Genomic DNA, 42,857 nt, shown 5'->3' on the forward strand with positions numbered 1-42,857 from the left:
TGTAGTCGTATTAATGTAGGTGTCGCCATTGTTGCCGCCAGTTGGTGCACCGGTACCGCTGCTTACAGACTTGCCATCTGTGCCATTGGTACCCGCAACGCCTTGTACTCCTTGAGGACCTTGAATACCCTGTATCCCTTGCGGGCCCTGTGGACCGCGGATGTTAGTCCAAGTATTAGTAGTAGGATTAAAGACCCAAGTGCCGCTATCATTATTAACTATTGTAACCCCGATGCCCGGTCCACCTACAGTACCTGGGATACCGGGTGCACCAGTTTTTCCCCACTGATCTTCTACAAGAATAGCATTTGAACTTTTTACAAACACCCATTTAGACCCGTCGTTATAATAAATTCCAGGCACAACGTCATTAGTCGTTGTAGTATTGTAAACCATCATACCCGCTACATGCGCAGTCAAAGGAAACGCATCTGTAGTTAGCCTTAAAGCCACTCTTGCATGTAACAACCCCTTGTTGTTACTTTCTAATTCAAGCAAAGCGTCTTTATTTGGCAAGTTATTCCCGCTAATTGAACCGTCTTTTATTTTTTGCTGAGCCAATGCCATAGTATGGCACCCAAAGATTAAACCAATCCAAATAGCTTTACCCATAAAATTGGCGAGACGATGATATAAAAGCTCTTGAGCATTACTAATTTTCTGAAGAGCCTGTGCTTTTTCGGTAGATAGCAGAGATTGTGATCCTATCTTCATAAAAGTTTGAGAATGATGTGCGTTCATTTTAATTGGACATGGAGAGCGGATAACCATGCGAAGCGAAATTAACACTACTTATCACCAAGTAAATCAACAGGTTACAAACTAAAACAACTTGATGCTATACAATTATATAAGAATGACAAAAAATTGCTATACGTAATAAAAAAATGGAGCGTGTGCCTTAGCTGTATTTTAGATTGTGTTACATGTTTATGGGCTTTGCAGTTTTGGAGCTGCTACCTTATTTGCCACAAAAAGCCAAGGCAAAAATATCCCTAATTCAGCCAGTCTGAACGAAAAAGAATAATCTGCTATTCCAAATTATAGCAAGTAACGTTTTTAACAATGGTATCTCTACAACTTCCGAAAAACAGTGGACGAAAAAATATTGACTGGAGTTCTTTTACGGGCACTCCTGAATAAAAATGAGCAGTCTACCGCTCCAAATTTTCAGGAAGTGGTATTTCTACTTAAATGATGGTAACGTTTATTTCCTGAAGGTGATACCGGCAAAATCCACCAACTGTTCCCCTTTATTTGTTCTAAAGGTAACCGTAAAGCCGCCAAAACCAGCGTTAACACCCGAAGAAAGCGCATGGTTATTGTCGATAACATCTAAAGGGATTTCATTGGTACTGCCCATCGTTTTGAGCCGGCACATCAGTACATGATCAGGGGTGATATAAAGTTCAACGCTTTTAAACTTGCTGTCACCGATCAGCATCTGGTAACCGTATTGATGGTATAATCCTGTCCGTTTCTGCCAAAGGCCGATGTCAATCGGTTTCAGTTGATAACCCCAGTTATACTCCCTTTCGCCCTTCCGCTGGATCAGATAATGATACCCTTGGATGTTGGTAAAGAAAAAACGCTGGTCACTTTTTTTCATCAGCGTGTCGTTGCCAATGATTTCATAAGGCACATATTGATTTGCACTGAGCGGCTTTAAGATCGTTATTTTATCATTCTCACTCATCCTAAGGTATTTATCCGCTAGGGAAATGGTCACATAAGACGTTGCTTTGGCATAGCTGCCCACGTGTTTCTTTAGCTCTGCTGGCGACAGTTGAACAATAGGAGAAGTATCATGGATTAAGCCAGTTTTAGGAGCGGGAAATAGATCAGAAATACGCAGACCGAACCTGGGCAACAGTTTAAAACAGAAATCTTCTGCTGCCTGTCCGCCCTCGGCTGTATTGGTCATCACGATAACAGCGGCATTCTTTTCGGGAAAGAGCAGCAATTTGGCATGGGCAAAACCAGCACTTCCCGCATGGTAAACGGCAAAGGTCGAGTCGTTTTTAAACATAAACCAGCCCAGGCCTTTTTTGTTGGTTTCTATTGGGACGGAGGCATTCTGTAGGCTGAACATCTGATGAAGGGTGCTCGCTTTAATCAAAGAATTGGTTTCGCCCCGGTAAGCTTTCAGCAAGCCGGTCGCATATTTGGCAAAGTCATTCAGATCCGCATAAATACCACCAGAGGCGATATCCCGGAGTTCAAACGCCTTGAAGTTTTGCCCGTATGCATATATATTACTGCGGTTCTGCAGGCTGTCCATGGCAAATCCGCTGTGCAACATCCCCAACGGATCAAGGATATGGCGGTGAACATATTCAGCGTAGTCCTCTTTGCTAACAGCTTTAATGAGATTACCCAGGAGGTTATAGCCAGCATTCGAATAAAGCCCTACCATGCCCGCTGGGTATAACAAATGGGTTTGGTTAACAAAGCGGGGAATATCGGTATATTTTCCACTTTCCAGGTCCGAATTTTTCCAGATGTCTGATTGGATGCCCGAGGTATGCGTCAATACCGTTTTCACCGTAATCTTGTCGGGGTTGATGCCCGGTCCTGCCATTGGGTTAAACTGGGGCAGGTAGGTTTTTAGCGGCTTATTGATATCCAACTTCCCTTGCTCGTACAGCTGCATCAGGGCCAGTGCGGTAAAGGTTTTGGTGACAGAACCGATATTGACCACCGTCTGCGGCGTCATCGCAATTTTGTTTTCCCTGTCGGCATAACCAAACCCCTGTTTCCAGATTACCTTGCCGTCGAGTATGATCGCAGCACTCAGTCCGACGATATGGTCAGATGCCATTTTTTCATTAAAATATTGTTCCGAAGTTTTGACAAGTTCGGTTTGATCGGCCGGTTGCTGCGCAATAGCGCCGGAGGTAATTAGTGCAAAAAACAATAATAGCATCTTCATATCGCAAAAATTAACATTTTCTAAGTTATAAAACGAATACAAACTGCGAATTAAGCTCTAAACTATTTTGTTAGCTACCATAGCAAACTTTAAAAAAAAGGGACTCAATCAAATTGCCAAACTGCTGTTGTAGGCTCATATCTTTAAAATTGTTTATCAAATGTTTTACCATTGAATTTATAAACACCACCTCCCGCCATTCCAAAAAGCAAGTTTTTGTTCTGGTCTTCATAAATACTCCAAATCATTTGAGCGTTCAATTTTGGATCAATCTGGTAGTTAACCAACTTTTTGCCGTCATATTTCCAAGCTCCCGTATCTCGATCTCCAAACCAAATATTGCCTTCTGAATCTTCCTCAATGGCAAAAACGTGTTCAAGTGTACCTGGTTGTGATTTATCTCCTCTTCTTGTGCTTGTTGGATGGATTAAATGATGCTTTTCAGAAAAATTTATAACGGCATCACCTTCCATTAGCAAAACGCCAATCCCATTGTTCCCTATCCAAATCCGCCCTTTTGAATCTGCCAATACACTTCTGATATGCAAAAGCTCATCATCTTTTAGGTTTAATTTTTCATCATCAAAGATATTTACCATTTTACCATCATAGCTGAATAGTGCCGAGTAGGTTGCCATCCAAACTTTACCGTTTTTATCTTTTGAGATACCCGTAACACCATAGGAATTATCTGGGTTTTCATTTTTGGGTTTTGGAAAAATCAGATAGTTCATATGTTGGCCGTCAAAACGGCTTATCCCGTCTTCTTCACCCGCATAAAACCATAAATCTCCATTGGTTTCATTCCATTCTTGTTTTGGTTCGTTGTTTTTTGTCGGATAGTTAGTCAACGTTCCTTTATCATAAACACCTGTTCCTTTTGAAGTTCCAATCCAGATTTTGCCATTCTTGTCTTCCTGAATGGAACGGACTTGATTGTCCGGTAAACCTTCATTGGCTGTTAAGTAGTGAAATGATTTTCCATTATAAAAACTTACGCCTTCCTTATGGCTTCCAAACCAGTAATTGCCTTTACTGTCCTGAAAGATAGCTCGTATTCCCGAAGTAAATTTTAAGGTGTCGGTTTTTTGGTTTACTACCAATTCAGGCGTGGTCGTTTCTTCTTTTGTTGATTGCTTTTCAACACAAGAAAAATTTAGTGTCAATATGGCTAATAGATAAATCAATTTTATTTTTTTCTTCATTATGGATTAAATTTTTCAAATGTCTTTCCATTAAATCTATAGGCCCCATTTTCTTGCGTCCCAAGCCAAAGGTCTCCGTTGTTGTCTTTGTAAATACTGAATAATTTAATGTTTTTTGAATTATCTTGAATTACATAATGAGTAATTTTCTTTCCATCATATTTCCAAACGCCATCACGATAAGTTGCAAACAATAAATTATGCTCGTTGTCTTTTACCGTTGAAAGGTACTCGTTTAAACCACTTGTGTTTTTTCCGTCTAAACTCCCTATGCTCTCGTGTCTTGTATAAAACTTATTGCTTTTTAAAGTTGTGCTGTCATAAACACTATAACGTTTTTCGGTATTGAACCAAAAGTCACCATTTTTGTCTTCCGTAATGGATCGCACTCCATTTTTCCCTCCATCGCGAAATTCGGTCACATCTTCTTCAGTAATCCATTCGAATGATTTTCCGTCGTATCGACACACTCCAACCGGATTGGTGCCAAACCAAATATTACCTTTCCTATCTTTGTAAATACTATAAACATCAAATGGTTGGTTAAGTTGAGGTGGCTTTGGAAGTGTCAATTCATAAAAGGTATTTCCATCAAAGCGATAAACTTTTTGTTTGTCCTGATGGGGATTTTTTAGCCACAGATCATCCGGTCCAAGTTTCCATTCATTACTTGGAGTGGCCCTAATATTCGTAAACGATTTTCCGTCAAACTTCGTTATCGTAGCATTTGGGTTCATCCCGGAGAAATAGATGTTGCCCGATTGATCTTCTTTGATATCATCAACTCTATCGGTATACAAACCGTGTTTTGTGGTATAATTGATCAAAGTTTTACCGTCATATCTGTACACCCCCGTTTTCCAACTGCCAAACCAATAGGTATTTTCCTTGTCTTGGTAAATTACCATAATACTGCTTCCAAGTTCTTTTACAGTATCACCCATTATATTTACTTCTTTCAAAGGGACAGAATGGTCCTTCATTTCTTTTGCAAGGATAGATTGGTTCTCCGAATTGGAAGTCTGCCCATTGCACGAAGTCAAAATAGATAAGATACTAAAAAATAAGAGTATGGTCAATTTCATCTTGGTTGCTTATTGTTCAGTAATGGCTGTTGTTAAACATCAAAACAACTCATTACTTAACTAAATTATAAAAATCCTATACATGTATTTGAATTAGAGCGATAATTTATCTTTAAAAGCTTTATTTCTAAAAGCAATCGGATTTATCAACCTTTAAAACTAAAAAAAATGCCCATTCGAGGCGGTATTCTAAAATTGCTTCCCTTTTATAAGTTTGATTTTGGTTGTTTATTTTTCGGTAAGTTTCTTTGCTTGACCTACCCAATTTAGGACCTTGTCAATAGTTTGCCTAAGTATTAAGTTAAACTGTGCGGAATGATGTTGAATACGTCTCATATTATACAACAAAATTTCAGGTAATGAATAGTTTTTATATTCGTTAATCCATCCTTAAACTTGCCTAAAATCAAAGATTATTACCTGCTCTGATAGTTGGATTATCGTTCATAATTTCGCATATTGTTGGCGAAGATGTAGTCTTTTGCGTGGCTAAAAGGTTTTGAAAAGGTTAGCTACTTTCACAAGATGTCTTTCAACGTGAACATTAATTCTCGTCTTGACCAAATATGCATCGTTTTCCATCCCTCGGCCTTGCGAGCTTTTACTTGTGAAAAATATAATGATTTAATGGTATCAAATAATGTTCTCGATATTTTTTCAGGAGCTGACTCCGCCGTTTTAGAAAAAATATTTGAAGAAAACAGCTTTTCAAAACGAGCTGAATTAATTGAACATATATTGTTAAGTAATTTGAGATTTGAAATCCCTTATAAACTGAAGGAAGCGTTAGTTTACATTTCTAAATACAACAGTGTCAATATGACTGTTGAAGTACTTGCGAAAATGCTTGAAATAAGCATCCCGACTTTGTACCGGTTATTCATGAACAATCTGGGCCAAAGCCCTAAAGCCTATCTCAAAACAATACGTTTCAGAAATGTATTAAATGAAATTTTACATGAGCCACATTCCTTAACAAAAATCGCCTATAAAAATCAATACTACGACCAGGCTCATCTCATCCACGACTTCAAATTATTTTCAGGTTATTCCCCGAAACAATTATTTGATAAGATTTCTATACAACAAAACGATCTAACCTGGATCTACAATAAAAAATAGATTGAACGATTTTTACAATTTTTGAGTTTCTGCATTACTTTATTTTGCGTTCAAAAGAAAGTAAAAAATGAAGCAGTATCTTTTAATAATCACGGTTTGTCTTTTTATTGCCTGTTCAACCTCAAAACACCAATCACGTAATCCCGAAAATCTTCCAAAATTATCTTATGCCCAAATGCTGGAAGATCATGATTCACTAGTGTCATATATCAGGCAAACAAGTCCAATTATATATTACAACAAAGAAATTAGAGGAATTGATTTCGAGAAACAAGCTAAACATCTGCGAAGTCAAATCAACAAGAAGACCACGACAGACGAATTTCTTCAAATAATTCAAAAAACAATCAACGTAGCACAAGATGGGCACACCAGTCGACTAGGGAAAAGTTCACTTGACAATTTGATAAAATACTGGATTCCATCCGGATCTGTTAAAAACATAGATAGTTCAGCTACGAAAAATAGCTACCAGTATGCTGATTACTTCAAAAATGCAAATTACACCAAGCTAGACCTAAATCTAATTTATACATCTGGAGAATACTATAACCTGTTACCTTTCAAATACAAGGAAATCAGTTATCCTGCATCCATGAAATTAATAAGTTGCAATGGAATTGAAATACACAGATATGTAGCTGGCCTTACAGAACTGGTATCGCCTTTGCGTTGGGGCAGAACAAACAATAGGACTTACGAAGAGACTTTTTACGCACATCCGGAAAACTATAGAAACGGAGTTTTAAAACTGGTTTTCCTTGATAAGGGAAACAACAAATACCATCTGGATATAGCTAAAAAGGATAGCCTATCAATTTTGCAGGAAAAGAATTGGAAATACGGATACAACAACAACAATGACACTCTAATCACTCACTACTTTAAAGAAAAAGGTATCTTCTATGCTAAAGTTCCAATGATGAAAGAAGAATTGGGAGATTCTGTAAAACAAAAATTGGAAGCAATTATTTTAAAAAACAAAGTCAATTCGATTGTAATTGACATTAGGGGTAATGGTGGCGGAAGTGATAATACCTACAGTAGGTTTTTAAAATCAGTTGTGCAGGACACCTTAAAACTAAATATTGTAGTTGGAAGAAATTTTAGTCCCTACAATCAAGAATATTTTAAGATAAATCGAGACTCTGTTGAAAGAAGACAATCTCACACATTCAAAGTCGATAATCCAACCTTGAAAGGCATAGAAATGTATTATATCAAGCAATCCTACAGTTTTGTGGTTCCCGAGAAGGTTAAACTTCCTTTCACTGGAAAAATTTATATACTACAGGACAGATATATTTACTCTTCTGCGAGCAACCTATCAAGTTTAGCGAATAATAGTGAGCAATTGATAAGCATTGGACAGACGCCTGACCTATTCGGTGGACTTCAGACCAATCCTATTGTGATGATGCTCCCTTACAGCAAATTGATTTTCAGGGTAGAGCCACAAATCGATTTGACAAACATTAAAACCGTAAGTGATATTTTTCAGAACCATGTGGAATACCCTGTTCCATATACTATTGAACATTTACACTTACGTACTACTACGAAAGCGAATATCTATGGAAAGGAATTTCTTTTAAATCAAGATCCAATGTTTAAAAAGGTACTTGAACTTGAAACCCAAAATTAAATGAAATAAACATTAATGATTGTGGCGGGAAATATATTCGCTCAGGAAAACTGGAATTGTGAAAGTGGAATGGCTATCTTTTTGCTACAAAAAAAGGGACGTTTCTACTCCTCGGGCCCATTGGTTTAAAAAAGCAGACGGTTTGCAATCTTAAATTTGTAGCCACTTTGCCCAGAACCCGAATCGAAATCATTCTATCGGTTATCTCAATTATTTTACCGCCACATCGTTTTCGTAGTAATTTACTTTCGATTTCCCATTAGGGAAAATATTGATTACTCTTCCATGCTTTTTACCTTGTTGCATCTCGGCCATTTCAACTCCTCCGTTACCATACATGATGATCATAAAACCATGGGTAATGCCCGCTTTATACGTAGCAAAGATTCGATTTGGACTCGATGAATATAAGGCGTAACCAGGTCCCTCCAAAGCGCCATTTACAAATTTACCAGTATATACCATCATTTTTCCTTCTGGCAAACTTTCCAACTTTACACCTATCCCATTTTGGCAATTCCCATAGGGGCAATTGGCCACAGCGGTTTTTGGTACCACATTTTTTTCTTTCAGTACGCCTTTATCAAAAGTCTTCGCGATAATGCTTCCATCTCCAAGCGGGGTAACGTGCAGCCCTTGCTTCAAGTCGTTCACAAACATCCCATAACTAATATTACTTTCGTCTTTATACACTCCAAACCCATCCTTTTTTCCTTCTTTCCATTGTCCAGAATACAGATTTTCCCCATATACATCGCCCAAACCATCCAGTTTCCCGTTTTTGAAAAACCCTGTAGTGGTCGTTTTGCCTGCCACCAGAGTACCATAACCATTGTTGCAGTCGCCCTGACATTGTGCCGCGGCTCTGTTAAAGCATAGGGTAAATGCCAAGGCCGCCAATAAACTCATTGTTGTTTTCATCTTCTATTAAAATATATTGTTCAGTTTTGATTTTCTATTTTCCCGTGTAGATAAATGGCGCCCACGCCAAGGTTAGATTAAGCATGGGATCACTGCTGTTGATAAACTCTCTTTTCACTTCGTTAAGCGCTCTTACATAGGATTTTCGTTCTTGAAAAACCTTCCGGTAGAGTTTAGAGACCAACACTGAGGTAGCGTAATCGCTTACATTCCATAAGGAAGTAATGGTAGCATTAGCGCCCGCCATGAGAAAGGCATGGTTTAAACCTGCTACCCCATCGCCAGGTACCAACTTGCCTAAACCAGTTTGACAGGCGCTTAACATCACCAGCTCGGGTGCCATTTTCAGTTTGGCCACCTCACTTACCACCAGCTCGCCATCTTCGCCACCTACGGGTTCTGGAAAAACAGAAAACATAATTCCGCTGAGGTCAAAAACGTAAGGATTTACGCCCGCATGGCTCGCTAGATGGATAATACGATATTGATTTAGGGCTCCTGAAGCATTCAAGCGCTTAAACTCATTTTCAGTCATCTTCTCATGGAGAAAGATATCAGCATCGGGGACAATGGTCTTGATCATTTCTACCTCCTTTTTAGTCCCTTCCAGGTAGTTGGCAGCCGTTTTGCTAAAAGTGGCAAATGCTTGATCAAGGTTGTGGCTGAGTGCAATGGATTCCTTTACCTTTAATTCTATACGCTCTACATCTGTCTGCGATTTTAGCGGATAACCTTTGGAATTTCTGGCACTATACCGGGCATCCCCAAAAGCCAGTACCGATTTAGCATAGGTTCTTTGTTTACGTTGACGAAGATTGGTTAAAACCGTACCGCTTGGAATGTAGCTGATGTCGTATTTTTGCACCAAATACTGTTTATCAGCAGTCACCAAGGTTTCAAAAGGCAAGTAATTGAGTTCGCCATCCAAAGCAAAAATCAAATGCTTTTTGCCTACAAGCTGTGGTTCGAACATTTGAAGTAGCATGTGGTAAAATGCCATCCCAATACCCTTGGCAATGTTCGGATGGTAAGTGCCGTTTCGGAGTTCTTCGGCAGAAGGATTTAACTTGTGACGGTAAAGTTCAATGAGCAGCCCCATTTCACCTTGTTTAAAATCTTGTCCTTTTGCCTGCTCCCTGGTTTGATATTGGGTATAAGCGGGATTGCGAAATTCTTTTCGGGCCAAATCTTTCTCTATGTTTCCAATTTCAGCATTAAAACCTGCATATATTTCAGGCAGGAAGCTATCTCTTGCAAAAGAAAAACCAAAATGCACTTTATCCTTTGTGAGCAATAGCGGGATATAATAACCATCATACAGTTCGGCCGAAATATCAATATAGTAGATCAATGCTTCATCAGGTTGCAACACAGCCTGTATCTCTTTTATTGTGGCCCGCTTACTGTTCTTTGAGGTGCTTTCGGCAAGGCTGTATCCTTTTACATCCTCCATGATTGGTAGCAAAGCTACACCATCTTGTACATGGGCAACACAGCCTATCAAAAGATTACATACCCTATTATAATCGGCCAACAAACCTTTTTGCTTTTCTGGCGAAGCCTTAGCCATTTGGCTCTCCAAAATCTTTTTTGAACGAATAAAATGAGGAATGGCTTCTTTATATTTTTGCTGATTGGTAAACAAAACACCTTGGTTTTCGGCTACCATAAATGAACTTTCATCATCCTTGAGCAAATTGGTTACTTTCCCATTGATAAAGCCTTCCTTATTTTGTATCAAGCCCAAACTGCTCACCCCTGTTTTTTGTGCATAGGCAATCCCCTCATCAAAAATTTGTGCCGCTTTAGTTTTATCCAAATAGCTCATGGCCACGGCGGCGATATTGTAGGCATCCATTTTATGCTGTTGATTAGCTATTTTTGGAATTATTTTGGCCAATGCCTGTCCGTACTCCTTTGCTTGGTTGATGTCCTTCTTCTTCAAAAAAGCATCAGCGAGGTTAATTAACACCTTGTAAGACAAAGCTGGAGCAATATCCGTGGCATTCAGTTCGGCCAACATAATTTTAGATGCAGAAATAACTGATTCGTAATCCTTTACGTGTTCAGCGTAACGCTCCATTTGGCTGTACAACAAATATTTAGACAATGGGTTGCTGCGCCTGTCGGCAAGTGAAGCGTTAAAATCTGGTAAAAGGTCTTGAAAAGCCGGTTCCGCTTTTTCGTTACCCACTAAACAGGCCGTAGCAATGCTACCTAATAAATAATTATACAGTACCGCGGGATAGTTCCCCGCATTTTTATAGGCTTTAAGTTGTGCAAAAGCTTCTTTGGGGAAAGTGCTATTTCTCAAATCCAAGTTCATCAATTTTTTCACATATTGCTCGTGAAAAGCCATGTGATCCGCGTAGCTTTCCCTGTATTGCTGAAGCCCCCGTTGTAAGGCGGCAGTTACGCTAGCATAATCGGTGTAAGGCACAAAATTATCCAGTACTTTTTGCAACTGATGATCGGCCTGCATCTTTTCTGCTGGACTCATGGGCACAAAGGAAAGTACGTACAAGGCATAATTTACCACTTGCGGCTCTTTGGCATACATCGCTCCCATTACTGTAGCCGTGAGGTTAGCCGATTGAAAGGGATATATGGCCACTACCGTTTGGTAATATTGCGAAGCTGTGGGATATTGTTTGTTTTGGTACAAGGCGTTTGCCGCATAAAAATAAAGGTTTTCCGCTTCGGGGTACCTGTCGGACAAAGCAATTGCGAGATTAAAAGTTTCTACCCACCTTCCCGCTTGATTGGCATTGCTGAGCTGTTGCCAAGCGGGATGGTCATCCAGCTTAGGCGGCTGAGGGAAAACTTCCTTAAACTGCCCATAAACATTGCAGATATTAAACAATAGGCTTATTAAAACAATTGATTTCGCAAGTGGTGCCAATGGTCGGTATTTAAAAGGATTTGAACGCCTATAAAGATCGTGGAGCCTCCCTTTTAGCACAATACGATGAATTGCGTATTTTGTATGAAAGTGATTTTGTATTTCTTTATTTTAGTATAACCAAGCCACTCTTGATGAAACGCACCCTCCTATACATTTTTATATGGATGCTTCCGCTATTGGCGGATAGTTCAGTATTTGCACAGGATTTTAACGTACACGTTAATAAGATACTACAGTGTAATTGGCCGCAAAACAAAAAAATAGATAGCCTTTACCAATGGGGCTCCAATTACTACTACCGTGACTATGTCTTTTTTCATCAGCTTGCAGATACCTTGCTTAACCTTTCAGAAAAAGCAAATTATCCCTTGGGCAAAAGCAGAAGCCATATTCTTTTAGGCTTCATTTCCAACGGGCAAGGTGATTTGGAAGGGTTACAACAACACGCCCAAAAAGCATTGTCCTATATTTCTCCCAAAAAACCCAGCAACGAATTGGTTTGGGTATTATATTGTAAGGGCAGCTATTTCAGGCGAAAAAAGCGGGATAAAGAGGCTATGGAAGTTTTTTACAAAGGCTTAACCATGGCCCAAGCATTGGGCAACAAAACAGCAGAGGCTGCATTTAACAACTTAATAGGCATTATGCATGTTGGCCGCCGGGAGTACCATAAAGCCTTAAGTTATTACGAAAGAACACTGGAACTTGCCAAAGCCATTAATGACAGTACCCGCATACAGCGCACCTATACCAATAAAGGCATTGTATACCAACGCCAGCACAAATATGCCGAAGCTATCCAAGCGCACCAGCAAGCCCTCAAAATTGCCAAAGAACTGGGCAATGAAACCGACCAAGCTTTCGCTTACAATGATCTAGGGGCTACCTATATTGAAGTAAACAACGGGCTGCACAAGGCCATTGCCTACCTTAAAAAGTCCATCGCTATTAGAGAAAAGTTAAAAGAGGACTCGGAAATTGCTTACTCTTACGGTTACTTGGGAATGGCCTATGGCAAAATTGGCAACAAACGGGAAGCGGTGGGCAACTTGAAAAAGGCCTTAGCTATTGCCATTACCATAGGTAACAACAAGCAACATTACGAAGCACTGGAGGAGCTTGCCAACCAATATAGCCATTTCAAGCAAAACGACTCCGCTTATCACTACCTCAGGGCGTACACTGTTTTCCGCGACTCATTGCGCAAAGCGGAAGAACAAGAGGCCATTGCCGAACTTACCGTTAGGCACGAAACCGAAAAGAAGGAACAGGAAATTGCAATACTTACCCAAAAAAACAAAATACAGCAACTGGGCATTGGCCAACGTAACCTGTACTTATCCATGGCACTTTTATTGGTCTTGTGTACTTTGGTAACACTTTGGCACCTTTACCGAACCAAAAAGGCCAAAGAACAACAACTTAAACAGGAAGCCATTTTACAGGCTGAGCTGTTACAATTGGAAGCAAAAAACAGCTTGCAAAATGACCGTTTGCGCATCTCTAAAGATTTACACGACAATATCGGGGCTAACCTTACTTTTATCCAAACTTCCATAGCTGAAACCGATCCAACACCCGAGGAGCTACAACATGTAAAGGATCTGGTTGCCAACACCATTGCTGAATTGAGAAGAACGGTTTGGCTCATTAACAAACCATCAGTAAGATTAGATGAATGGCTGGTAAAATTGAGGGAATATTACCGAAAAGTGAAGAAGGTTGAAATAGCTACCAAAAGTTCCGACGAAAACCTGTTCCTCACTTCAAGGCAAGCTACGCTGATTTTCCGCATTATTCAGGAGGCAGTAAACAACAGCTTAAAGCATGCAATGCCAGACCACATTGCCATATTGGTTTGGGCCAACCTGGAGAAAATGGAGGTAAACATTAGCGATGATGGCAAAGGGTTTGAGAAATTTGCTAACCGTCAGGGGTTTGGACTGGAAAACATGCGCCAAAATGCTGAAGAACTGGATGGGAGTTTCCACATCGAAAGTTCAACAGGCAAGGGAACCAAAATTATCGTCAGCTTTCATTTTATAGCAAATACGCAGTAATGCGTATGGCATTTACACTAAAAAAACAGGAGTTTTATCAACCCTTATGCAGCAAAATATGTCCCCTATTTCCATAGCCATTGCCGAAGACCAGCCCTTGGCACTACAGTCTATCTTAAAGAAGTTAGGCAATAGTCCAATACTTCAAATTGTATTTACGGCCATCAATGGTCTTGATTTACTAGAAAAACTTCAAGAACAGGCAGTAGAGGTGATTTTAATGGACATTGAAATGCCCATGATGGACGGAATTGCCGCCACACATGGCCTAAAGGAAAGTTACCCTGATATCAAAGTATTAATATTGACAACTTTTGACGATGACGATAAAATTTTCAATGCCATACTTGCCGGAGCCTCTGGCTATCTGCTAAAGGATGAAAGCCCAGAGACCATCAGTAAATCTATTGTCGACATTCAACATGGAGGTGCGGCTATGTCGCCTGGTATTGCCTTAAAAACGCTCAACCATATCAAATATCACTCGTCGTCTCCTATGGAACGAATTTCACCAAGTGCCGCAATCCTGTCTGCCCGTGAAATGGAGATCTTAACCGCGTTAAAAGATGGGCTGGCCTATAAACAAATTGCCGAAGGGCTATTTATTAGCGAAGGTACTGTCCGCAAACATATCGAACATATTTACCGTAAATTACAAGTAAACAATAAGGTAAGCGCCGTAAATATCGCAAGAGCCAATAAATGGCTATAATTATTCTGCAAAATCCGTCTGTGCCTTGTTCCGGTAGTTCCAAAGGCATGTTCATCATTTTGTACCTGTTAGGGGCCAACCAGCAAATCCGGTCTTAACTTCGCCAATTTTTTTGTGCTACCTTCTCTAACATCTTCGGCCAGTAAGGCATAGTGAATTGTCTTTTCCGTTTCTGCTTTCATCTGATTTGCTTGAATTACCGACAGCCTTTTCAGCACAAAACAACCACAACTCTTGCAAAGATTTATGTATTTTAGGTTGGTGATTTTCACCAACCTAAGGATAAATGGTTAATTCTTATTTCTTTGTTGGCTTGCGTACAATTACCATTCCCACATAGTTAGGTGCGGCATAATATTGTGCATCAATGAGATTTACGGGATCTTTAAGCTGAGGTACTACAATTAGCGCTCCGCCCCTTTTATTGTTATTTTGGCTATCCCGAATGGTGCTGCCATAATCAATGGCAATTTGGCTACCTGCATCCACTTGGTTAAATTCTTTAGTATTTGGACGTACAAAGTCATCTTGTCCATCCCATTTCACAGTTGCATCCTGAACGGCACAAGTCATCGAGGCCTTACCTTTAAAGTTAATCGAGCCGTCCTCGGCAATGGTAACCGTAACAGTGTTGGGATTGCAGGTAGGCTGCAGGGCCGCCCCCTCCCATACTCCTTTTAATGCGGCCAAAGCGGCTGGTGGTGTCGTACCAAAATGTTCTACATTATTGCGAAAACGATATTGGCTTGAAAATTCTATGGATGTGAAGCCATCATACAACTCTCCGCTATCGTCGGCAAGCACAAATATCTGTTGGCGTTTAAAGTCGGAAGTATTTGCCCAAGTGGTAATGGTGGTGTTGGACGGTGTACCCGATACACGGATGAATTGTTTGTAGCTGCTACCGCCACTAGCATTAATGTCTACATTATTTTGGGCCAATACCTCGCCCTTTGCGTTCAGCAGTTTCATGCTAAAGGTGGTTCCGCTTCGTTGCACTACCAGCTTTCCCTTGCCAATATCACTTCCTTTGCCTACCGGCGTAGCATAAATAGCTACCGGATGTTCACCTGCATAAAAATCGGCTACGGCATTAACGTCTGTAAAGCTGAGCGATGTAGCCCCCGAAAAGTTTTTTCCAATGCCTACCGCAAACTCCGAGGCGCTTCCGGTACTGGGAGTATCTTTTGGGGGTTCTTCCTCTACTGCAGGCGCACTGTTTTTACTACAGGAAAAAACGGCCACCATACAGACCGTTAAGATGGTTTTGAGGCCAAAATCTCTTGTTAATAATAGGTTTTTCACGATGAGTTGTTTAGTTACAGTTTTCATATCATTATTCGTCAATTGATAGGCTTAAAATTCGGAAAGTGCACTTTGTGCGGCAATACGCAGAGTTGCGTATCTTTTTCAATGATGCGAAAAGTCCAACAATTAAGTAAGATATAAGTTGTGGATCAAAATGCGGCAGTGTTTTTAAACCCGAAAAAACGCTAAATGAAAACCTATCCTGGGCCAATGCTATAATGGTTTAGATGAGTTGGTGGTTAGAAGATATCCGGAGCTATTTAAATTTAAAAACTGGTTGGCATTGGTGTACACAGTGCCCAACCATACCAAAACGGGCTATGCTGCATTGCTATGCAAACACATCGAAAAAATAGCCTTACAAAAAGGTATTTCCAAACTTTATCTTTTTACACTTGGTGCTGAAAGTTTTTACATTTCCCTAAACTGGATAACCATACAGCGTATTCAACACGAGAGCAAAGAGATTGTTATTATGGAAAAAGAGATTCATTAGGACAATTTGCGTAGCATTATGCCGGAATAACAATTTGGATGACAGTGCCTTGCCCTACCACACTACTGATTTCAAAATGGCCCTGATAATAACCCACACGTTTTTCCATATTATCCAAACCAAAGCCCATTCCGGTGCGCTGCATATCAAAGCCACGGCCATCATCGGTAAACTGGAAGTGATAGCTATCTGCATAGCCATAAAACTCTATAGTTACTAAACTGGCCTGCCCGTGCTTAAAGGCATTGCTAATAGCCTCTAAGGCAATCAGGTACATATCGTACACCCATTTCTGCTCAATGCGCTCGGGAAAATCATAGCAAAAAAACTCAATCTCCGCATCATCTAGTCCAGCATTTAAAATGGCGATCTGGCTGCGCAAGCTAGAAACCAATGCGCCTTCATCAAGCGCCTTGGGCAAAATTTTGTGGGAAATATCGCGGATATCACTGGCCAGTTCCCTAATGTTCTGTTTGGCCAGCTTGGCGTTCTTCATGTCAAACAGATGAATGATATGGGCAATTTTGCTGCCTACGTTATCATGAATGATATTGGCAATATTCCGCCGTTCCCGTAGCTGCACGTGGTTAATGGTACGCAGCGAGTTTTCCTTTTCAAGAATTACCTCCCGCATCAGCTCGGTGTTCTTCAAAAACACTTCAATATAATTTCTGGAAAGTACTGCTCCAAACAAGAACACCTCGTACAAACTGGCAAAAACCATCCAGTCATCGCCCAGCGAATAAGGAATAATTTCAAAGGTGCGCAAGATCAGGCAGCCGCCCCAGGCCAGCTGTGGGGCAAAGGCCAAAAGCGCATAAATGGCTTGGTCCCTTTCAATCCGCAGGTGTGTTAAGGCCGACCAAAAAAGTACCACAATGGCCAGCATAAACACGATATAACCCGAGATGAAGAAATACCTAAAATCAAAATCGGGATAAATATAGAGGAAAGTTGCCGATAGCACCACCAAAAACAAATTTACGCCACACAAGGCGTTAATGAGTCTGTATTTAAAAAACTGGTGCTCCTTTAACTCTAAGAAACAGCAAAGAAAATAGCTTAAGGCAATGTACCACAAAGCCCCACTGAAAATCCTGACCTCACTGAGGTGCAACAGGTTGGGGAATAGCAGATGCTTGGCGAAATTCATGGTAACCACTACATAGCAAACCGTTAACAGCGAGTAGCAGATGTAATAGGCGTACAAGCGTTTGCGGGTCATTAGCAACAGGATACCGTTGATCATTAACAGCAAAAAGGCAATTCCGATGAAAAAGGCAACCAAGGTCATTTTTTTGGACGACTGGGCTTCCAACTGCGCAGCACTATCCAAACGAAAGGAAAAATCGAAGAACGAAGTTTGCTTTTTGAGCCTGGCCCAAAGGGTACGTTCTTCTCCTGGTTTAAGCCGCAGTTCGTAGGCAAGACTGCTCATAAAAGGCGAACGGCCAGTGGTTCGGTCGCCCATGAGTTTCATCCCCTGCCCCTCAAAAATACTCAGGCTATCGATATGGTAATTGTCGAAACATAACCATACCCTGGCTTCCTGGCTGGCATCTTTATTTTTAAACTTGAAATAACACCATGCGGCATCATTACGGTTATAGCCTAAATTAACCTTTTGTTTTTCTACAAAGGGGCTAAACTGTTTTTGCACTGCTTCAGCCAATGTCCATTTCGAACCCCGATCAACCATATATCCTGCCGCTACCGAAATGTTTGCGCTACCGCCCGCCAGGGATTTTGATAGGCCTAGCAGTAGCAATAGGCTAATTAAGCAGGTTATTCTCATGAGCAAATTTGATGAGGGTACTGCTATTGCTGATTTCCAGTTTTTTGTAGATGTTCCGGCGGTGGGTATCTACCGTGGTTTTGCTTACAAAAAGGGCTTCTCCAATCTCCTTACTGGTTAGTCCTTTTATAATCAGCCTGATCACTTCCTTTTCCTGCTTAGATATCCTGAACTTGTTCACAATGGGTTCATCAATGGTGCGGTACACATCCACGCTCCTGTTATCGCGGCCATTGGTATGGAAACCATCGTTAGCGGGCATTTCAATCACCTTGATCAGTTCTTCGGCGGTAGTTTCCTTTTTAAGAAAAGCATCCATGCCCATTCTTTTGGCTTTTTGGATCAGAAAATCTTCATAATAGGCGGTAAGTATGATTTTTTTGGTCTGCTTAAGCTGTTCCCGCAGTTCCTCCAATAGCACAAAACCATCGGTATCACCAATATTCAGATCGCAGATCAACACATCAGCCTGATGCTGCCTAAGATGCGCCTTGCATTCATCAGCACGGTTAAACTTAGTGATTTCATAGCCTTGATCGGCATTTTTTAGCAGCTCGGCAATGCCGTTCAAAAAAAGCAGGTGATCATCACAAATGACAATATGTTTTGGCATCATGTAGTATTAGGTACTTTACCCTAAAACTAACAATAAGTTTTAAGAGCAGAAAATTATGGCTCCGCCAATATATGGAGCCGTTTAAATGATGGGGTTTTGGGACATATCCCTTTGGGTCAATCTTTTACCACCCGCACAGAAAAGCCTCTTTGGGGCGATTCGGATCCCACACCGCTAAGATTTTTCTTGTAGGAGCTGAAGCCAAAGGCGAAACCGTTTCTATAATAACCATAACCGCCGTTTTCATTGTAGCGGCTTGGCCCATCAATGGTAGAAGTCCACCATTGGCCATCGCCGTAATAATTAAATACCGAGGCTGCATTGGGTTCCTTGTCGTATTCATTGCTCCAGGCCCTTCCGCCCGGCAAAAAATTCAAGCCCGATTCGTTGGTACCATTCCCAGCATATTCACCATATTTTTTATCGGGCAGGTCCCAACCAGTTTTCCCCCTAATCTTCTTACCTGCTTCATACTTACCACCAAGCGCAACCATTAACGTTTCGTATTCCTGCTTGCTAGGTACATGCCATCCCTTTGGTGCCAATCCACGTGGGTCCATTACAGCGTGAAAATTATAAAGTTTGCCATATTTCTTGCCGTTTTTGGGATCAAAGTTCAGGTAAACAAAAGCTGGTTGATTGTTTTTGCAAAACTGCTGCCATTCGGCCGGTGTTTTGGCCTCGGGAATGGGATCACCATTGCGAAAAGTGGCTACGTCCAAATTTCGGTTGCTCCACACTTGGTTACCTACTTTCACCGGGGCCTCAATCTCGTCGCTGGCGTTGTAAATTTCTTTTAACATTGGGCCATTGGCCGAATTACAGCTCCATACGAAGTTTTGGGCAGGTGCTCCGTTGCTTCTTTTAAGGCACTCCCTGGTGGCAATGGCATCGGCTTCTTCTTTGGTGGCGGCAAGGCCCCAACCAAAGGCAGTGCCTACTTTACCGTCAATTGTTCGGTAGGCCGCACAACCTGCCCCAGTGTAGGATAACACCACGGTGCAATCGCCGCCCCTGCGTTTGCATTCCTCCAACGCTCTATTTTCGGCCTCGCTCAGCGTAGCTTGGTCAAATGACCATCCGTAATAAAAACCATTGCTCCTGTCGATGGCCAATGCACCGTATTTGGCTTTAACTGCTGCCTTTGCAGGAACTGCTTTTTTTGTTGGCTGCTTTTTTTGTGCAAAGCCTGTTGAAATGGCCAAGGCTAGTATTGATGCTAAAATTACTTGTTTGCTGCTCATGGTGATTTGTTTGCTAGTAATCAAAATTGAAAAATCAGCGCTTGATTGCCAATACTTATTTATGAGGATTTTTATGGAGCGTACCAGTGCAAAGCGATATTTAGCCGGGTATGGTTTGGCGGGGACGCCAAAACCTCGCCCTGAAATAGAACACATTGGCAACAAATACCAAATAACAGGTATTTCCCCGCACTCCTGTCATCCTGAGTGCAACGAAGGACCTCCTCGGTGTTTTGCAAGCCTGTCCAATTGGTGTTTGAAGACATTTTCGGCCCTGTTTATTGTCCCAATCCCCCCCGCTATTTGCACACATCTATTGGTAAATTTGGTTTATCAACAAATAACTGGAACATGAGAAAAATAAGGATTTTTGAACATATTTCACTAGATGGCGTTATTGAACATGACGAAAACTACCCCTATGGTGCCTGGACTATGCCTTTTCGTTCGGCTGAGGGAATGGCCATGCTGCTGGAAACTTACGGAACAACTTTCGATCTGTTTCTTGGACGCCGCACCTACGATGCCTGGCTGGCATTTTGGCCAAAAGCAGGAGATTTCCCAATGGCCAATGCCATAAACGCCGCCCATAAATACGTAGCCACCCACCGCAGCGAAGGACTTGATTGGGGGCCCGTTAAGCAATTGGGCAGCGATATCGTCGAAGAACTTGACAAGCTGAAATCAACCGAAGGGCCAGATCTGATACTTGCCGGGAGCATATCGCTTATCTCTCCATTACTAACCACCGGGCTGGTAGATGAAGTGGTGCTTATTGTTTATCCGGTACTACTGGACAAAGGCAAACGAATATTGGCAAACCACTTTAATGCCCTTCGGTTGGAATACAAAAGTACCTTAACCACCCCAACAGGTGTAATGATCAATACCTACAAATATGTTGGGCCACTGCAAAAATAGCTGGCCAACTTGTTCAGCAAACCAAAATCAATTTTTAATGCGGTAGCTTTTCCCTCAACAGGCCATACACCCAAGTGCCTGCAATAGCACTCAACAAAGTAACAGCCACCACGGTAGCTCCGGTACCAATTTGGGCAAAAAGCGGGCCCGGGCAAGCTCCTGTCATTGCCCAGCCCAAACCAAATATCAAACCACCAAAAACCTGTCCTTTATTAAATGTTTTGGGTGCAATTTTAATAGGTTCGCCATAAATGGTCCTAACATCAAACTTTCTAATCAAAAAAACGGATACCATACCCGTAATAATCGCACTGCCAATAATGCCATACATGTGGAACGACTGCAAACGAAACATTTCCTGTATGCGGTACCAGCTCACCACTTCTGATTTCACGAACACGATGCCGAACAACACACCAACTACCAAATATTTGAGGTTATGATACCATTTGTGCACCAAACGACTTTCGTTTACACACATCGCGTCGAGCTTGCGAAGCTGCAGGTCTTTTTCTATAGTGCTATTTTGCTGCATTTTTCTGTATATTATAATGAAAGGATAAAGGGTAAAATGAAGTTTGCCATGGCAAAGCCACCAATCATAAAGCAAATAGTGGCCACCAACGAGGGCCATTGTAAATTAGACAGGCCCATAATAGCATGCCCGCTAGTACAACCGCCCGCATAACGTGTACCAAAGCCCACTAAAAAGCCGCCAACCACCATTAGGATAAAGCCTTTTAAGGTAAATAAAGATGACCAGCTCATAATATCTACAGGAACCAAATGGTTGTAATTGGTAATGCCGTAACCGGCCAATTCAGCCGCCAATTTAGGGTTAACCTCCATGGGTGCCGGATTTGACAGCAAGCTAATGGCCACTACCCCACCTAAAAATATACCGAATACAAAAAAAAGGTTCCAAACTTCTTTCTTCCAATCGTATTTAAAGAACGGGATATTGGCAGGAATACAGGATGCACAGATATGCCTTAACGATGAGCTAATTCCAAAGGATTTATTGCCAATAATTAAAAGTAACGGTACGGTTAACCCAATTAGCGGGCCCGTAACGTACCACGGCCAGGGTTGTTTCAAAAATTCTAACATTGATTACAAAGTATTTTCGTTTACTAAGCTATTTGGCGCTGCGCCTATTTGACATAGTTGGCTTTTTTGATACTTTTTTGAAGGGACAGACACCCTACAGCCCGATATGCCGCAGCCACCGAGGTTCATGAGGGACATTACGGAAAACAATGCCCCAAGCCCTACCAGTAACCACTCATTTGTTGCAACGCCTTGCACCACGATCAAAATGCCCAATGCCAAACGCAGCAAGCGCATAAAATTCCATTGTTTAAGATAATTTTTCATCTTGTTTTTTTTTAAAGGTACTGATACCAAATGGCAAAGTTCCATTACTTATTTTTAGGTTACAGCTACTTTGGTTACACAAGCCGTTTTATTTTAATAATGTTTCTTTTATGACAATATAAAGGCCCATCGCTAATACAAACCAGCCGAAAGCGGGCTTTAGCAAGGTGGCTTTAACTTTGGCCGAGAGATAGCTGCCTATCAAAATACCTATTACGGCGACAGCCGCAATACCTAGCAGAAAGTCCCAATGTACGGTGTAATGGGAAAGGGAAAACCAAAAGCCCATGATAGAATTGATGGAAATGATCGCCAACGAAGTTCCCACCGCAGTTTTAACGGGCAACTTTAACAGATTAACCAATGCAGGGATAATCAGAAAACCGCCACCCGCACCAATTAAGCCTGTAAGAGCACCTATAAAAACTCCCTGCAGCAAAAGTTGCGGATAATTGGACAATTGCTTTGGAGATATAGCCTGATGTTCCTGTTGGTCTTTCCTAATCATGCTGTATGAGGCGGCAATCATTAAAAGGGCAAAAAGCAGCATCAGTAAAATATCCCGTGTAACCATGTATTTTCCGATACTGAAAATTTCAACAGGTATGGCGGGCAGCAAAAATCTCTTGGTAAAGAAAATGGATAACACAGATGGAATGCCAAAAAAGAAGGCTATTTTAAGGTTTACCAAACCTTTATTGAAATAGGAAAACGAGCCTACAATACTTGTGGTACCTACAATAAAGAGAGAATAAACCGTGGCCAGTACGGTATCAACATTAAATAAATACACCAGCACCGGAACGGTAAGGATACTCCCTCCGCCACCGATGAGCCCTAAAGAAATACCAATAAAAATTGATGCCATGTAGCCTGCTACTTCCATATGGTTTTGAATTTGCTGCCACAAAGCTGCCGCAATTCTCTTACCTACACAGCTACATTTGTTACATAAGGGTAATTTTGTTTCTACCTAAGCGCACCATGCCATTTTCCTCCATTTGTTTGAGCAGTCTTGAAACAACCACCCTGGCAGTACCTAGTTCATTGGCCAATTGTTCATGCGTGATGTGCAGGATGTTTTCGCCAGTAATTTCCCGTTTTTTGTACAATAGCGAGCGCATACGTTCGTCTGTTTTTTTGAAGGTAATTTCATTGATAATTTGTAGAAGTTCCTCAAAGCGCTTGTGGTATAATCTGAAAATATAATCTAACCATTGCGGATATTCCCTGATCAATAGCGACACCTTATCGGTAGGCAGAAAAAGAATTTCGGCATCCTCCTCTACTTCGGCCCTTACTTTACTGGTTTCGTTGTGCAGGCCGCCCAAAAAAGACATGATACAACTTTCTCCTGCTTTAATGTAATATAAAAGGATTTCTCGGCCATCTTCCTCAGTTCGGATCACCTTTAGGGTACCCCTAACCACCATGGGAATTGAACGGATAGAAGCATTTTCGTTTAAAATGACACTGCCCGCCTGATAGGTTTTGCGTATGCTATATTGATTAAGCTTCTCTACAAGACCTGGAGAAGATTTAAATTCGGGGATTTGTTCCAATTGCTCCATGGCTTTATTTTACGAGGACATTTATCGGGCAGTTTATTCTTTGGACAAAGTTAATGATCATATTTTTACGCCAAAAAGATAACCTACAAAGGCAGAAAGCCCCATGGCAATGGTTCCCCAAATGGCTATTCTCAGCACCGCTTTAAGGGGATTAGATCCGCCGGTTTTTGCAGCGGCAACCCCCAAAACCATCAGAAAGATGATAGTAAAGCCATACAGCCAATATTCCATGCCTTTTACGGGCGCAAAAAGAATAACCAATAGCGGTAGCAAACCTCCTACCGTAAAGGCCGCACCAGAGGCCATTGCTGCCTGTATGGGATGCGCCTGACTGATCTCGTTAATGCCCAGTTCATCCCTTACGTGGGTGCCAAGGGCATCTGCTTCGGTCAACTCAAGGGCAACCTGCCTTGCGGTTTCCTTTTTTAGCCCTCTTTGCTCGTAAATTTGTGCCAATAGGTTCAGTTCCTGTTCGGGCATTTCCTTTAATTCCTTTCTTTCCCGCTCAATATCGCCCTTTTCTATATCAGTTTGTGAACTTACCGAAACATATTCGCCGGCGGCCATAGACAAGGCCCCCGCTACAAGCCCTGCAACCGTTGCCAGCACAACAGGCTCTTTGGTGGTGCTGGCAGCTGCAACGCCAATGGCAAGACTGGAAATGGAGATAATGCCGTCATTGGCACCTAAAACAGCAGCCCGCAGCCAATTGCTTCGGTGAATGTAGTGGTTGTCCAAATAGTTGTCTAGCGTTAGCATAATTTCGTTTTTAAGGATAAATATACTGATTTAGACAAGCCAATTGCGACAGCGGCCCAACTATCTTTAAAAATTTACTGGTTACGCCACTTACCCAAGCATTTCTACCGGTTCATCCACACGGCATCCCAGCCATGGTTTTTATCGGTATCAGTTTGGTAAGCCGATTCCAATAGCATGTTTTTCAATGCCCACGCCATGCCACCAGCAGCAATTTGAATGGTAGTTCATTAATGGCGTCCGGTATTTGCTGTTGGTCGTTATGCCATTTGGCGATAAAATTTTCAGGGTTTTAACCCGGGGAATGGTTTGTATTCCCGGATGAGGTTTTCCGGTTTTTTATTCGAAACTTTTGTTGATCTGGTTCAACAGGTACTCTTTTCTATCCGAACTGTATTCCCAGAACATTACACCGCCCAATTTGTGCTTCAATACATATTGGCACTTATGGTCTACCGACCATTCGTCATCATAAGAAATAAAGGCTTTGGTTTGCGGATTAAACAAATACGGTGCTTTAGCATCCTCATCCTGATAAGCAATGAAACCTTTTTTGTTTAGCAAGCTATCTTTTAAAAACGTGTATCCCTTGCCATAGCTATTGGCCGAAGAACGGATGGTGTCGCCGATTCCTTTGCTGGCACTGGCATTTAACAGTAGGTTTCGCCCATAGAAAGCAATCCCCATGACAATTTTTGAAGCAGGTACGCCTGCCGCAAGGTAAGCTTTAATGGCTTTGTCAGCAGAGTTGTCAGACGGGTAAGCTTTAGAATCGAACAAATTGGTATGGTGCTTGGCCTGTTTAGCAGAATAATAGTCGTAGGTCATGAGGTTTACATAGTCCAAATACTGTGCGGCCTCGCCCATTTCGGTATTGTTCAAAAAGGATGCAAAACCGCCTGTAGCCGTGGTTAACAGTTTTTTTTGGCCTGTTTCCTTTTCCAAAAGATCAAGCTCTTTTCTTAATTCCTTAAACATCAAGGTAAAGTTCTGCTTATCCTCTGGTCGGTACACATTGCCTTCCTCTCCGGGCATTCCGGGGTATTCCCAATCAATATCTACCCCGTCTAACCGATGCTTGCGAATAATATCGACCGAACTCTTGGCAAAGCCCTTGCGCAGCGAATCGGTTAAAACGGCATCCGAAAAGTTTTCGCTCCACGACCATCCGCCTATAGAAATCAGAATTTGAAGATTGGGGTTCTTTAGTTTCAGTGAATTTAAGCGTACAAAGTTGGTCGAATCTCGCTTTGCGTTATCTAAATAAGCTTGATTGTTTCTGATATTGACGAAAGCATAATTGATATGCGTTAGTTTCTGCGCATTGATCTGTTCTGGATTAACTAAGCCGCTGTAGCCTGTTACATAAGCAATTACTACAGGTTTTATTTTGGAGACAGGTGTTTTTTGGACGGCCATTAAAACCACTGCCACTGTGATTAGGGCAAAGAGCTGTTTTATTTTTTTCATGATGTTAAACTTTTAAACGAATACGGTATTTTTCCATCAATGCTACAATTCTGATGACGATAAATGCCACCAAGAACGAGCGTACAATGCCCCCTAAACCTGCATTAAAAAAGGAAGGATAGTTGAAGTGGGCCAAGCTAAGGACAGCATAAAGTACATAAGGCATGAGATAGCAGGTAAGTGTACTGGTGCCCGCTGGCTTGATCCATTTAAACCAATCTTTTTTTTCTTTCACATCTACCCAATAGATGATAAACTTAAACGTTAAAATAGTAATTCCCATGCAAATGAACACCCAAGCTGGAGTGGCGTATATCTTTGAAATTCCACCAGCATATGGCCTGAGTACAAAACCCAAAGCAATGCAAAGCAAACCAGACAGGCTGAGTAAAAACCATAGTTTTTTGCTTTGTTGTTGGGCGATAAGGTATTGGTAACCGGTGGCAATTACCGCACCACCCATCATTAAAGTAATGGATGAGGCATCGCCTATTTGCCACAAATTAACGTGTAGCAAATCCATGTGGGTAGTGATATTGATGAGGGCGTAAATGACAAAAGCAATCAACAGCCACCACATTTTTCCTCTGGTGAGCAGATAGGTTAATGCCGAGAATAGGTAGGCCCAGCCAATTAAGCCTAAAATACCCCACCAATGTGGTGCTAAACCATGTGGATTTTCAGCACTGCCTCCTTTATACCAGTAACCCATCACCAAAATAAGGACGACGCCTATGGTGGTAAAACCATATTTTTTAATGTTCGATATTTCTTTTGGATAGTCTAACCAAACCAGAAAAAAGCCCGTAGTGAGCAATAAGGTATAAATGGGTTTTGCCAAACCTGCCAGGTCGCTGTTGTAACTCTCAAGGTTGACATGAAAAAAGCCCATCACAATTAAAGCAAGGGAACGCAATAAAATGTGGGCGGCAATGGCCAGCATTCCATCCCCTTTGTTTATTCTGGTTTGAATGGCAAAGGGCAATGATAGGCCTACGATGAACAAAAAGGCCGGAAAAATCAAGTCTGAAAAACCCATGCCATCCACCTCTGCGGCAGTATGACCAATCCAAGCTGGAATACGTGCCACACCAGCCACATCATTTACAAAAATCATGAAGAACATGGTGATTGCTCTTAAAACGTCTATGGATGCTATTCTGGAAGGTAATGCCATGTGCGTTGATTTACATTTTCAATGGATTAAATATAGGCGTTCCCTAAGTATTTGGGCCCAGGGAACGCCTGATGGATTAATAGCCTGGGTTTTGGATCAAAGCAGGTACTCTACTGATTTCTGATTGTGCAATAGGAAAAAAGTAGTTCGCTTCTTTAAAAACTCGGTTAGCGTTGTTGGTAATTGGTACTTTGTTATAGGTGTAGGTATTTCCTGTGCGGGTAATCTGCATTCCCATCATGGTAAAATTAAACTTTTCCATGGCTAATTTCCAACGGCGCACATCAAAGAAACGGTGTCCTTCGTAAGCCAATTCAACCATACGCTCATTTTGGATTACCAAACGCATTTCGTCTTTGGTCATCGATGGTTTTAAACCGTAATTGCCATCGGTACCAGCTAAAATACCTGCTCTTTTCCTCAATAGTTTCAATTGATCATAAGCAGCGGTGATGTTGTTATCCTCGTTCGCAGCCTCGGCATAGTTCAGCATCACTTCGGCCAAGCGAATTAAGCCCCAGGTACGTTGCAAGGTTGGTCCGCCATTGTTGGCAGTCCCGTCGTCCATCATTTTTCTCCAGAAGTACCCTGTAGCATAAGTTAAACCTGCCGAACCCGCTACCGACCAGCCATCCTGCACGCCAATGTAGGTATTTACAGGTTGTTTATTGCCCGTAGCATTGTTAAACCACGGCATTTGGTTGTAAATTACGGTGTAGTTTAAACGTGGATCACGGTTTACGTATGGATTAGCCGGGTCAAAACCAGTTGGGTTGGTTGGCGATTTTAAATCGGTTTCGGTTGGCTTGCCATTAATGGTTCCAAAAGCATCTACCAAATTTTGGGAGGGCATAGCCTGTGGCGTAGTTACCCCTCTCGAAACCGGCAACAAAGCACCTTCTAAGGTTTTGGAACCTGCAGCCATCCCATTTAACAGAAACTCGGTATTTACACGCATGGTAAAAACTTTTCCGAAACCTAGGCCTGGTATGGAGTTGTCTTCATACAGCGCATAGCCGTTAGCCGTAGCGAAATCCAAGGCTTCTTTGGCCGCTGTAGCTGCTTTTGTCCAACGCGTGGCATCAAAGGCGGCATAGCCTACCACTTTTTTCTGGGCATCGGTTTTGCCAATGTTTCCGCCATTAAACAATGGACTTGCGGCAAAAAGCAAAACCCTGGATTTTAAAGCCTTACAAGCCACGCTGGTAATACGACCATAGTTTTGGGCATTATAGTTGGCAGGTAAGTCGGGCGTAATGGCATCCAGTTCGCTCACAATATAGTTTACACACTCTTCGTAAGAGCTTCTGGCCACATCAATCAAATCGGCTGGTTGGTAAACCTTATCTCCCAACAGCGGTACGCCTCCAAAATGTTTAATCAAGATGGAATAATACCATGCCCTTAAAAATCTGGCTTCGGCTTTGGTTTGTTTTTTCAACGCAGCAGATATGGGCGAACGATCAACATTGGCCAAAAAGATGTTGGCCCTACGAATGTTCGCATACGATTTATCGTAGGCTACGGCGTAAGGGTTTTGGTTGGATCCACTTGATACTACGGGTGCCAAACTTCCGGTGTAAATGATCACAAAAGGCTGGGTAGCCCCAAATAAACGGTGGTTACCTTCGTCGCAGGCTTCGGCAGTACCTGCAGTGATACCGCTACCGTTTCCTGAATTATAGTATCTTGAACTAAACTCGAAGAATATATCAGAATACACCCCAAACAAGTAATTACTGGTTCTGGCACTATCTGCAAAGGTGGTTTCTTCATTCAGCTCGGTATTGAGCTTTCCATCTAAAATATCGGTCTTTTTGCATGAATAAATCAAGGCAACGGCCACGATTATAAATAAGCTGCTGTATATCTTTCTTTTCATGTCCTTAAAATGAAATTTGTAATCCTAAATTGTAAACTTTGGTTTGAGGGTAAAAGCCAGCACCATCATTACCAGAAGTATTTTCTGGATCGGTATTGTAGATGTTCTTTTCTTTCAGCCCCCAGGTTACCAAGTTGTAGCCATTTACATATATCCTAGCCACTTGCAAGCCTATTTTATTCACAAAAGTTCTAGGTAATGAGTAAGAAAATTCAGCAGTTTTGATCCTTAGATAATCGCTGCTTCTAAACCAGTAATTAGACGGATGTGCTGCTGGATCATTTAAGTTAGAACCTGCTAAGCTTAAGCGAGGGAAACTAGGGTTAACGCTGTTTTGTGGCGTCCAAGCTTGTTCGTGGATCTCCCTGAAGTTATTTAAACCAGGCCTGATGGCTTCTGCGGCCGATCTTCTGGCAAAGTTTAAGGCGCTTTGAGCGGTAATGGTGAAAGCAAAGTTTCCATAATTTAAACCAAGGGTTAAACCCATAATGGTATTAGGTAGGTTAGGCAGCGCCAACACCATTCTATCATCTACATTCACTACACCATCGCCATTTAAATCGGCGTATTTCAAATCTCCCGCCCTAGTGGTTCCAGTGGTAGGCTTTGGCACCGCAGGATTATTAATCTCTTCCTGTGTATAAAAACCTAAGAAATTATAGCCTAAAATGCTACCCATTGGTTTTCCGGTGAGGCGTTGGTAATCATAAGGTGGCTTGGCTTCATCCATAAACAAGATTTTGTTTTTAGATACCGAGATGTTACCGCTGATGTTAAAACTGAACTTATCGATATTGCCCAAGTAGGTAATCTGCGTTTCGAAACCCCTGTTACTTACCCTATTGATGTTGGATGGTGGCAACTGAGAATCTGTAATACCAGCAATGGTTGATAAAGATCTACGAGTTAAAATATTGTAGCGGTAACGGTCAAACCAATCGGCTACAATTTTCAGCTTACCTTTAAATAGGTTGATATCAACCCCAATATTGGCTTGTTCTTCTGTTTCCCAAGTGGGGTTTTGTGCCAGCAAGCCTTCTCTAATGCCTGTAATCGCGTTATGGTTTTCGCCGATGGAATAAGAACCTCCGTTCACGTAGGTAGGCAAATAGGTGTAAGCAAAGTTCCCAATATCATCACTACCTGTTTTACCAAATGAACCTCTGATCTTAAATAAATCGATGAATTTGATATTGTTTTTAAAGAAGGATTCTTCTGCTACGTTCCAACCTAAGGAGATGGCAGGGAACCATGCATATCTTTTGTCAGAGATGAAAGCACTTGAACCGTTGTAACCTGCATTTAACTCAATCAAATACTTTTGTTTGTAGTCATATCCAGCCCTAAACGTATAACCTCTAAAACCACTTGGCTCGTTCGCATTGGTGACGTTGTTTTGTGTATTGTACAAAGCCAAGGCATACACGTGGTGACTAGAGAAAGTACGATCGTAGTTAATAGATGCTTGCCAATTTAACCGTTTGTAGCTATCCGTTGCCGAATAACTCAAATTAGGCAGGCCAATACGATAAAAATTTGGGTTAGAAATGGTGTAGGTATCATTGGTTGGGTTATAATAGTACGATGGGAAGTCATTACCTGTTCCCCTATTCATGTTTCTATTGAAACCATATTGGCCGTTAAAACCTACTACTCCTTTGGCAGATAATCCTTTGGTGATGAAGTTTAAATTCTGACTGGCCCTAAAGTTGGCGGTAATATCATTAGTAAACTGACGATTGTAGCCATAATAGGTTAAACGACCTACCACGTTATTGTTTAAGATATTGCTGTTTACGCCAAATGAACCATCTGGATTGTAAATAGCATAAGCATACGGTGGCAACTGGTTGGCATCGCTCAGCTCAAAGAAAATGTTGTTACGGTTATTTCTACCACCGTTGGTTGGGCTGTTTCTTTCGGCAAAAGTACCCGATAAATCTAAACTCAGGTTGAGGGTTTTGGTGGGCTGTAAATCCAAATTTGACCTGAAATTATAACGTTTGTAATAGTAGTTGTTATTCATTCCAGACAGTTTAGAAAAGTCTTTGATCAAACCATTTTGGAACAAATATCCCGCAGAAACATAGTATTTCGCCTTGTCTACCCCACCTTGTATGTTGATGTTGTTACGGGACTGAATGCTATACTTTCTCAATAGCTCCTCGGTCCAGTTTACATTGGGGTGGCCATAAGGATCGGTGCCGTTCTTAAAGTGATCTAAATCGGCTTGCGAATAGCGAGGTGCTTGCTCATCATTAACCAATGCTTGATTGACCAACAAAGCAGCTCGATACGAATCCAAATACTCGGGCATGTAAGTTGGGGTTTGGATACTGTTTTCGGTACGGAATGTAATTTGCGCCTTGCCGCTTTTGCCTCGTTTGGTGGTAATTACCACCACCCCGTTGGCCCCTTTGATCCCGTAAACCGCTGTAGTAGCCGCATCTTTCAAAATGGTAAAGGTTTCGATCTGGTCGGGATCTATTTCGGCAATGTTGCCAAAATACTCCAAATCATCCACAATAATCAGGGGTGCACCGTTACCGTTGGTGGTACTCAAGCCACGGATCAACAATACGGCACCATCGCTGCCGGGCTGGCCAGAACGTTGTTGCGTTGTGATGCCCGGTACACGGCCAATCAGGGTATTTTGTAAACTGGCCGCCGGGGTTTGCCTAATGTCATCGCCCGAAATGGCGCTGGTAGACCCTGTATTGGTAATTTTTTTCTGTGTACCATAAGCCACCACAATAACTTCTTCCAAACCTTTGGCGTCTACTTCCAAAGTAACGTTTACATTGGCTTGGTTGCCCACTACCACTTCTTTGGATAGGTAACCAATGTACTTAAAGATGATGGTTTTACTACTTCCCTTTAAGGTAAGCTTAAACTTACCATTTTGATCGGTTTGTGTACCGTTGGCAGGTTGGTCCTTTTCGATAACCGACACCCCAATAAGTGTTTCAGATTTATCGCTAACCGTTCCTGTAACCGTTTGTTGTTGCGCCCAAGAAATGCCGCAGAGCAACAATAAATATATCGTTAATAAATATCTTTTCATTTTCAAATGGATTAATTACCAGCCGGTATTTTGTACCAGGTTTGTGTTTTTTATGATTTCAGCGTATGGTATCGGATAGAAATACATTCTAGGATTAGCAAAGCTGATTTTGCCTACTACCGACTTTTGGTAAGTCAATGCGCCAGTAGTGGCATTCCTAGTGATAATCATCCCATTTAAATTTTTGTTCAACTCGATTTCGGCGGTTTTCCATCTTCTCAGGTCCCAAAAACGCTGTTCTTCAAAGGCCATTTCTATGCGGCGTTCGTTACGGATAGCCATACGCATTTCGTCTTTGGTCATACCCGATGATTTTAGGCCGTACAAATAGCCGGCGGTAGTACCTGCGGTAATGCCTGCCCTTTTTCTGATATCCTGCAATACTTTATATACGCTGGCATCTGGCGCAGCCAAATACTCGTTTCTGGCTTCGGCATAGTTCAACATAACTTCGGCATAGCGGAAAATCGGGAAGTTATGTGGTTGTGCACTGTATAAGGTTGCCGTAGCAAAATTGCCCAAATGCTTGCGCAGGTAATAGCCCGTTTTGGTTTGCGTAGTGTTATTGTTGGGCTTATCTAAACCACCTTCATAAGTTTGTAAGGGGCGGCTTAGCCAGTTTACGCCATTGTACAGCACCGTACTGGCTAAACGAGGATCACGGTTGGCATAAGGATTGGTAGCCACAAAACCAGAAACTGGGTCAGTAATGTCTCTACCGTTTAAGCCCGGAAATGCCTCTACCAAATCCTGGGTTGGGCTGGTTCGGCCCTGAGCGCTGGCCAAAGCATAGCCTACCGGGCCATTGTTGGTTTCTAAATCTGAACTGTTATTGCGTAGGTAACCTAAAATCACTTCATCATTTTTTCTCACGATGAACACGTTGTTAAAGGTTACCCCATCAATTTTGAATTTTCCAGTCGCGATTAAATCATTGGCTGCCTGTGCGGCCAAATTCCAGCGTTCGGCATCGAAATTGGCATAGCCTTGGTATTTCTTCTGGTCTGCTGTACCGCCAATGTTACCACCGTTGTAAAGTGGGCTAGCCGCATATAACAAGGTTCTAGCTTTCAGTGCCAGCACTACTCCATTAGAAATTCTACCGTAATCGCCAGGGGCCAAAGGATCGGGCCTTACGGCACCTTTAATGGCATCACATTCGGCCACGATATAGTTGATACATTCTTCGAAACTGTTTCTGGTGAAGTTCTTTGGCTTCTCGGCGTCCAAAACTTCATCGCCCACCAGGGGCACACCTCCATATCTTTTTACCAGTTCAAAGTAAAACATGGCTCTTAAGAAACGGGTTTCGGCTTTCCAAAAAGGAATTTTGGCAGGTACAGGTACAATATCAATGTTCTTTAAAAAGATATTGGCCTTACGGATTCCTTCGTAGTTTTTACTCCAAGCATCATCGGGATTGCTTAAGGCACTTAATGAGGAAGTGGTGAACCTTTCGATGCTTACCGCATTCCTCGATGGCTTGGCATCGTCTGTTGCGGCATCCAGTAAATCGCCCCCTACTCGGTTATATCCATTAGGTAAAATGGAGTAAATGTTATTTAAAAATTGTTCTGCATAAAATCCGTTCTTATCGGTTGGATCAAATACATAGTTTTCGGTAATTCTTTCCAGGGGTCCGTCTTCAATTTTAGTACAGCCTGCCAAAGAAAGTGCAGTCATTACTGCTATCAATAATTTCTTCATATTCTTCGTTCTTAAAATTTAACACTAACGCCTGCCACAAGCATTTTTTGGATAGGATATGCGTTGAGGTAGTTTTCTGGGTCTTGGTTTTTCAATCCGGTAATGGTGAAAAGATTGGTACCATTTACAAATAACCTCGCATTAGAAGCTTTCACTTTTTTAACCCAGTTGATAGGGAAAGTATAACCCAACTCTACACTCTTCAATCGCAAGAAATCGCCGTTACGCAACCAATAATTAGAAGTGTATTGGTTGTTTACGTTGGTTCCCACACTTACCCGTGGATAGGTCGCAGTAGCCGCAGTGGCTGGTGTCCATCTATCTAAGTTGTGTTCATAAGCTTGTCCCCTAGCGCCTTGAAAAGCCCAATAAGAGTTTCCTGTTAAGAAAATATCATTGTTGGCTACGCCTTGTAGCAAAGCCGAAAAATCAAATCCTTTGTAACTACCGCCCAAGTTTAAACCGAAATTTAAGGTTGGTGCTGTTCTGCCAATGGCTACGTAGTCATTCTCGTCGATGATGTTATCGCCATTTTGATCTACATATCTGATATCGCCAGGTACAATCACCAAGTTGGCAGGTTTTGCACTAGCATTAATCTCTGCCTGTGTTTGGTACAATCCGCTGGCCACTAAGCCAAAAGCTTGTCCTACTGGCAAACCCGTAAATTGCTGATAGGCAAATTGACGTGCGGGTTCATCAGCAAAAACTGTTCTGGTTCTTACTGTGGAGAAGTTTGGAGAGAGGAAGTAATTAAAATCTCCAATGTTGTTGCGATAGTTTAATTGAAATTCAAAACCTGAATAGTTGCGTTTGCCCAAGTTACGTACGGTATAAGTAGCACCGGTAATTTGGGTATTGTTACCGATTAACTGGAGCAAATCAAAATACTTGTTGTTGAAATATTCTGCAGTTAAGGTTAATTTGTTGTTGAACAGAGCAGCATCAAAACCTACATTAAACTTGTTCGCTTTCTCAAAAGTTAAGTGTGGATTGGCTAAAGCATCCTGCTCTATCCCCGACACGGTGCCACCTGTATTGGTACCAAAGTTATAGCCAGTTCCACCAGTATAATATTGGTTATAGGTGTAATAGTTGTTGGGGTTAAAGTTTCCGGTACGGCCAAAAGAGGTTCTCAATTTCAAATCGTTCAACCATTTGGCCTTGTCTTCTAAAAAGCTTTCTTTTTTAAGGTTCCATCCCAAGCCTAATGCCGGAAACAGGCCATAACCGTAACCTTTGGCATAACGCTCTGAAGTACCGTTATAGGCAGCGGCTAGCTGAACCAAATATTTCTCTTTATAGTTGTAGGCCAACCTTCCGCTAAAGCCTCTAATGTTATAGGCCAAATTGGCTCCGCCCATGCGGTAATCGTTATTGGCGATCAATAAAGCTCCAAAGCTGTGCGCCCCTATGTTTTTGTTGTAACCAAATTCGCCTTGCAAGTAAAAAACGCGGTTTTGCGTATTGGTTTGCAAAGAGTTGGTTTGATCTGCTGGGGTACCGTACTGTGTATAAACAGGATTTCCAGCACCATCTTTACTTTGTAAAAATGCCACCAAGGCCTTGCTCCTCATGGTGGTTTGGTCCAAGTAAGTGTTTATAGCACTTAAGGCTCTAAACCAAAGGCCGGGCGTTATTTTTTGCAGGTCTGCTTTTACGGCTAGATCAACCCTAAAATCACGGGTGTAGCCCACCTGGTAGCCCGACATGTAGTTTTGTCCGTAGATATTGTTTTGCTGAAAGTCTTGGCTAGCGCCCAAGCTTCCGTTGGCATTAAAAATGGGATAAGCGTTTGCTGGGGTATTGATGATGTTGCTGTACAACGTATTGGTGGAAACACCTGGCTCGTTACCGGTTTGCAAACGTCCAAACAAGTTCAAACTTGTGGTGATGTACTTGCTTAAATCCAAGGAAACATTTGAACGGAATACATAACGTTTGTAACTGGAATTGGTGCTGTTAGCGTTTGCATCAGACTCTTTAAACAGTCCTTGTTGATCTAAATAATCAAGACTTACATAGTATTTGGCGGTTTGTTTACCCCCAGAAATATCAACATTGTAACGACTGTAAGGGGTTTCTTTCCTTAATATTTCGTTTTGCCAGTTTACGTTTGGATGGTAAAATGGATCGCTACCATCTCTATAGGCATCCAAATCTGCTTGGGTATAAACCGCTGGTCTACCGTCATTGGTTAAAGCTTCGTTATACAACAATGCATAGTTGTAAGCATCTAGTGTTTTGGGTAATTGCGTTGGTCTGGAAAAGCCGTACATGGCTTTAAAACCAATACGTTGAGGGCCTTCCTGTCCTTTTTTGGTAGTGATCAAAACCAAGCCGTTCGAAGCTCTAATGCCCATCATGGCGGTGGCCAAGGCATCTTTCAACACCGTTACCGATTCTATTTGCTCTGGATTAATGGAGGTAAAGGTTTGCGGAATACCATCTAAAATAACCAACGGTGCTAAACCTCTCAAGCTTAAGCTCAGCCCATCATTACCTGGTTCGCCACTGCTTTGATAGGTGCTTAAACCTGCCAAACGGCCCGTTAACGTGCCATATATAGGCGAAGAAATGGTTTTGGTTAAATCGTTGGTCCTAATTTCTGATACCGATTCAAGATTGGTTGCTTTCCTCTGCGTGGTGTACAGCACATTAAACGTGTCCGAAGGGCTATCATCTTCCAACAGGGTGATATTAATTTGCTTTTGGCCATTAAAGGCCACTTCCTGTGGTTTAAACCCACTTACTTTAAAAATCAGTACATCTCCTGGATCGGCCTTTAAGCTAAATTTGCCGTCTGCATCTGTTAATACCAAAGCGTTAGGCCTACCTTTAATTTGCACAACTACATCTAGGAGTGGTTTGCCAGAAAGTTCGGTCACTCTTCCCGTCACTTCATCGGCATATACAAAGCGCTTCAAAAAAGTGTTAACAGAAATTCCATTTCCAGCTGAAGCATTTAGTTGCAGAAAAAAACACCACAGTAGTGTAATTGAAATTTTCTGCAAAATCCTTTTTAGTAGAATTTTACTCATACAGTTAATTTGGTTGTTATTAGTTGTCGCCAAAAATTTGACATCGTAAATATAGGCGGGCAAAAAGCATTTTCGCAACACCAAAAAACACACAAAATACTGATAATTAACTGTTTGCAAAAATTTTGATACGCTTAAGTCTCATCCATATCAAAAGACAATTGGCTGATTATTTGCGACATATCGCAAACCTTTTTAAAACCTCTGATACGTTTAAAACACAATGAAAATGTTTTGAATAAAAATGCGGAAACGTTTGCGCTGAATTGGTTTATGTGGGCTGGTTTATTAGTTGGCTGCTTAGTGCACCGCCCATCAGTGGTTTTTGCCATCCCCACACATTTTGTCATCCTGAGCCTGCGAAGGATCTTCTGTTCCTTGCTCCCTATACCTCTAAAACATTCGTTCATCGATCACATCGTTGGTTTGGCGATCGGTATTTATTTATTGGGACTAATTAATTATCTTGGCAAATCAAAAAGGAGTAGAATCATTATTAGATTCTAGCCACGCGAATCAATCACCATTAGCTAACTTTAAAAATGAAGAAACATTTATGGTTAATTCCTGCGGCGGCGCTATTTGTGCTTACCGCTAACGCTCAGGAAACAAAAAAGGCCGACAAACCAGCCGACACCACTAAAAAGGCCACTGCGCCAACAACCCCACCAACTCCTCCAAAACCCACCGTTGCCGACAAAACCAAATCGAGCAAAAAAATCGATGGTTTATTTACGCTTTACAAAGACACCGTAACCGGTAGCCTGCAACTGTATGTAAGGAAAGATCAGCTGAACAAAGATTACATCTATCAGAGTTTTTCGATGGGTGGCCCCACCAGATTGTTCCTCAACCAGAACATGATCAGAAACACCAAGCTGTTCAGTATTAAACAGGTTGATGATAAGATTGAGTTTTTGGAGAAAAACACTGCCTTTTACTATGACCCGGCAAACCCCGTAAGTAAAGCGGCTAACGTTGACGTATCTGATGCGGTTTTCTTTGCCGACAAATTTTCGGCTAAGGACAATGACGGCTACCTGATTTCTGTAGATGGCCTGTTTTTAAGTGATAAACTTGATCCGGTTAAACCAACAACCCCTCCGGGATTACCTCCGGGAGCCATGTTTAATTTAGGCAGTTTAAACGTCGCAAAATCAAAATATCAAGCCGTAAAATCTTTTAATGGCAATACCGACATAGTGGTAGACTTAGCTTATGACAACCCGATGCCATTAAACGGCGGCGGCAAGGATATTACCGATGCAAGATATGTACGCGTTAAAATGCAACACTCTTTCTTAGAGGTTCCCCAAAATGATTTCAGACCTCGCAGGGACGATCCAAGGGTAGGTTATTTTGGTGCCGAGATAGATAATTTAACTTCCGTAAGCCCCAGCCCATACAAAGACTTCATTAGCCGTTGGCATTTGAAAAAGAAAAATCCCAACGCCAAGCTAAGCGAACCGGTGGAACCAATTGTGTTTTGGATCGAAAATACCACTCCTTTAGAATACCGTTCTATTATTAAGGAAGCTGGCGAGAAATGGAACGAAGCTTTTGAAAAAGCTGGCTTTAAAAATGCCGTGGTAATGAAACAAATGCCAGATGATGCCACTTGGGATCCTTCTGATATTTCATACAACGTTATCCGTTGGGTATCTTCGCCCTATCCGTCGTACGGTGCCATTGGACCAAGCTTTTTTAATCCTTTAACCGGTCAAATTTTAGGTGCTGATATCACAGTGGAATGGAAATCGGGCGCTGGTACTGCCGTACAGGATGACCTGTACAATGGCGGCCCTTCAATGGCCATGAACCTGCCTTGGGAAAACCCCGTAGAGGCCTTGGCGCTAACCCAACAGGGCGCACACAGCCACAATGGTAAAAACCACATGGCTTTTTGCTCGTTGGCGCAAGAGCTGAGCATGCAATACCAAACTGGTTTAGCGGCCATTGAGGTTTTAGATGCCAATGTATCTGAAGCGGCCAGGGCAGCAACCGTTAAGGAAATGCACAAACAATTTCTGTACTACCTGATTATGCATGAAATGGGCCATACCTTGGGTTTAAACCATAACATGAAGGCTAGCCAAATGTTGAGCCCAGCACAAATGAACGACAAGGCCCTAACCCGTAAAATTGGCTTACAGGGCTCGGTAATGGATTATCCGGCCATTAACGTAAGCAACGATCGCAGCAAACAAGGTGATTACTACACCACCAAGGCAGGCCCTTATGATTTATGGGCAATCGAATATGGCTACACACCTTTTGATGAAAAGGACGAAGAAGCTGGCCTGAACAAGATCCTGAGCCGAAGCACAGATCCTCAACTTGCTTTTGGTAACGATGCAGACGATATGCGCAGCCCAGGCAGCGGGATCGACCCAAGAGTGAACGTGAACGACCACACCAACGACATGGTTACCTATGGCGAAGATCGTTTCAAATTGATCAACAGCATGATCCCTAAATTAAAGGAGAGATTTGCCAAACCTGGCGAAAGCTACCAGAACCTGCGCAGCAAATATCAACAGTTGAACGGCCAACGTAACAGCATGGCCGCCGCTTTGAGCCGCTATATTGGCGGGGTATATGTTGACCGCAGCTTTGTGGGACAAGAAACCAACACGGCACCTTTTACCCCGGTACCAGAGGCCTACCAAAAGAAAGCCCTGGCTTTGTTAAACACTTACGTGTTTGCGCCTAATGCCTTCGATGCAGATAAGGCATTGTTCCCTTACCTACAAATTCAACGTAGGGGATTTGGTTTCTTTGGCAATAACGAAGATATCAAACCACAAAGCACATTCTTATCGCTACAGTTAGGTACTTTGGCCCAATTGCTGCATCCTAGTACCTTAACCAGGATAAACAACAGTGGTTTATACGGCAACACTTATGCTGTGGCCAATGTATTGAACGATTTGACCGACTACATTTTTGCGGCTGACCTCAAAGGCAACGTGAATTTATACCGTCAGAACCTGCAAACCGAGTACGTAAAAGCCAATGCAGCCATTGTTGCGGCTCCAGGAGGCTACGACAATGCCAGCAAAGCCGCCGCACTATCTACCTTGCAAAAAATCAAAGGTCAGTTGGCTACGGCAACAAGCACCGATGAACAAACCAAGGCGCATAGGGCTTCATTATCATTCCTGATTGATAAAGCCACTGCAGTAAGCAAATAATAGCATTGCTCAAATTTAAAAACTCCTCGTAGGCAAACCTGCGGGGAGTTTTTTTTGGATGGCTATTTTTTGATTGTTTAAAAACACTGGCCAGGCCTTTGGTTCGTTGTTCATTGGTTAGTTTTTTCTCCTTGTTCCTCAACGAAGAACAATTGAACTAACCAACCAACTCCTACCTTACCAACGACTTGATGAAATCTTTTCGGGGGATCATTTGCAGGTAGGCATAAGCTCCCGAAAGTTGTGGCCGTTGTTTCAGTTGGTATAGAAAGTAACCTCCAAGATCGAAGATCATGGGGCATTGCGCTTGGTACCAAACCTTGTGTGGATGTTTCCAGGTAAACGAAAAGTAGTGCGAGGTAAGTTTCAGGCCAAAGAGTTCAGGATGTGACAACGATAACAAACGGGGCTTGGGGCTATGCAGTTCTGTTTTGCGGAACAGGGTAAGGTTGGCCGTGTGCGAAAATTCATAGTCGGCCAATTTGGGGTCATCTACATCAGGCAGGTGTTTGAGGATCTTAAAACCCTTAAATTTCTTGCCGTTAACCACCCAAACCAAATTGGGATAAAAGTTTTCCCTACTGCGCAGCTCCTGCAATGAGATTGGCGAGTGTTGAAATTCGATGGTGGTTCCGCAGGGCGTATGCACATCAGCCCGATGGTGGCAACCCTGTTCCTCACTATAAAAAGTTTTTTCACGGAATGAAATGGGAAAAGCCTCTTTCCACTGGCGATGCCAAACGCTTTCTCCAAAAACGCTCAAATTTCCTGCTGCCAGTGCATCTTTTTCCACAATTGATTTCGCCATGCACAAAGCTAATCATCCGGGAGACAGATTAAAAAATATTCTAATAAGTTTTAGTATACAGATATACATTTGTAACTTGGGCAGGAAACGCTCGCTATCAAACCCATGGCCCAGCCATACCCTTTGCAGAGCGTATAAATTAATGCGCCATGCCTCAACAAACCATTTTTCTTGGTCCTATCCGAAAAAACGATGTTTTTCTCGGAAAAGCTACGGCTGGGCTATCGCCATGCTATCAACTATTCAAATCACTTTTTATTCATCCAAATTACTCTTCATGAAACAATGCTACTTTACCCTAAAAATGTTGCTCGTAGTGCTTACAGCTACCCTGCTTTTAGTTGGGCAAGCCAGGGCACAAACCTTAGCCAAGGGCGATATTGCCTTTGTGAGGCTTAATGAGTCAACCATCGATGGTTTTTCTTTCGTGGCGCTGGTAGCCATTCCCGCTGGGACCCAAATTTATTTCACCGACAATAGTTGGGGAAATGCGGGATGGATTGATGCTGAAGCTCATTTCCTATACACCGCTCCGGCAGGAGGGCTAAGTCCCGGAACCGTAGTACATTGCGACGAAACCAGTGCCAACACCTTCACCGTTACCGGTGGCGGGGGCACTATGGCCTTACAGGCAACCACTAGCCCAAACTTCTCCATATCAGGAGGTGATCAGATCATTGCCTACCAAAGCACTACCGGGGTAAAACCAGCGGCGCCCAGTTTTATCGCCGCCATCAATACCGATGACGGCGGTGCTGTACAAACCCCCAGTGGAACAAAACTTTCCAATGAAACTACTGGCTGGGTAAGTGCCTCCAACTGGGCCATTTCTACCCAAGGTGGCCAAGCATCAGTGCTTCCTACCGGGCTTACCAACGGTTTAGATGCCGTAGGGATGTTCCCTCAAGCTGGTGGCGGGGCCTGGGTTTCTAAAGAGCAAAAAAATATGCGGTACAATTGCACCAAAACTACAAGTGGAACTAAAGCAGCGCTATTGGCCCTCATTAACAATCCTGATAATTGGGTATTTGACAACACTACCGATTTCGCTACCAGTACGGTATGTTCGTTTTCGGTAACCGTGGCCTGTACATCCCCTGTAATTACTAGCAATCCTCCAAACAGATCAATATGTGTAAACAGCAATACCTCCTTTACTGCCAGTGCTACAGGAGCTACCGCCTACCAATGGCAGGTCAATACGGGATCGGGGTTTACAGACATCACCAATGATGGTATTTACACCAACGCCACTACCACTACCTTAAATATTACGGGTGCTACGGCATCCATGAATGGTTACCAGTACCGTTTGAAAGCGATAAACGGCGTAAGTACCTGCTTTACCAATTCGAATAATGCCACATTGAACATCTCGAACATGGCGAGCTCTATAGTTAAGAATGACGTACTGTGCCATGGTGCTTCAACAGGATCTGCGGAAGTAACGGCGCCAACAGGTGCCATAGGTAGCGTTACTTATTCCTGGGCACCTTCAGGAGGCACTGCTGCTAAAGCCACTGGGCTGGCCGCTGGAACCTATACGGTAACCATCAGTGACGCCATCTGCCAAATCACTAAAACCATCACCATCACACAACCAACTTCGGCACTGAATCTAACAACCGGCGGGGGCAAAACCGATGTTTCCTGCAATGGCGGCAACAATGGTACGGCTACCGTATCCCCAACTGGAGGAACAACCCCATACTCCTACTCCTGGGCCCCGTCCGGTGGCAGCAATGCTACAGCTACAGGACTGGCCTCAGGCACCTACACCGTAACCGTAACCGATTTTAACGGCTGCCAGATCACCAGATCGGTGACCGTTGGACAGCCG

Annotated in this window: 29 protein-coding genes and 2 pseudogenes; 8 read left to right on the forward strand and 23 right to left on the reverse strand. The window is 42.3% G+C overall.

What is annotated here, in order from left to right; genetic code table 11:
- The 4 genes and pseudogenes from DUT71_RS08655 to DUT71_RS08670 form a co-directional block, all read right to left on the reverse strand.
- A pseudogene (locus DUT71_RS08655) lies at positions 1–741 on the reverse strand (hypothetical protein); the annotation flags it as partial.
- 466 nt (positions 742–1,207) lie between these two features.
- Positions 1,208–2,932, reverse strand: coding sequence for a serine hydrolase domain-containing protein (locus DUT71_RS08660; RefSeq protein WP_113662152.1), 1,725 nt, complete (start codon positions 2,930–2,932; stop codon positions 1,208–1,210).
- 143 nt (positions 2,933–3,075) lie between these two features.
- Positions 3,076–4,137, reverse strand: coding sequence for a ligand-binding sensor domain-containing protein (locus tag DUT71_RS08665; RefSeq protein WP_113662153.1), 1,062 nt, complete (start codon positions 4,135–4,137; stop codon positions 3,076–3,078).
- On the reverse strand, positions 4,137–5,222 hold the full coding sequence (locus DUT71_RS08670; RefSeq protein ID WP_113662407.1) for a ligand-binding sensor domain-containing protein: 1,086 nt from the start codon (positions 5,220–5,222) through the stop codon (positions 4,137–4,139). The genes DUT71_RS08665 and DUT71_RS08670 overlap by 1 nt, the downstream gene beginning before the upstream one ends.
- Before the next feature lie 537 nt (positions 5,223–5,759).
- Here DUT71_RS08670 and DUT71_RS08675 point away from each other — a divergent pair.
- Both DUT71_RS08675 and DUT71_RS08680 read left to right on the forward strand, forming a co-directional pair.
- Positions 5,760–6,344 carry an AraC family transcriptional regulator gene (locus tag DUT71_RS08675; protein WP_162795989.1) on the forward strand — a complete coding sequence of 195 codons (585 nt, stop codon included), beginning with the start codon at positions 5,760–5,762 and terminating at the stop codon, positions 6,342–6,344.
- A gap of 67 nt (positions 6,345–6,411) precedes the next feature.
- Entirely contained in the window at positions 6,412–7,989 is a 1,578-nt protein-coding gene (locus DUT71_RS08680; protein WP_113662155.1) for a S41 family peptidase, read from the forward strand.
- 210 nt (positions 7,990–8,199) lie between these two features.
- Here the strand turns inward: DUT71_RS08680 and DUT71_RS08685 are convergent, their stop codons facing one another.
- Positions 8,200–8,910, reverse strand: a complete 711-nt coding sequence (locus tag DUT71_RS08685; protein WP_113662156.1) for an MORN repeat-containing protein — start codon at positions 8,908–8,910, stop codon at positions 8,200–8,202.
- Positions 8,911–8,944: 34 nt separating this feature from the next.
- Complete coding sequence (locus tag DUT71_RS08690) at positions 8,945–11,812, reverse strand: CHAT domain-containing protein (RefSeq protein ID WP_162795990.1); 2,868 nt, start codon at positions 11,810–11,812, stop codon at positions 8,945–8,947.
- A 134-nt stretch (positions 11,813–11,946) separates the two neighbouring features.
- Between DUT71_RS08690 and DUT71_RS08695 the strand changes: the two genes are divergently transcribed.
- Together DUT71_RS08695 and DUT71_RS08700 are read left to right on the forward strand one after the other, a co-directional pair.
- The gene (locus DUT71_RS08695) at positions 11,947–13,875 is read left to right on the forward strand and encodes a tetratricopeptide repeat-containing sensor histidine kinase (protein WP_162795991.1); all 1,929 of its coding nucleotides are present in this window, start codon (positions 11,947–11,949) and stop codon (positions 13,873–13,875) included.
- A gap of 46 nt (positions 13,876–13,921) precedes the next feature.
- Complete coding sequence (locus DUT71_RS08700) at positions 13,922–14,587, forward strand: response regulator transcription factor (RefSeq protein WP_113662159.1); 666 nt, start codon at positions 13,922–13,924, stop codon at positions 14,585–14,587.
- A 297-nt stretch (positions 14,588–14,884) separates the two neighbouring features.
- On the opposite strand, the gene DUT71_RS08705 is transcribed toward DUT71_RS08700, so the two are convergent.
- Positions 14,885–15,892 (reverse strand): hypothetical protein, encoded by a 1,008-nt coding sequence (locus DUT71_RS08705; protein ID WP_162795992.1) that lies wholly within the window; start codon positions 15,890–15,892, stop codon positions 14,885–14,887.
- A 238-nt stretch (positions 15,893–16,130) separates the two neighbouring features.
- Between DUT71_RS08705 and DUT71_RS20600 the strand changes: the two genes are divergently transcribed.
- A complete protein-coding gene (locus tag DUT71_RS20600; protein WP_205313889.1) occupies positions 16,131–16,391 on the forward strand; it encodes a GNAT family N-acetyltransferase in 261 nt (86 codons plus the stop codon).
- A 16-nt stretch (positions 16,392–16,407) separates the two neighbouring features.
- On the opposite strand, the gene DUT71_RS08715 is transcribed toward DUT71_RS20600, so the two are convergent.
- The 3 genes from DUT71_RS08715 to DUT71_RS08725 form a co-directional block, all read right to left on the reverse strand.
- Entirely contained in the window at positions 16,408–18,186 is a 1,779-nt protein-coding gene (locus tag DUT71_RS08715; protein WP_113662162.1) for a sensor histidine kinase, read from the reverse strand.
- A complete protein-coding gene (locus DUT71_RS08720) occupies positions 18,164–18,802 on the reverse strand; it encodes a response regulator transcription factor (protein WP_113662163.1) in 639 nt (212 codons plus the stop codon). Before DUT71_RS08720 ends, DUT71_RS08715 begins: the two co-directional genes overlap by 23 nt.
- A gap of 116 nt (positions 18,803–18,918) precedes the next feature.
- A complete protein-coding gene (locus DUT71_RS08725) occupies positions 18,919–20,046 on the reverse strand; it encodes an FISUMP domain-containing protein (RefSeq protein WP_162795994.1) in 1,128 nt (375 codons plus the stop codon).
- A 351-nt stretch (positions 20,047–20,397) separates the two neighbouring features.
- On the opposite strand from DUT71_RS08725, the gene DUT71_RS08730 reads away from it, so the two are divergent.
- On the forward strand, positions 20,398–20,967 hold the full coding sequence (locus tag DUT71_RS08730; RefSeq protein ID WP_113662165.1) for a dihydrofolate reductase family protein: 570 nt from the start codon (positions 20,398–20,400) through the stop codon (positions 20,965–20,967).
- A gap of 34 nt (positions 20,968–21,001) precedes the next feature.
- Here DUT71_RS08730 and DUT71_RS08735 read toward each other — a convergent pair whose 3' ends face one another.
- From DUT71_RS08735 to DUT71_RS08790, 12 genes are all read right to left on the reverse strand, one after another.
- Positions 21,002–21,502 (reverse strand): DUF6691 family protein, encoded by a 501-nt coding sequence (locus tag DUT71_RS08735; protein ID WP_113662166.1) that lies wholly within the window; start codon positions 21,500–21,502, stop codon positions 21,002–21,004.
- Between the two features lie 11 nt (positions 21,503–21,513).
- Positions 21,514–22,077 (reverse strand): YeeE/YedE family protein, encoded by a 564-nt coding sequence (locus tag DUT71_RS08740; RefSeq protein ID WP_113662167.1) that lies wholly within the window; start codon positions 22,075–22,077, stop codon positions 21,514–21,516.
- Positions 22,078–22,080: 3 nt separating this feature from the next.
- Entirely contained in the window at positions 22,081–22,344 is a 264-nt protein-coding gene (locus DUT71_RS08745) for a hypothetical protein (RefSeq protein ID WP_205313890.1), read from the reverse strand.
- A gap of 88 nt (positions 22,345–22,432) precedes the next feature.
- Positions 22,433–23,230, reverse strand: coding sequence for a sulfite exporter TauE/SafE family protein (locus DUT71_RS08750; protein ID WP_113662168.1), 798 nt, complete (start codon positions 23,228–23,230; stop codon positions 22,433–22,435).
- 61 nt (positions 23,231–23,291) lie between these two features.
- Positions 23,292–23,915 carry a Crp/Fnr family transcriptional regulator gene (locus tag DUT71_RS08755; RefSeq protein ID WP_113662169.1) on the reverse strand — a complete coding sequence of 208 codons (624 nt, stop codon included), beginning with the start codon at positions 23,913–23,915 and terminating at the stop codon, positions 23,292–23,294.
- Between the two features lie 57 nt (positions 23,916–23,972).
- Complete coding sequence (locus tag DUT71_RS08760) at positions 23,973–24,674, reverse strand: VIT1/CCC1 transporter family protein (protein ID WP_113662170.1); 702 nt, start codon at positions 24,672–24,674, stop codon at positions 23,973–23,975.
- A 339-nt stretch (positions 24,675–25,013) separates the two neighbouring features.
- Positions 25,014–26,144, reverse strand: coding sequence for a glycoside hydrolase family 18 protein (locus DUT71_RS08765; protein ID WP_113662171.1), 1,131 nt, complete (start codon positions 26,142–26,144; stop codon positions 25,014–25,016).
- Between the two features lie 4 nt (positions 26,145–26,148).
- Complete coding sequence (locus tag DUT71_RS08770) at positions 26,149–27,321, reverse strand: DUF5009 domain-containing protein (RefSeq protein WP_113662172.1); 1,173 nt, start codon at positions 27,319–27,321, stop codon at positions 26,149–26,151.
- Between the two features lie 76 nt (positions 27,322–27,397).
- Positions 27,398–29,203, reverse strand: coding sequence for a RagB/SusD family nutrient uptake outer membrane protein (locus DUT71_RS08775; protein ID WP_113662173.1), 1,806 nt, complete (start codon positions 29,201–29,203; stop codon positions 27,398–27,400).
- Between the two features lie 4 nt (positions 29,204–29,207).
- Positions 29,208–32,267, reverse strand: a complete 3,060-nt coding sequence (locus DUT71_RS08780; protein ID WP_113662174.1) for a SusC/RagA family TonB-linked outer membrane protein — start codon at positions 32,265–32,267, stop codon at positions 29,208–29,210.
- A gap of 15 nt (positions 32,268–32,282) precedes the next feature.
- The gene (locus tag DUT71_RS08785) at positions 32,283–33,974 is read right to left on the reverse strand and encodes a RagB/SusD family nutrient uptake outer membrane protein (protein ID WP_240186887.1); all 1,692 of its coding nucleotides are present in this window, start codon (positions 33,972–33,974) and stop codon (positions 32,283–32,285) included.
- A gap of 11 nt (positions 33,975–33,985) precedes the next feature.
- The gene (locus tag DUT71_RS08790; protein ID WP_113662175.1) at positions 33,986–37,015 is read right to left on the reverse strand and encodes a SusC/RagA family TonB-linked outer membrane protein; all 3,030 of its coding nucleotides are present in this window, start codon (positions 37,013–37,015) and stop codon (positions 33,986–33,988) included.
- A gap of 542 nt (positions 37,016–37,557) precedes the next feature.
- Here DUT71_RS08790 and DUT71_RS08795 point away from each other — a divergent pair.
- Positions 37,558–40,209 (forward strand): zinc-dependent metalloprotease, encoded by a 2,652-nt coding sequence (locus tag DUT71_RS08795; RefSeq protein WP_113662176.1) that lies wholly within the window; start codon positions 37,558–37,560, stop codon positions 40,207–40,209.
- Between the two features lie 172 nt (positions 40,210–40,381).
- Here DUT71_RS08795 and DUT71_RS08800 read toward each other — a convergent pair whose 3' ends face one another.
- Positions 40,382–41,017 carry a competence protein CoiA family protein gene (locus DUT71_RS08800; RefSeq protein WP_113662409.1) on the reverse strand — a complete coding sequence of 212 codons (636 nt, stop codon included), beginning with the start codon at positions 41,015–41,017 and terminating at the stop codon, positions 40,382–40,384.
- A 277-nt stretch (positions 41,018–41,294) separates the two neighbouring features.
- Between DUT71_RS08800 and DUT71_RS08805 the strand changes: the two are divergent.
- Positions 41,295–42,857, forward strand: a pseudogene (locus DUT71_RS08805) (SprB repeat-containing protein); the annotation flags it as partial.

This window comes from Pedobacter nanyangensis, from assembly GCF_003313505.1.
GTDB classification, from domain to species: domain Bacteria; phylum Bacteroidota; class Bacteroidia; order Sphingobacteriales; family Sphingobacteriaceae; genus Pedobacter; species Pedobacter nanyangensis.

What these genes read in the sequence shown, in the direction of transcription:
- DUT71_RS08660 (WP_113662152.1), bottom strand. Translation starts at nt 2,932, where the DNA reads ATGAAGATGCTATTATTGTTTTTTGCACTAATTACCTCCGGCGCTATT.
- DUT71_RS08665 (WP_113662153.1), bottom strand. Translation starts at nt 4,137, where the DNA reads ATGAAGAAAAAAATAAAATTGATTTATCTATTAGCCATATTGACACTA.
- DUT71_RS08670 (WP_113662407.1), bottom strand. Translation starts at nt 5,222, where the DNA reads ATGAAATTGACCATACTCTTATTTTTTAGTATCTTATCTATTTTGACT.
- DUT71_RS08680 (WP_113662155.1), top strand. Translation starts at nt 6,412, where the DNA reads ATGAAGCAGTATCTTTTAATAATCACGGTTTGTCTTTTTATTGCCTGT.
- DUT71_RS08685 (WP_113662156.1), bottom strand. Translation starts at nt 8,910, where the DNA reads ATGAAAACAACAATGAGTTTATTGGCGGCCTTGGCATTTACCCTATGC.
- DUT71_RS08695 (WP_162795991.1), top strand. Translation starts at nt 11,947, where the DNA reads ATGAAACGCACCCTCCTATACATTTTTATATGGATGCTTCCGCTATTG.
- DUT71_RS08700 (WP_113662159.1), top strand. Translation starts at nt 13,922, where the DNA reads ATGCAGCAAAATATGTCCCCTATTTCCATAGCCATTGCCGAAGACCAG.
- DUT71_RS08715 (WP_113662162.1), bottom strand. Translation starts at nt 18,186, where the DNA reads ATGAGAATAACCTGCTTAATTAGCCTATTGCTACTGCTAGGCCTATCA.
- DUT71_RS08720 (WP_113662163.1), bottom strand. Translation starts at nt 18,802, where the DNA reads ATGATGCCAAAACATATTGTCATTTGTGATGATCACCTGCTTTTTTTG.
- DUT71_RS08725 (WP_162795994.1), bottom strand. Translation starts at nt 20,046, where the DNA reads ATGAGCAGCAAACAAGTAATTTTAGCATCAATACTAGCCTTGGCCATT.
- DUT71_RS08730 (WP_113662165.1), top strand. Translation starts at nt 20,398, where the DNA reads ATGAGAAAAATAAGGATTTTTGAACATATTTCACTAGATGGCGTTATT.
- DUT71_RS08735 (WP_113662166.1), bottom strand. Translation starts at nt 21,502, where the DNA reads ATGCAGCAAAATAGCACTATAGAAAAAGACCTGCAGCTTCGCAAGCTC.
- DUT71_RS08740 (WP_113662167.1), bottom strand. Translation starts at nt 22,077, where the DNA reads ATGTTAGAATTTTTGAAACAACCCTGGCCGTGGTACGTTACGGGCCCG.
- DUT71_RS08745 (WP_205313890.1), bottom strand. Translation starts at nt 22,344, where the DNA reads ATGAAAAATTATCTTAAACAATGGAATTTTATGCGCTTGCTGCGTTTG.
- DUT71_RS08750 (WP_113662168.1), bottom strand. Translation starts at nt 23,230, where the DNA reads ATGGAAGTAGCAGGCTACATGGCATCAATTTTTATTGGTATTTCTTTA.
- DUT71_RS08755 (WP_113662169.1), bottom strand. Translation starts at nt 23,915, where the DNA reads ATGGAGCAATTGGAACAAATCCCCGAATTTAAATCTTCTCCAGGTCTT.
- DUT71_RS08760 (WP_113662170.1), bottom strand. Translation starts at nt 24,674, where the DNA reads ATGCTAACGCTAGACAACTATTTGGACAACCACTACATTCACCGAAGC.
- DUT71_RS08765 (WP_113662171.1), bottom strand. Translation starts at nt 26,144, where the DNA reads ATGAAAAAAATAAAACAGCTCTTTGCCCTAATCACAGTGGCAGTGGTT.
- DUT71_RS08770 (WP_113662172.1), bottom strand. Translation starts at nt 27,321, where the DNA reads ATGGCATTACCTTCCAGAATAGCATCCATAGACGTTTTAAGAGCAATC.
- DUT71_RS08775 (WP_113662173.1), bottom strand. Translation starts at nt 29,203, where the DNA reads ATGAAAAGAAAGATATACAGCAGCTTATTTATAATCGTGGCCGTTGCC.
- DUT71_RS08780 (WP_113662174.1), bottom strand. Translation starts at nt 32,267, where the DNA reads ATGAAAAGATATTTATTAACGATATATTTATTGTTGCTCTGCGGCATT.
- DUT71_RS08785 (WP_240186887.1), bottom strand. Translation starts at nt 33,974, where the DNA reads ATGAAGAAATTATTGATAGCAGTAATGACTGCACTTTCTTTGGCAGGC.
- DUT71_RS08790 (WP_113662175.1), bottom strand. Translation starts at nt 37,015, where the DNA reads ATGAGTAAAATTCTACTAAAAAGGATTTTGCAGAAAATTTCAATTACA.
- DUT71_RS08795 (WP_113662176.1), top strand. Translation starts at nt 37,558, where the DNA reads ATGAAGAAACATTTATGGTTAATTCCTGCGGCGGCGCTATTTGTGCTT.
- DUT71_RS08800 (WP_113662409.1), bottom strand. Translation starts at nt 41,017, where the DNA reads ATGGCGAAATCAATTGTGGAAAAAGATGCACTGGCAGCAGGAAATTTG.